The sequence below is a fragment of the Caulobacter sp. GW821-FHT11E10 genome (genome assembly GCF_058808375.1).
This window is the reverse complement of record NZ_JBXARP010000001.1, coordinates 1-55510: the sequence shown is the minus strand read 5'-3', so window position 1 is coordinate 55510 and position 55510 is coordinate 1. Positions and strand designations below refer to the sequence as shown.

The 55510-nt window shown below is 68.3% G+C and carries 55 protein-coding genes (1 of these 55 cut by a window edge); 32 read left to right on the top strand and 23 right to left on the bottom strand.

Translation table 11 applies throughout. The features are described 5' to 3' along the window. Positions 1 to 97: the 5' portion of a hypothetical protein gene (locus AC1RRV_RS00275; protein ID WP_492857567.1), read on the bottom strand. It extends 1553 nt beyond the left edge of the window; only the first 97 of its 1650 coding nucleotides appear in the window; it begins with the start codon at positions 95 to 97; its stop codon lies off the left edge, out of view. A 252-nt stretch (positions 98 to 349) separates the two neighbouring features. On the opposite strand from AC1RRV_RS00275, the gene AC1RRV_RS00270 reads away from it, so the two are divergent. The 4 genes from AC1RRV_RS00270 (at position 350) to AC1RRV_RS00255 (ending at position 5621) form a co-directional block, all read left to right on the top strand. After that, complete coding sequence (locus tag AC1RRV_RS00270; RefSeq protein WP_492857566.1) at positions 350 to 754, top strand: DUF2946 family protein; 405 nt, start codon at positions 350 to 352, stop codon at positions 752 to 754. A 65-nt stretch (positions 755 to 819) separates the two neighbouring features. After that, positions 820 to 2907, top strand: a complete 2088-nt coding sequence (locus AC1RRV_RS00265; protein WP_492857564.1) for a TonB-dependent receptor family protein — start codon at positions 820 to 822, stop codon at positions 2905 to 2907. 12 nt (positions 2908 to 2919) lie between these two features. Beyond that, positions 2920 to 3399, top strand: coding sequence for a copper chaperone PCu(A)C (locus AC1RRV_RS00260; RefSeq protein ID WP_492857562.1), 480 nt, complete (start codon positions 2920 to 2922; stop codon positions 3397 to 3399). Positions 3400 to 3503: 104 nt separating this feature from the next. Beyond that, a complete protein-coding gene (locus tag AC1RRV_RS00255; RefSeq protein WP_492857561.1) occupies positions 3504 to 5621 on the top strand; it encodes a M13 family metallopeptidase in 2118 nt (705 codons plus the stop codon). 81 nt (positions 5622 to 5702) lie between these two features. On the opposite strand, the gene AC1RRV_RS00250 is transcribed toward AC1RRV_RS00255, so the two are convergent. Next, positions 5703 to 7379, bottom strand: coding sequence for a hypothetical protein (locus tag AC1RRV_RS00250; RefSeq protein WP_492857560.1), 1677 nt, complete (start codon positions 7377 to 7379; stop codon positions 5703 to 5705). Between the two features lie 245 nt (positions 7380 to 7624). Here AC1RRV_RS00250 and AC1RRV_RS00245 point away from each other — a divergent pair, with 245 nt between their 5' ends. From AC1RRV_RS00245 to AC1RRV_RS00235, 3 genes are all read left to right on the top strand, one after another. Beyond that, entirely contained in the window at positions 7625 to 8728 is a 1104-nt protein-coding gene (locus tag AC1RRV_RS00245; RefSeq protein ID WP_492857559.1) for a sensor histidine kinase, read from the top strand. After that, the gene (locus tag AC1RRV_RS00240) at positions 8725 to 9456 is read left to right on the top strand and encodes a LytR/AlgR family response regulator transcription factor (protein WP_492857558.1); all 732 of its coding nucleotides are present in this window, start codon (positions 8725 to 8727) and stop codon (positions 9454 to 9456) included. The genes AC1RRV_RS00245 and AC1RRV_RS00240 overlap by 4 nt, the downstream gene beginning before the upstream one ends. 126 nt (positions 9457 to 9582) lie before the next feature. Then, positions 9583 to 10635 carry a winged helix-turn-helix domain-containing protein gene (locus tag AC1RRV_RS00235; RefSeq protein ID WP_492857557.1) on the top strand — a complete coding sequence of 351 codons (1053 nt, stop codon included), beginning with the start codon at positions 9583 to 9585 and terminating at the stop codon, positions 10633 to 10635. Positions 10636 to 10638: 3 nt separating this feature from the next. Here AC1RRV_RS00235 and AC1RRV_RS00230 read toward each other — a convergent pair whose 3' ends face one another. After that, the gene (locus AC1RRV_RS00230) at positions 10639 to 12516 is read right to left on the bottom strand and encodes a M61 family metallopeptidase (protein ID WP_492857556.1); all 1878 of its coding nucleotides are present in this window, start codon (positions 12514 to 12516) and stop codon (positions 10639 to 10641) included. A gap of 128 nt (positions 12517 to 12644) precedes the next feature. Beyond that, positions 12645 to 13127, bottom strand: a complete 483-nt coding sequence (locus AC1RRV_RS00225) for a GFA family protein (protein ID WP_492857555.1) — start codon at positions 13125 to 13127, stop codon at positions 12645 to 12647. 115 nt (positions 13128 to 13242) lie between these two features. On the opposite strand from AC1RRV_RS00225, the gene AC1RRV_RS00220 reads away from it, so the two are divergent. Beyond that, on the top strand, positions 13243 to 14307 hold the full coding sequence (locus AC1RRV_RS00220; RefSeq protein WP_492857554.1) for a hypothetical protein: 1065 nt from the start codon (positions 13243 to 13245) through the stop codon (positions 14305 to 14307). 2 nt (positions 14308 to 14309) lie between these two features. Here the strand turns inward: AC1RRV_RS00220 and AC1RRV_RS00215 are convergent, their stop codons facing one another. Further along, entirely contained in the window at positions 14310 to 15065 is a 756-nt protein-coding gene (locus AC1RRV_RS00215; RefSeq protein WP_492857552.1) for an NAD-dependent deacylase, read from the bottom strand. Positions 15066 to 15191: 126 nt separating this feature from the next. Here AC1RRV_RS00215 and AC1RRV_RS00210 point away from each other — a divergent pair, with 126 nt between their 5' ends. Both AC1RRV_RS00210 and AC1RRV_RS00205 read left to right on the top strand, forming a co-directional pair. After that, a complete protein-coding gene (locus tag AC1RRV_RS00210) occupies positions 15192 to 16319 on the top strand; it encodes a ferritin-like domain-containing protein (protein WP_492857551.1) in 1128 nt (375 codons plus the stop codon). A gap of 124 nt (positions 16320 to 16443) precedes the next feature. Next, entirely contained in the window at positions 16444 to 16998 is a 555-nt protein-coding gene (locus tag AC1RRV_RS00205) for a lipocalin family protein (protein WP_492857550.1), read from the top strand. A gap of 6 nt (positions 16999 to 17004) precedes the next feature. On the opposite strand, the gene AC1RRV_RS00200 is transcribed toward AC1RRV_RS00205, so the two are convergent. Then, positions 17005 to 17715 carry a LytTR family DNA-binding domain-containing protein gene (locus AC1RRV_RS00200; RefSeq protein WP_492857549.1) on the bottom strand — a complete coding sequence of 237 codons (711 nt, stop codon included), beginning with the start codon at positions 17713 to 17715 and terminating at the stop codon, positions 17005 to 17007. Between the two features lie 172 nt (positions 17716 to 17887). On the opposite strand from AC1RRV_RS00200, the gene AC1RRV_RS00195 reads away from it, so the two are divergent. Both AC1RRV_RS00195 and mmcB read left to right on the top strand, forming a co-directional pair. Beyond that, positions 17888 to 18532 carry a DUF2306 domain-containing protein gene (locus AC1RRV_RS00195; protein ID WP_492857548.1) on the top strand — a complete coding sequence of 215 codons (645 nt, stop codon included), beginning with the start codon at positions 17888 to 17890 and terminating at the stop codon, positions 18530 to 18532. Between the two features lie 31 nt (positions 18533 to 18563). After that, a complete protein-coding gene (gene mmcB / locus AC1RRV_RS00190) occupies positions 18564 to 19034 on the top strand; it encodes a DNA repair putative endonuclease MmcB (protein ID WP_492857547.1) in 471 nt (156 codons plus the stop codon). On the opposite strand, the gene AC1RRV_RS00185 is transcribed toward mmcB, so the two are convergent. Together AC1RRV_RS00185 and recQ are read right to left on the bottom strand one after the other, a co-directional pair. After that, complete coding sequence (locus AC1RRV_RS00185; protein ID WP_492857546.1) at positions 19035 to 19352, bottom strand: hypothetical protein; 318 nt, start codon at positions 19350 to 19352, stop codon at positions 19035 to 19037. A 45-nt stretch (positions 19353 to 19397) separates the two neighbouring features. Continuing rightward, positions 19398 to 21239: a DNA helicase RecQ gene (recQ, locus tag AC1RRV_RS00180; protein ID WP_492857545.1), complete on the bottom strand. Its 1842-nt coding sequence runs from the start codon at positions 21237 to 21239 to the stop codon at positions 19398 to 19400. A gap of 181 nt (positions 21240 to 21420) precedes the next feature. Between recQ and AC1RRV_RS00175 the strand changes: the two genes are divergently transcribed. Next, entirely contained in the window at positions 21421 to 23385 is a 1965-nt protein-coding gene (locus AC1RRV_RS00175) for a transglycosylase domain-containing protein (protein WP_492857544.1), read from the top strand. Between the two features lie 9 nt (positions 23386 to 23394). Here the strand turns inward: AC1RRV_RS00175 and AC1RRV_RS00170 are convergent, their stop codons facing one another. From AC1RRV_RS00170 to AC1RRV_RS00160, 3 genes are all read right to left on the bottom strand, one after another. Next, on the bottom strand, positions 23395 to 24129 hold the full coding sequence (locus AC1RRV_RS00170) for a YgjP family zinc-dependent metalloprotease (RefSeq protein ID WP_492857543.1): 735 nt from the start codon (positions 24127 to 24129) through the stop codon (positions 23395 to 23397). A gap of 95 nt (positions 24130 to 24224) precedes the next feature. Then, positions 24225 to 25490 (bottom strand): polyhydroxyalkanoate depolymerase, encoded by a 1266-nt coding sequence (locus tag AC1RRV_RS00165; protein WP_492857542.1) that lies wholly within the window; start codon positions 25488 to 25490, stop codon positions 24225 to 24227. 135 nt (positions 25491 to 25625) lie between these two features. Then, on the bottom strand, positions 25626 to 26216 hold the full coding sequence (locus AC1RRV_RS00160; protein WP_492857541.1) for an SCO family protein: 591 nt from the start codon (positions 26214 to 26216) through the stop codon (positions 25626 to 25628). Positions 26217 to 26272: 56 nt separating this feature from the next. Here AC1RRV_RS00160 and AC1RRV_RS00155 point away from each other — a divergent pair, with 56 nt between their 5' ends. Beyond that, positions 26273 to 27673: an ActS/PrrB/RegB family redox-sensitive histidine kinase gene (locus tag AC1RRV_RS00155; RefSeq protein WP_492857540.1), complete on the top strand. Its 1401-nt coding sequence runs from the start codon at positions 26273 to 26275 to the stop codon at positions 27671 to 27673. 77 nt (positions 27674 to 27750) lie between these two features. After that, on the top strand, positions 27751 to 28308 hold the full coding sequence (gene spdR / locus AC1RRV_RS00150) for a stationary phase response regulator transcription factor SpdR (RefSeq protein ID WP_492857539.1): 558 nt from the start codon (positions 27751 to 27753) through the stop codon (positions 28306 to 28308). Positions 28309 to 28428: 120 nt separating this feature from the next. Here spdR and AC1RRV_RS00145 read toward each other — a convergent pair whose 3' ends face one another. The 3 genes from AC1RRV_RS00145 to AC1RRV_RS00135 are packed head-to-tail and all read right to left on the bottom strand — an operon-like array spanning position 28429 to position 30211. Then, on the bottom strand, positions 28429 to 29214 hold the full coding sequence (locus AC1RRV_RS00145) for an SDR family oxidoreductase (RefSeq protein ID WP_492857538.1): 786 nt from the start codon (positions 29212 to 29214) through the stop codon (positions 28429 to 28431). A 44-nt stretch (positions 29215 to 29258) separates the two neighbouring features. Beyond that, positions 29259 to 29543 carry a 4a-hydroxytetrahydrobiopterin dehydratase gene (locus AC1RRV_RS00140; RefSeq protein ID WP_492857537.1) on the bottom strand — a complete coding sequence of 95 codons (285 nt, stop codon included), beginning with the start codon at positions 29541 to 29543 and terminating at the stop codon, positions 29259 to 29261. Positions 29544 to 29569: 26 nt separating this feature from the next. Further along, complete coding sequence (locus tag AC1RRV_RS00135; protein WP_492857536.1) at positions 29570 to 30211, bottom strand: HAD-IA family hydrolase; 642 nt, start codon at positions 30209 to 30211, stop codon at positions 29570 to 29572. Between the two features lie 153 nt (positions 30212 to 30364). Here AC1RRV_RS00135 and AC1RRV_RS00130 point away from each other — a divergent pair, with 153 nt between their 5' ends. From AC1RRV_RS00130 to AC1RRV_RS00110, 5 genes are all read left to right on the top strand, one after another. After that, positions 30365 to 31009, top strand: a complete 645-nt coding sequence (locus tag AC1RRV_RS00130; protein WP_492857534.1) for a hypothetical protein — start codon at positions 30365 to 30367, stop codon at positions 31007 to 31009. Between the two features lie 72 nt (positions 31010 to 31081). Further along, positions 31082 to 31186, top strand: coding sequence for a hypothetical protein (locus AC1RRV_RS00125; RefSeq protein ID WP_492857533.1), 105 nt, complete (start codon positions 31082 to 31084; stop codon positions 31184 to 31186). Positions 31187 to 31225: 39 nt separating this feature from the next. Beyond that, positions 31226 to 33340, top strand: a complete 2115-nt coding sequence (locus AC1RRV_RS00120) for an AsmA family protein (protein WP_492858085.1) — start codon at positions 31226 to 31228, stop codon at positions 33338 to 33340. 38 nt (positions 33341 to 33378) lie between these two features. Continuing rightward, positions 33379 to 34128: an exonuclease domain-containing protein gene (locus AC1RRV_RS00115; RefSeq protein WP_492857532.1), complete on the top strand. Its 750-nt coding sequence runs from the start codon at positions 33379 to 33381 to the stop codon at positions 34126 to 34128. A 199-nt stretch (positions 34129 to 34327) separates the two neighbouring features. Further along, positions 34328 to 34603 (top strand): YjhX family toxin, encoded by a 276-nt coding sequence (locus AC1RRV_RS00110; RefSeq protein ID WP_492857530.1) that lies wholly within the window; start codon positions 34328 to 34330, stop codon positions 34601 to 34603. A gap of 61 nt (positions 34604 to 34664) precedes the next feature. Here AC1RRV_RS00110 and rsmD read toward each other — a convergent pair whose 3' ends face one another. After that, positions 34665 to 35228 carry a 16S rRNA (guanine(966)-N(2))-methyltransferase RsmD gene (gene rsmD / locus AC1RRV_RS00105; RefSeq protein ID WP_492857529.1) on the bottom strand — a complete coding sequence of 188 codons (564 nt, stop codon included), beginning with the start codon at positions 35226 to 35228 and terminating at the stop codon, positions 34665 to 34667. 190 nt (positions 35229 to 35418) lie between these two features. Between rsmD and AC1RRV_RS00100 the strand changes: the two genes are divergently transcribed. After that, positions 35419 to 36390 carry a CPBP family intramembrane glutamic endopeptidase gene (locus AC1RRV_RS00100; RefSeq protein WP_492857528.1) on the top strand — a complete coding sequence of 324 codons (972 nt, stop codon included), beginning with the start codon at positions 35419 to 35421 and terminating at the stop codon, positions 36388 to 36390. 3 nt (positions 36391 to 36393) lie between these two features. On the opposite strand, the gene AC1RRV_RS00095 is transcribed toward AC1RRV_RS00100, so the two are convergent. Continuing rightward, positions 36394 to 37692 carry a pseudouridine synthase gene (locus tag AC1RRV_RS00095; protein WP_492857526.1) on the bottom strand — a complete coding sequence of 433 codons (1299 nt, stop codon included), beginning with the start codon at positions 37690 to 37692 and terminating at the stop codon, positions 36394 to 36396. A gap of 52 nt (positions 37693 to 37744) precedes the next feature. Between AC1RRV_RS00095 and tadA the strand changes: the two genes are divergently transcribed. Continuing rightward, positions 37745 to 38260 (top strand): tRNA adenosine(34) deaminase TadA, encoded by a 516-nt coding sequence (gene tadA, locus AC1RRV_RS00090; RefSeq protein ID WP_492857525.1) that lies wholly within the window; start codon positions 37745 to 37747, stop codon positions 38258 to 38260. Here the strand turns inward: tadA and AC1RRV_RS00085 are convergent. Beyond that, positions 38253 to 38657 carry a hypothetical protein gene (locus tag AC1RRV_RS00085; RefSeq protein ID WP_492857523.1) on the bottom strand — a complete coding sequence of 135 codons (405 nt, stop codon included), beginning with the start codon at positions 38655 to 38657 and terminating at the stop codon, positions 38253 to 38255. The two genes, tadA and AC1RRV_RS00085, sit on opposite strands and share 8 nt — an antisense overlap. Positions 38658 to 38776: 119 nt before the next feature. Between AC1RRV_RS00085 and pseB the strand changes: the two genes are divergently transcribed. Continuing rightward, positions 38777 to 39817 carry a UDP-N-acetylglucosamine 4,6-dehydratase (inverting) gene (gene pseB / locus AC1RRV_RS00080; RefSeq protein WP_492857522.1) on the top strand — a complete coding sequence of 347 codons (1041 nt, stop codon included), beginning with the start codon at positions 38777 to 38779 and terminating at the stop codon, positions 39815 to 39817. Further along, entirely contained in the window at positions 39814 to 40971 is a 1158-nt protein-coding gene (gene pseC / locus AC1RRV_RS00075; protein WP_492857521.1) for a UDP-4-amino-4,6-dideoxy-N-acetyl-beta-L-altrosamine transaminase, read from the top strand. Before pseB ends, pseC begins: the two co-directional genes overlap by 4 nt. A 6-nt stretch (positions 40972 to 40977) precedes the next feature. Here pseC and AC1RRV_RS00070 read toward each other — a convergent pair whose 3' ends face one another. Further along, entirely contained in the window at positions 40978 to 41289 is a 312-nt protein-coding gene (locus AC1RRV_RS00070; RefSeq protein WP_492857520.1) for an EthD family reductase, read from the bottom strand. A 133-nt stretch (positions 41290 to 41422) separates the two neighbouring features. Here AC1RRV_RS00070 and AC1RRV_RS00065 point away from each other — a divergent pair, with 133 nt between their 5' ends. After that, entirely contained in the window at positions 41423 to 42688 is a 1266-nt protein-coding gene (locus AC1RRV_RS00065; protein WP_492857519.1) for a family 8 glycosyl hydrolase, read from the top strand. Positions 42689 to 42701: 13 nt separating this feature from the next. Here the strand turns inward: AC1RRV_RS00065 and AC1RRV_RS00060 are convergent, their stop codons facing one another. Next, positions 42702 to 44399 carry a hypothetical protein gene (locus tag AC1RRV_RS00060; RefSeq protein ID WP_492857518.1) on the bottom strand — a complete coding sequence of 566 codons (1698 nt, stop codon included), beginning with the start codon at positions 44397 to 44399 and terminating at the stop codon, positions 42702 to 42704. A gap of 217 nt (positions 44400 to 44616) precedes the next feature. On the opposite strand from AC1RRV_RS00060, the gene chvI reads away from it, so the two are divergent. The 6 genes from chvI to AC1RRV_RS00030 all read left to right on the top strand — a co-directional run bounded on the left by chvI (position 44617) and on the right by AC1RRV_RS00030 (position 48476). Then, the gene (gene chvI / locus AC1RRV_RS00055) at positions 44617 to 45321 is read left to right on the top strand and encodes a two-component response regulator ChvI (protein ID WP_492857517.1); all 705 of its coding nucleotides are present in this window, start codon (positions 44617 to 44619) and stop codon (positions 45319 to 45321) included. Then, positions 45296 to 46897, top strand: a complete 1602-nt coding sequence (gene chvG / locus AC1RRV_RS00050) for a two-component sensor histidine kinase ChvG (RefSeq protein WP_492857516.1) — start codon at positions 45296 to 45298, stop codon at positions 46895 to 46897. Before chvI ends, chvG begins: the two co-directional genes overlap by 26 nt. Next, positions 46894 to 47343, top strand: coding sequence for an HPr kinase/phosphorylase (locus AC1RRV_RS00045; protein ID WP_492857515.1), 450 nt, complete (start codon positions 46894 to 46896; stop codon positions 47341 to 47343). Before chvG ends, AC1RRV_RS00045 begins: the two co-directional genes overlap by 4 nt. A 75-nt stretch (positions 47344 to 47418) precedes the next feature. Beyond that, on the top strand, positions 47419 to 47826 hold the full coding sequence (locus AC1RRV_RS00040; protein ID WP_492857514.1) for a PTS sugar transporter subunit IIA: 408 nt from the start codon (positions 47419 to 47421) through the stop codon (positions 47824 to 47826). Then, positions 47823 to 48101, top strand: a complete 279-nt coding sequence (locus AC1RRV_RS00035) for an HPr family phosphocarrier protein (protein WP_492857513.1) — start codon at positions 47823 to 47825, stop codon at positions 48099 to 48101. The genes AC1RRV_RS00040 and AC1RRV_RS00035 overlap by 4 nt, the downstream gene beginning before the upstream one ends. A 27-nt stretch (positions 48102 to 48128) precedes the next feature. Continuing rightward, positions 48129 to 48476, top strand: a complete 348-nt coding sequence (locus AC1RRV_RS00030; protein WP_492857512.1) for a RidA family protein — start codon at positions 48129 to 48131, stop codon at positions 48474 to 48476. A gap of 1 nt (position 48477) precedes the next feature. Here the strand turns inward: AC1RRV_RS00030 and AC1RRV_RS00025 are convergent, their stop codons facing one another. The 4 genes from AC1RRV_RS00025 to bioB form a co-directional block, all read right to left on the bottom strand. Continuing rightward, positions 48478 to 48696, bottom strand: coding sequence for a hypothetical protein (locus AC1RRV_RS00025; protein WP_492857511.1), 219 nt, complete (start codon positions 48694 to 48696; stop codon positions 48478 to 48480). Between the two features lie 123 nt (positions 48697 to 48819). Next, positions 48820 to 49713 carry a bifunctional helix-turn-helix transcriptional regulator/GNAT family N-acetyltransferase gene (locus tag AC1RRV_RS00020; protein WP_492857510.1) on the bottom strand — a complete coding sequence of 298 codons (894 nt, stop codon included), beginning with the start codon at positions 49711 to 49713 and terminating at the stop codon, positions 48820 to 48822. A gap of 124 nt (positions 49714 to 49837) precedes the next feature. After that, a complete protein-coding gene (locus AC1RRV_RS00015) occupies positions 49838 to 52624 on the bottom strand; it encodes a M16 family metallopeptidase (RefSeq protein WP_492857509.1) in 2787 nt (928 codons plus the stop codon). Positions 52625 to 52737: 113 nt separating this feature from the next. Continuing rightward, positions 52738 to 53748 carry a biotin synthase BioB gene (gene bioB / locus AC1RRV_RS00010; RefSeq protein ID WP_492857507.1) on the bottom strand — a complete coding sequence of 337 codons (1011 nt, stop codon included), beginning with the start codon at positions 53746 to 53748 and terminating at the stop codon, positions 52738 to 52740. A gap of 112 nt (positions 53749 to 53860) precedes the next feature. On the opposite strand from bioB, the gene AC1RRV_RS00005 reads away from it, so the two are divergent. Continuing rightward, positions 53861 to 55342 (top strand): CYTH and CHAD domain-containing protein, encoded by a 1482-nt coding sequence (locus AC1RRV_RS00005; RefSeq protein ID WP_492857506.1) that lies wholly within the window; start codon positions 53861 to 53863, stop codon positions 55340 to 55342. Positions 55343 to 55510: the final 168 nt, after the last annotated feature.

Sequence of the window (55510 nt, the reverse complement as noted above, 5' to 3'; positions counted from 1 at the left end):
TCGGGCCCGGCGCCGGAACCGACCACTGATAGACCGAAGCAGCCGCCGTCGACAGGAGCGTCAATGCGAACCCGAAGGCCGACGCGATGACGAGCACGGACAGGCCTCCTCTCGGCCTCAAGCCAATCATGCGCCAGTTCCTCGTCCGATTTGATCCCGCCAAACGCTCCCCTGCGCCAGGGCCGCTCCGATGGATTTCGCCCAGACTATTCCGTGAATATGGTATCGATATCAAGTTTCTACTGGTCACCCGGCGGCAAACGGCCCGCCCCTTAAGTACCCGCGCGCCGATCGGCCTCACCCCGCCCACATTGACCCCGCCGCCGCCACCGCCTACTCCCCTGGCCTTATGATCGCCCGCCTTGGACAGTTCCGAGCCCTGCTCGCCGCGCTCGCGGCGATGCTGGCCGTGTTTGTCCAGGCGCTGACCCCGGCGGCGGCGATGGCGCATGACCTGCGCGAAAGCGGGTCGGCCATCGTCATCTGCTCGGCCGATGGGGCCAAGGTCGTCATCCTCGCCGAGGACGGCTCGGTCCGCACCGCCCCGGCCAAGGGGTTCATGGGGCTGAAATGCTCCAACTGCGTCGGCCCGACCCTGGCCGCCACGGTGGACGCGCCGGTCCCCACCATCGCCCCCGTCCAGTATGCCGAGTTCGTCGAGACGCCCGTCCAGCGCGTCCTGGGCGTTCGCGGCCATGCCCGCGCCCCGCCGCGTCCGCCCAGCCAGGGCCCACCCGCCTTCCCGAACGCCTGACCTTTTCCGTCGCGCCGCGTTGATGACGCCGCGCGCCCAGTCACGTTCCGGGATCATCCGCTTCCATGTCGCCCAACCTTCGTCGCGCCCTGCTGGGCGCTCCCGCGCTGGCCTGCTTCGTGCTCGCTACCCCCGCCTTCGCCCTCCCCGATGCGGACAGCGAGCAGACCCGCGTCGACTCCGTCCTGGTCACCGCCCGGCCCGATCCCGAGGATCCGCCGGTCGTGGCCCGGGCCCGCACCCGCCTGTCGCGCACCCCCGGCGGCGTCGCCGTGGTCTCGGCCGAGGCCTATGCCAACCGCTACGCCCTGGGCCTGAACGACACCGTCCGCGACGTGCCCGGCGTCTACGCCCAGAAGAAGTTCGGCGAGGATACGCGGCTGTCGATCCGGGGCTCGGGCCTGGGCAATTCGAACCACAATCGCGGAACCCTGCTGGCCCAGGACGGCGTGCCGCTGAACGAGGCCGACGGCTTTGGCGACTACCAGCTGATCGACCCGCTGCTGGCCCGGTTCACCGAGGTCTACAAGGGCGGCAACGCCCTGCGCTTCGGCGGGGCGCTGCTGGGTGGGGCGATCAACTTCGTGACGCCGACGGGGCGCACGGCCGGGAGCGACACCCTGGTCCGGCTCGACGGCGGGTCGTTCGGCACGGTCCGGGCGCATGGCGAGTTGGCCCGCATCCTGGGCGACACCGACGCCTTCGTCGGCGCGACCGTGAGCAAGACCGACGGCTGGCGCCAGCAAAGCCGGGCCTCGTCAGCGCGGCTGTCGCTGAACGTCGGCCGCCAGTTCGGCCAGGACCGCGAGGTGCGGCTCTATCTGTCGGGGGCCGACATCCAGCAGGAGATCGCCGGCTCGATGACCCTCGACCAGGCGCTGCGCCACCCGAAGGCGGCCGGCGCGATCAACGCGTCGAACAAGTACGGCCGCAACATGCGCAACGCCCGCGCCAGCCTGCAGACCACCTGGCGCCTGTCGGAGAGCACGGTGCTGGAAGGCGGCGTCTACGGCGCCTGGCGCGACCTGGACCACCCGATCTTCCAGGTCGTCGACCAGGAAAGCCGCAACTTCGGGGCCTTCGGCCGGCTGGACTGGACGGGCGAAGTCGGCGGCCACGCGGCGGACCTGTTCGCCGGCTTCTCCTGGCGCGTCGGCGACATGGACGCCCGCCAGTGGCTGAACCAGAAGGCTTCGCGCGGCGCGCTGCAGGCGTTCTCGCGCCAGAACGCCCAAGCCCTGGACGTCTTCGCCGAGGGCCGGCTGTTCGTGACCCCGCGCCTGGCCCTGGTGGCCAGCGGGACCTGGGGGACGGCCGAGCGTGATTATCGCGCCCATAAGGTCCCCGGCGTCGCCACGAGCTTCGACCTGACCGCCCATCGCGACCACGACTGGTTCGCCCCGCGTATCGGCGCGCTCTGGCAGGTCGGCGAGGACGCCCAGCTGTTCGCCAACCTGACCAAATCGGTCGAGCCGCCGAACTTCAGCGCCTATTCCCCCAGCGCCGCGGCCGCCTTCCAGCCCGTGGTTCCGCAGACCGCCTGGACCGGCGAGATCGGGGCGCGCGGCCGCAAGGGCCCCCTGGCCTGGGACCTGGCGGTCTATCGCGCCGAGCTGAAGCACGAGCTGCTGACCTTCGTGGTCGACCCGGCCCACCCAGCGGCGACTTTTAACGCCGACGCTACGATCCACCAGGGCATCGAGGCCGGGCTCGACTGGCGGATCGCCCCGCGCCTCCGGCTGCGCCAGACCTGGGCGTGGTCGGACTTCCGCTTCGACGGCGACATCCAGTACGGCGACGCGACCCTGCCGGTCGTGCCGGAGCACCTCTATCGCGCCGAGCTGAAGTACGAGCACCCGGACGGCTGGTTTGTCGCCCCGAACCTGGAGTGGACGCCCAAGGGCCCCTATGTCGACTATCGGAACCGCGCCCGGGCCCCGGCCTATGCCGTGGCGGGCCTGGGGGCGGGCTGGACGCATCGGCGCGTGACCGTCTTCCTCGACGCGCGCAATCTGTTCGACAAGCGCTATGTGGCCACGGTCAATCCGCTGGCCCTCGCGGCCTCGGTGACCAAGACCACGATCGAAACCAACGCCGCGTACTGGCCGGGCGAAGGCCGGGCGGTCTTCGTCGGCGTCACCGGCAAGTTCTAGGAGAACTCCCTCATGAAGATCCGTCTCGCCGCCGCCATCCTGTTGGCGACCTTTGCTTCAGCGCCGCTCGCCCATGCGGCCGACGCCAAGCTGGGCGCCGTGACCGTTCGCCAGCCCTGGAGCCGTCCGGCCCAGGCGGGCATGAACGGCGTCGGCTTCATGACCATCGCCAACACCGGCAAGACGCCCGTGACCCTGAGGGGCGCCGAGAGCCCGGCGGCCGGCAAGGTCGAGATCCATCAGTCGGCCATGGCCGGCGGCGTGATGACCATGCGGCGCCAGGACGCCGGCGTCGTGATCCCGGCCGGGGGGCAGATCGCCTTCGCGCCCGGCGGCTACCACTTCATGCTGTTCGGCCTGAAGAAAGTTCAAGGGCCGGGGCAGAAAATTCCCATAACGCTGGTCTTCGATAAGGGCCGAAAGCTGACGGTCGACCTGGCCGTTCAGCTGAGCGCGCCCACTGGTCAGGCGGCGCCGGAACACATGCACTGAGGCCCGGTTCCAAAAAATGGGCGAACATGAACTTTATTTAAGGGAGTAAATATTCCGCGCCGTTGCAGATTGCCGGCCAGCTCACACCAACGGATGCGACTTCCATGAAACGAGTTTGGTTCGGCGCCGCGGCAGTTGCTGCGCTGTCACTATCGGCCTTCGGGGTTTCCGCCCACGAACAACACCCCTGCATCGACGACGCGTGCACGGTTCAATCGCTGATCCCCGCCCTGGCCGAAGGCGTCGCCGGCGACGTCACGTCGCTGGAGTCTCCCAAGTACGGGACCTGGGGCTTCGACCTCACGGGCATGGACACCTCGGTGAAGCCGGGCGACGACTTCTACAAGTTCGCCAACGGCGCCTGGGATGCGAAGACCCAGATCCCGTCGGACCGCGTCCGCTACGGTAACTTCGACAAGCTCGGCGAGCTCTCGGAAGCCCGCACCAAGGCGATCATCGAAGGGGCCGCCGCCGACAAGGCCGCGACCGGCGACAAGGCCAAGATCGGCGCCGCCTATCGTTCGTTCATGGACGAAGCCGCGATCGAGAAGCTGGACGCCGCCCCGATCCAGCCCTGGCTGGCCGGCGTCAAGAAGATCAAGACCAAGGACGAGTTCACCGCCCTGATGGGCAAGAGCTCGACCACGCCCTACACCGCCCTGATCGGCGTGGGCATCTCGACCGACGCCAAGAACCCGCAGGCCTACGCCGTCTACGCCTCGACAGGCGGCCTCAGCCTGCCCGACCGCGACTACTATCTGGACGCCAAGTTCGCCGACAAGAAGACGGCCTATCTGGCCTATGTCGAGAAGATGCTGACCCTGGGCGGCTGGGAAAACCCGGCCGAAAGCGCCAAGGCCGTCGTCGACTTCGAGACCAAGCTGGCCGAAGCCACCTGGACCCGCGTCGAGCGCCGCAACCGCGACAAGACCTACAACCCGGCCACCCTGGCCGAGCTGCAGGCCCTGACCCCGGGCTATGACTGGAACAAGTATCTGGTCAACACCGAGCTGCCGAAGGTCGACCGCTTCATCGTGACGACCAACACCTCGTTCCCGAAGTACGCCAAGATCTACGCCGACACCCCGATCGAGACCCTGAAGGCCTGGCAGGCGTTCAAGGTGATCGACGGCGCGGCCCCGATGCTGTCGAAGCGCTTCGTCGACGCCGGCTTCGAGTTCCGCAACAAGACCCTGTCGGGCCAGCCCGAACAGCGTCCGCGCTGGAAGCGTGGCGTCGGCGCCGTCAACGGCATGCTGGGCGAAGCGGTCGGCAAGGAATACGTCGCCGCCTACTTCCCGGCCGCCTCCAAGGCCAAGATGGTCGCCCTGGTCGGCGACATCCGCACCGTCCTGAAGAGCCGCATCGACGCGTCCGACTGGATGGGTCCGGAGACCAAGGCCAAGGCCCAGGACAAGCTGGCCAAGTTCACCGTCAAGATCGGCTATCCCGACAAGTGGCGTGACTACTCCAAGCTGGAGATCAAGGAAGGCGACGTCTACGGCAACGCCCAACGCGTCGGCGCCTGGAACTACCGTCGCGACGTCGCCCGCCTGAACGGTCCGGTCGACAAGTCCGAGTGGGGCATGAGCCCGCAGACGGTCAACGCCTACTACAACTCGGTCAACAACGAGATCGTGTTCCCGGCCGCCATCCTGCAGGCGCCGTTCTTCCATCCGGACGCGGACCCCGCCATCAACTACGGCGGCATCGGCGGCGTGATCGGTCACGAGATCGGCCACGGCTTCGACGACCAGGGCCGCAAGTCGGACGGCGACGGCGTGCTGCGCGACTGGTGGACGGCGGAAGACGCCGCCAAGTTCGAAGTGCAGAAGGCCAAGCTGGGCAAGCAGTACTCGGCGTTCGAGCCCTTCCCGGGCGTGCACGTCAACGGCGACCTGACCATGGGCGAGAACATCGGCGACATGGCCGGCCTGGGCTTCGGCCTCGACGCCTACCACGTCTCGCTGCAGGGCAAGCCCGCTCCGGTGCTGGACGGCTTCACCGGCGACCAGCGCGTCTATCTGGGCTGGGCCCAGGTGTGGCGGGCCAAGTCGCGCGACGACGCGCTGAAGCAGCAGATCGCCAGCGATCCGCACTCGCCGTCGTACTACCGCGTCAACGGCACCATCCGGAACCAACCGGGCTGGTACTCGGCCTTCGACGTCAAGGCCGGCGACAAGCTGTACATCGCGCCGGAAGAGCGCGTGAAGATCTGGTAGTTCGCGCTGCCGATCGATGAAAAGGCGAAGGGCCGGCGCATGCGCCGGCCCTTCTTCTTTGAGCGGAACGGGGGCATTCCGTCAGAGATTGTATTCGGGCTTGCTGTAGGCGGCGATCAGGTCGACGGCGAACGGACCGCCATCCGCCAGATCGGTGAAGTAGGCGTTGCTGGAGCCGGCATAGACACCGACGTCGGCCTTCATCGCCTCGGCCAGCAGCCAGCCGACCATGGCCGCCTTGGTGCCCATGTCGGTCTTGCCGTACGAAGCGAAGTAGTCGACCCGGGTGTCGAGCAGGGCATGAACCTTGGCGTCGTCCGGCGTGGAGCCGAAGATTTCGGCATAGGCCGACCGCGTGGCCTCGAACAGGGTCTTGGTCCCGTACTCGGCGGTGAAGGCCGCCTTGCCCTCGCCGTCGCGACCTAGGTTGACCGCGAAGTTGATGTAGCGGTTCTCGGCGTTGAAGGTCTGATAGTAGGCCGAATTCAGGTTGTTCGGGTTCGGCCCGATCGGCGACAGCAGATAGTCCATGCCGTTCTCGCCGGGCGTATGGCCGGTGAAGAAGGCGTAGGACGTGGTCGCCACCGCCGCCGTCGCGTCGGCCAGGTTGATGATCGTCTTCAACGCCGCCGCCTCGGTGATCTGACCCGAAACCACCTTGTCGGTCAGGCCCTGGACATAGGTGCGGTCGGTGTCGTTGGCCGGGCCGTAGCGCAGCAGGTTGTCGAAGGCGTTGGTCAGGCGGACCAGGGTGTTGGCCCCGCTATTCACCACCAGGCCGTTCCAGTAGGCCAGCGTGCCCTGGACCTTCTCGACCCGGATCGTACCGCCCTCCCAGGTCAGGTTCGAGCCGCCCGCCCCGTCGCTGGTCACGCCGGTGAACAGCTTGCCATCCAGGTCGAAGCGATCGCCCTCGGCCTCGGCGAAGTCGCGGATGCGGTCATTGCCCTGACCCTGGCCCGAGAAGGCGAAGCGATCCGCGCCGGTCCCGCCCCACAGCTCATCGTCGCCGGTCCCGCCGATCAGGATGTCCGCGGAGCCGCCGCCATACAGGAAGTCGGCGCCCGCGCCCCCGTCCAGCTGGTCCTGGCCGTCGGCGGCCAGCCCGCCCTCCTGGTCGCCGTACAGCGTGTCGCCGCCATCGCCGCCGATCAGGCGGTCATGGCCGGTGTCGCCGCGCAGGGTGTCGTTGCCCGCCTCGCCACGCAGCGTGTCGTTGTCGGCCATGCCGTAGATGAAGTCCTGGCCGTCGCCGCCGTACAGGGCGTCGTGCCCGCCGCCGCCGTTGATCTTGTCCGCCGCCGCGCCGCCCTTGACGCGATCCGAGGCCGAGCCGGTCCAGATCTCGATCTGCTCGACATCGACGATGCTGCCGCCGCCCGCGATCTGGCGCACGCCCGTCGCGCCCATGTCGAGGATCACCGACGACGTCACCGTCGTCAGGTTCACATAGGCGAAGTCGCCGACCGCCCCGTTGGCGCCGCCGTCGAAATGGTCGCCGACGCCGCCGTACAGGCGGTCGAAGCCGTTCCCGCCCTTCAGGATGTCGCCATAGGCGTCGGAGTCATTGTTGCCGCCGCCGTAGACATAGTCGTCACCGTCGCCGCCATCGAGAATGTCCGCGCCGTCGTCGCCATAGAGGGCGTCGCCACCGTCCAGACCGGTCAGGGTGTCGTTGCCCTTGTAACCGCTGATCGTGTCGCCGGCGGCCGTGCCGGTCAGAGTGTCGTTGCCGTCGGTGCCCAGAATGTTGGCCACGTTCGCCTCGCTGTCTTGGAATGAAGGGATGGCGGTGGGGGCCGCCTTTCCTCCGAAAGTCACGTGGACGACGACGAAGGAATCGCCCTGCGACGAGCGCGAGAACGATTTCGACCAGCGATCGCCCTGACACGACGAACCGTCGGAAGCGCGCGATCGCGGCCCCGGCGGGCCATCGACGAACCCTCGGTTTCAAACGACGGAGCCGATGGGCGGGCGCTGGAGCCTTTGCTAGGCTTGTCGCCATGAAACTTCCGTCCGATCCACGGTTCCGGGCCTGGGCGATCGCCGCCTTGCTCTGGATCGTGAACATTCCGATTCTGCTCGCGCCCGCCCTGGCGAGCGGCGCGGTCACGCCTGGCGCGCTGATCACCGTGGCGATCTTCGTGGTGGCGGGTTGGCTGATCTGCGCCGGCCTCTACGAATGGCTTCGGGGCCGGTCTCAAGGCGCGCCCGGCCGCTACATCGCGTCAGCCGTCGTCGGCGTGATCGTCGCCGCGCTCGCTCTGGGGCTCATCGACGGCCTTGGCGGCCTGATCCTCCAGAAGCTGGGCCTGACCCCTGCGCGGCCCATGAGCTACGTGCTCCTTCGGGCCACCACCAATACGATCTTCGTCGGCTGGATGTTCGCGATCTTCGCGGCGGCGACCATGCTGATCGAGTTCAGCGCCCGGCTACGCCAGCGGGAAGAACAACTCGTCCTCGCCGAAAGCCAGACCGCCCAGGCCCGGGCGACGGCGACGGCCGCGCGGCTGGCCGCCCTGCGCTATCAGCTGAACCCGCACTTCCTGTTCAACACGCTCAACGCGGTCAGTTCGGCCGTGGTCACCGAGCGCGTCGCCGACGCCGAAGCCATGCTGGCCCGCCTGGCGTCGTTCCTGCGCATGACCCTGTCGACGGACGCCAGCGCTTTCATCAGCCTCGAGGACGAGCTCGGAACCGTCGAGGCCTATCTGGAAATCGAGGCGGAGCGCTTCCGCGAGCGCCTGTCCGTGGAGATCCTCTGTCCGGAACGGCTACGGGACGCCCAGGTGCCCAGCTTCGTCCTCCAGCCCCTGGTCGAGAACGCCATCAAGCACGGCGTCTCGCGCAGCCGCAATCGCGTCCGCCTGGTCATCCAGATCGAGGCGCGCGACGGCGATCTGGTGATCACGGTCTCCGACGACGCGCGCCCGTTGAGCTCCAGCCTGCCGGCCCCCAGCAGCGGCATCGGCCTCGCCGCCATCCGAGAGCGCCTGGAGGTCCTCTATGGCCCGCGCGGCGTGCTGGTGGCCGAGCCGAAGGATCCCGGTTTCACCGTCGTGCTTCGCCTGCCGCTCAGCGGCGTAGCCCATCAGGAGGCGGCATGATGCGCGTACTGATCGTCGACGACGAACCGGCCGCGCTCGAGCGGCTGGAGGTTCTCATCCGCCAGATCCCGGGCGTCGAACTGGTGGGATCCGCCAGCGACGGCGAGAGCGCCCTGACGGCGATCTGCGACCTGCGGCCGGACCTGGTGCTTCTCGACATCCAGATGCCCGACCTCAACGGCCTGACCGTGGCCAGCATGCTGCCGCCCCAGCACCGCCCTGAGATCGTCTTCGTCACCGCGTTCGAGATCTTCGCCGCCGACGCCTTCGAGGTCGAGGCGCTGGACTATCTGCTCAAGCCGGTCCGCTTCGACAGGCTTCGCCAGGCGATGGAACGCGCGAAACGGCGCCGCGAGATCGGCGCCCGTCGCGAAGAGCCCGTCGTGGATAGCCGGGCGATCTGGGTGCAGACCCGAACGGGCTCGGTCCGCGTGTCGCTCTCCGAGATCGACTGGATCGAGGCCGCGAAAGACTACGTCCTGCTGCACACCTCGACACGCAGCTATCTGCATCGATCGACGATGTCGGCCCTCGAAAAGGAGTTGCGGGGGGCGGGCCTACTGCGGGTCCATCGATCCGCCTTCGTCCGGGCCAGCCGCGTTAGGGAGGTCAAGGGCCACGGCCGGGCGATCACCGCCGTGGTGCTTTCGGACGACATCAAGGTCCCCGTCGGCTCGACCTATGCCTTCCAGGTCGTCGAGACGCTGAGCCTGACCGCCCAGGACTAGTCGACCTGCCCGAACTGGCCCGGAGCGGTTCTCCGCCCCTCCGTCATTGCCTTTCCCGCGCCCATGAAAGAGTCTGCCATTTCGGCCTCCGCGATCGTTCGGCGGCCCTGGCGAGGTTTCTCTGACTTGGCTTCCGGCAGTTTCCGCTTCGATCGTTTCACGCTCGACCTGGACGACCGCCGCCTGTGCCGGGACGGCGCGTCGATCGCACTGAACGCCCGCTATCTGGACGCCCTGGCCCTGCTGGTGCGCGAGCACGGCAAGCTGGTCTCCAAGGACCGGTTCCTGGAGGAAGTCTGGCGCGGCGTTCCGGTGACGGACGAAGCCCTGACCCAGTGCGTCCGCACCTTGCGCAGGGCGCTCGACGACGACGCCGGCAGCCCGCGCTTCATCCAGACCGTGCCCAAGCACGGCTACCGCTTCATCGCCCCGGTCAGCCTCGACGCCGAAACGCCCGCATCGCCTTCTCCCGGAGCGCTCGCGCCGCCGCCGGCCTGGAGGGGCATCCTGGCGCGCGGCGCGGCCGGGACGCTCGGCGCGGTCGCGGCCGGGACCTTGGGCGGCCTCGCCTATGGCTTCATCGGCGCGTCCCAGCCGGGGGCCAGCGCGGTTTCGGCCCTGCTGGTCCTGCTGTGCCTGACGGTGATCATCGCTTTGCTGGGCGGGGCCGGCGTGGCCTTCGGGATCGCCGCGGCCGAGCTCGCTCCCGGCCGGCCGTGGTGGCGCGCGCCCTTCGGCGGGGCGGTCGGCGGACTGGTCGTCGGGGCGATGGTCAAGCTGGTCGGGCTGGACGCCTTTTCCCTGCTGTTCGGCCACGCCCCCGAGGGCATCACCGGCGGCGGCGAAGGCGTGCTGCTGGGCGGCGCGGTCGGTCTGGGCGCCTGGCTGGCCGATCGCGCCTCCGGCGGCCTGGCGCGGCGCATCGCCCTGGCGTGCCTGAGCGGCGGCCTGGCGGGCTTGGTCATCCCGCTGCTGGGCGGACGACTGATGGGCGGCAGCCTGGACCTCCTGGCCCGCAGCTTCCCGGAGTCGCGCCTGCGTCTGGGCCAGATTGGCGGGCTGTTCGGCGAGACGGGCTTTGGCCCGATCAGCCAGGCCCTGACCGGCGCGGCCGAGGGCGCGCTGTTCGCCGGTGGGCTGGTCGGCGCCATGCTGCTGATGGCGCGGCGCCGACCCTAAGCGCTACTTCGCTGGCGGAGTGGTGTCCGCGCCCAGCCAGCGCGTCCGGAAGGCCAGTTGCGCCTCGGTCGGCTTCAGGTCGGCTTTCTCGAAGCGGACGATCTCCAGCGTCGGATCCGCGGCGACCTTCAGCGGCGCCTCGCGGGTCTGGCCGCGCTGGACGAACTTCACGCTCGTTGCCTCGTCGGGCTTGAGGCGGCCCAGGGCATCGGTCCAGTCGGCCTCATTGGCGAACTCGAAGCGGCCGATCGAGACGATCCGGTCGCCGACCTCGACGCCGGCCGCGTAGAGCGGCGTGTTCGGCGCCGGCGGCTCGGCCAGGATCACCTCGGCGCCGTTCACCCGGACGCGCGCGGCGCCCAGATACGCCTTCTTGGCCGACGCCCGGCGCAGCTTCAGCCCGGCCTGCTCCAGCAGCGGCTCGAAGTCCGGGAGGGCCGAGCCCTCGATGCTGGCCTTGAAGAACCCCTCGGCATAGGCCGCGTCGCCGCTCGTCTCGGCCAGGGCCACGCGCAGGTCGGCCGGCTTGTAGGGCTTCTCCGGCGCGCCATGCTTCACCCAGAGGCGCCTCAGGTAGTCGTCCAGGCTCAGCGGCTTGCCTTCGACGGGCGTCCGACCGCGAAGCTGCAGGTCCAAGGCCAGGCCCACGACCGCGCCATAGGGGTAGTACGAGGTGAAGATGTTCGTATTGACCGGGTCGAGCGTGGCGGCGGCGTCGTTGAACGGCGCGCGCAGGCTCATCTCCTGCGGCGAGCCATAGGTCCGGCCGGGACCGTTGACCACGCCGTTCAAGGTGCGGCCCAGGCCGCCCAGGAACTCGTCGATGGTCGACTGTCCGGCGCGACGGATCAGCAGCGGGCCGTAGTACTGGGTGAAACCCTCGGCCAGCCACAGCGACGGAGTCGGATTGGCCTTGGTGAAGTCGAACGGCTCCAGCTCGGCCGGGCGGATCCGCTCGACGTTCCAGGCGTGGAACAGCTCGTGGCTGGCCGTGCCCAGCTGGCCGAAATTGCCCCGGAACAGCGACTGCGAGTTGCTGATGAAGGTCGAGTTGCGGTGCTCCATGCCGTCACCGGTGATCTGCGGCATGTAGTCGGCGATGAAGGTGTAGCTCCCGTGGTCGAACTTCGGCAGCGCGCCGAACACCTTGATGTGCTCAGGCACGATCGCCTTCAGTTTCTCGGTGAACTTGTCGGCGTCCTCTTCCGTGCCCGGATGATGCAGGGCCAAGCGGAAGGTGTAGGTCTTGCCCGCATCGGTCACCGGCCATTCGCGCAGGGTGAAGGCGCTGATCTCGGTCGGGCTGTCCATGAAGTACTGCAGGTTCGGCGCCCAATAGGCGTCGGCCTCGCCGGTGACGGCGGGCAGCTGGGTGGCGATCTTCCAGCTCGCGTCGGCGCGGTTGAACTTCACCCGGATCAGCTTGTCGTCATAGCCGGCGGCCCACAGGAAGGTGGCGGGCATGTTCAGGTGGGCGTGGGTGGCGTCGATCTGCGAATAGGTGCCGTCGCCCCGGTCGGCATAGAGTGTATAGGTCACCTTCACAGTGCCGTCGTGGCCGGCCACGGTCCAGCCATAGGGCTCGGTCCGCTCGACCTTCAACGGCTTGCCCGCCCCGTCGACGGCGCTGACCTGATAGACGTTCTTGGCGAACTCGTGGATCGCGTAACGGCCGGGCGAGGAACGCGACATCCGCAGGGCCAGAGGGCCCTTGGGCGCGTTGCGGAAGGTGACCGCGATCTTGGCTTCGTGGTGCTGGGCGTTATCGAACGAGACCTCGTACTGGACCGGCGCGTTCGCCCCCGGCTCGGGCGCGGCGGCCACGGCCGCGCCGGCGGCCAGCATGAGAAGGGCCGTCAGGCCGGCAACGGATTTACGCATGGATTCCCCCAGGGACGCGCCTCGACACGGGCGCGGCACCTTGTCGGACGCGGGCCACGGCGGCAAGTCGGGGCCCCTAGAGGACGCCGCCGCTGCCCCTCTCTCTTTGAGAGAACGGGCCAAAGACCTCATAGAAAGTCGTCGATCGCCTTGCGCTTGGCCTTCGGCTTCGGCCGCTCCCACATCACGCCGGGATAGCCCTTCAGCGGGACCAGCTTGCCGCCGCCATAAGCCCAGTCGGGCGCCTGATCGAACGAGGTATGGTAGCGCGGCTCGCGACCCGTCCTCGTATCAAACAGGGCGCGGGGCAGGTTGATCATGGTCGGGGCGCGCTTGCGCTCCATGAACAGCGGCGTCCCGCAGCGGCCGCAGAAGCCCCGCGTGGTCCCCTCGTGCTCGTATCGGCTGACGGCGTCCTCGCCCTCCACGAACCGGAACCGGCTGCGATAGCTGCCGACATAGGTGACATAGGCGCAGCCCTGGGCGCGGCGGCTGGCTTCGGAATGGTCGTGGAAGGCCCATCGCGCCGGTACGCCGATCGCGATCCGCACTGTTCCGCAGGCGCACTGGCCCTCGGCTTCCTCGGTGGGGGGCTTCAGGGTCTTGGCCATGTCCGAACTCTCACGCTGACGACACCCCCAGAACGGGGGGCGCCGCCCCTTGGTCGAACGTTGTTATAGGCGCGGCTTCCGTCGGCCAAGCCGCGCCGCGCCCCGAGGACCGCCGATGACCCCTGTTTCCCGCCGGCTGATCGTCGTCGGCGCCGCCGCCCTGCTGCTGACGCCCCAGGCCTCCCACGCTGGATCATCGCCCAAGGCGATCGACTTCACCCCCGGCGCGACAGCCGAGACCCTGAGCGCCTATACCAAGCTCCAGAACAAGGTCGCGCCGGACGCCACCGTCATCCACATCCCGACCTTCCGGGTCGAGGTGGTGCGCGAGATGACCCAGTCGTCCGAAGCGCGCGGCTCGGGCGGCATGGCGACCCAGACGTCCACCTATCGCCTGGACGGCCTGCACGAAGCAGCGGCCCAGGGCATGACTCAGCGGCTCTACGACCAACTGGTCGCCGACCTGACGGCGCGCGGCTACCGGGTCGCGACCCCGGCCGAGACGGCCGCGGATCCAGACATCTCGCCGCTGATGGGCAGCGCGCCCTCGGGTGTCGTGCAGCCCTCGGCCGACGGCCAGTCCAGCTTCTACGCGCCGGCCGGCCTGGCGGTCACCATGAGCCTGGTCGACGCGCGCGCCGGCAAGTCGAACGATCCCGCCGTCGCCATGGCCGCCTTCGGGGCCGTGGGCGCGCTGATGAAGCGCATCACCAACGCCGGCAAGGCCACCCAGCGCGGCGCGATGATCCTGGAGCCGAAGTACACGATCGGCTTCGGCTCGCTGACCAACGACAACAAAGGCTTCGGGGGCCGGTTCAGCGACACCGCCTCGGTCTCCGCCAGCCTTAACCTCCGGGTCGTCGAGGAAGGCACCCGCATCGACGTCATCCAGAAGAAGGGGGGCATGATGACCGGCAACGCCGCCTTCCTGACCAACCCGCTGAAGATTCAGGCCGCCGCCCTAAGCGCGCCCGTCGACGCCACCACCGGCGACCAGCGCGCCGGCATGGCCGCCGCCGCCGTGCTCAGCTTCGCGGCCCGGGGCGCGGGGCTCAGCGGCTCCTCGGTCCAGATGACCACCAAGTCGGTGCGCGCGACGCCAGCCTTCCTGCCGGCAAGCCGCGACACCCTCCAGGCGGTTCAGAGCGCCCTGCTCTCCCGCATCATGGCGGGCCAATAGGCTCAGCCGGCCAGCACCCGTTCCACCCAGGCCGGCACGGTCTGGCTGGCCGGGCCGTAGTGCTTCTCGTCGAACACATAGGCGTTGGCCGAGGGTTCGAGGTTGATCTCGCAGGTGGCGACGCCCATCGCCCGCGCCTCGGCCACGAAACCGGCGGCCGGATAGACCGAACCCGACGTGCCGATCGAGACGAAGAGATCGGCCTCGGAAAGCGCGTCCTCGATCACGTCCATGAACAGCGGCATTTCTCCGAACCAGACCACGTGGGGCCGCGCGCCGCCGTCGCGGCCGCAAGCCTCGCAGACGGCCTCGGCGGTCAGCGGCCCCATGTCTGGCCACGTGGCCTCGCAGTGATGGCAGCGGGTCACGGCCAGCTCGCCGTGCATGTGGATCACCCGCCGGGCGCCGGCCTTCTCGTGCAGGTCGTCGACGTTCTGGGTGCACAGCCAGAGCTCCCCGCCCCGCGCCGCGAGCTCGGCCTCCAGCCTGGCCAGGGCGAGGTGGGCGGCGTTGGGCGCGGCATCCGCCAGATTGGCGCGGCGGGCGTTGTAGAAGCCTCGCACCTTGGCCGGATCCTTGGCGAACCCCTGGGGCGTGGCGACCTCGTTCAGGTCGTACTTGGTCCACACCCCGTCCTTGTCGCGGAAGGTGCCCAGGCCGCTCTCGGCCGAAATCCCGGCCCCGGTCAGCACGAAGATCTTCATTCCGCCCCCTGACGAACCAGCCGCACCAAACTTGACGCTGCCGTCACTTTTCATTTGACCCGCCGCGCGAGTTGAGTTGACAGTGTTCAGATAGCCGGAGGTCCGCGCAAGACGGCCCCCGGCGACCTGATGATGCATGTCGCAAAGTGCATGTCGAAACGGCCGATTAGGGAGCGCCGCATGACGGACAAGAACATCACCAAGGACGCCATGTACGACGCGGTAGCGCCGGACGACTTCGAGTCGATGCTCGAGCTCGACCGCTACGGCAACCGCTCCAGCGCCTTCGACAAGATCATTTCCGCGACCCACGACCACTTCTGGGATCCGCTGGACAAGGCCTATATCGACTTCGACGAGCCGTTCGACATGGAGAACCAGGCCCTGGTTCCCGAGGACATGGTCATCGCCCTGTCGACCGACTACGTCTCCGACCACCTGTCCGACCCGAAGACGCGCATCCGCTTCATCAACCAGTCGGTGCTGCGCAGCTTCTCGTCGATCCTGCACGGCGAGCAGGGCGCGCTGAACCTGTCGGCCAGCTTGTGCCACGTGCTGAAGGACCAGGGCGCGCAGGAATACGCCGCCAACCAGACGCGCGAGGAAGCCCGCCACGTCACGGCCTTCGCCAAGTACATCAACACCCGCTGGGGTCGCCCGGTCGAGTGCGGCCCGGCCCTGAAGACCCTGCTGGTCGAAATCATCGGCGCGCCCGAGGTCTATAAGAAGATCATCGGCATGCAGATGCTGGTCGAAGGCCTGGCCATGGGCGCCTTCGCCACTTTCTACAACAATATCAACGACCCGGTCGGCAAGAAGCTGCTGCAGCTGGTGATGACCGACGAGGCTTTCCACCACAAGTTCGGGAAGATCTGGGCCGACCGTACGGTGCCCAAGCTGACCCCGGAAGAGCACGCCATCATCGAGGACTGGGCGGCGCACTGCTTCCAGACCCTGCTGTTCAACCTGGTCTCGCCGCACCAGCAGCTGGACCTCTACGCCGCGTTCGGCCTGGATCCCGACAAGGTGGTCGAGGAGTACGGGAAAATCATGACCGACGAGGTGCGTCGGGAGAACATGAAGGAGCAGACCAACATCTTCCGCGTGCTGGTGAAGACCCTGCTCAACGCTGGCATCATCACCGACCGCACCAAGGCGTTCTATGCCATGTATGTCGACATCAACGAGCTGAAGGGCGAGGGTGACCGCATGGTCGGCGACGACATCGCCGAGGAAGGCATCCGTTACCTGCAGGCCATCAACTTCAAGGATCGCCCTACGGCCGCGATCAATATCGCGGCCGAATAAAGGGAAGGGTCGGCGCCGTCAGCATCGCCGCCGACTAGGATCCGTCTACCCAAGCTATCCGCCGCCCCGCTGGAATACCGGCGGGGCGGTTCGTGTTTTGGGCCAACCTGTAGCAAGGTGGCTCATGCGCCCGATCAAGACCGTCACCCTCGCCCTGCTGGCCAGCGTTCTCGCTGGGGTTCTCGCCATCGGTACCGCCCAGGCGGGGGCCCCGCCGCCGGCCAAGGCCGTGTCGGCCGACTTCTACTCAGGCCGCTGGTACGAGATCGCCCGCACGCCCAATTTCGGCCAGCGCGACTGCGAGGCCCCGACCACCGAGTTCACCGCCCAGAACACCGGCATCAAACAGGGGGCCGACTTCATAGTCCGCCAGGTCTGTCATCGCGGCTCGCCGCGCGGCGCCGAGAAGGTGTTCTCGACCAGCGGCCGGATCGTCCCGGGCAGCCAGAACACCCGCTTCACGATGAGCTTCCTGGGCGGCCTCAAGAAGCAGGAATACTGGGTGCTGGACAGCGCCGCCGACCGCTCCTGGGCGATCATGGCCACGCCCGGCGGCAACTATGTCTGGCTGATCTCGCGCACCGCCGACATGCCCGCCGCCACCAAGGCCGTCGCGGTCGAGCGGGTGCGGGCCCTGGGCTACGAGAAGCTGGAATATCCGGAGCATCCGGCCGGCTGACGCCGCCTAGAACCAGCCGGCTTCCTTCAGCACGGGCGCATAGGTCCGGCTCACCGGCGCCATGAGCCCGCCGACGAGGCGGATCTCGCCCGCGCCGCGCCGCCAGCGCACATCCTCCACCGCATCGGCCGCCACCCACCATGAACGGTGGACACGCCAGCCATGGGCCCGCGCCAATTCATCCAGCGCGTCGGCGAAGCGAAGGGTGATCAGCTCCGCGCCGGCGTCGGTATGAACCTTCAGATAGTGATCGTGCGCCTCGATCGCGATCAGCCGCGCCGCGCGGCGTTTCGCCGAAAGCCGTCGCCGAAAGGCCGCCTCGGCCTCGGGCAGCGGCGGGGCGACGACGGTTCGAGTCTCGACCCGCGCGGGCGAGCGCCACCAGACCAGGGCCCGCACCACCATCACCGCCAGCGAGATGGGCCAGACCTGCCAGAACAGTCGTGGAAAGCTCGACCAGTCGAAGGGGCCGCCCATCATGAGGTGCTCGGTGGTCAGCACCAGCAGCGACACCGGCGGCGTCATCAGCACCGAGGCCACCGCCACCCGTCGCCAGGTCGTGGCCATGCGGCGGCTCAGCAACGCGTCCGCCGCGATCCCGATCAGCCCGCCGCCGACCATGCAGATCATCCAATAGACGTAGCGCGCCACGACGGGCACGCGCTCCGACGCGAACGGGCCCAGGAATCCCATCAGCAAGCCGATCGCGACCAGCATGGCCAGGTCGACCGCCCACCGCCGCGACGTCGCTGCTCCCCAAGGCTTCCTTGTCTCGCCGTCCATGCCGTCCCGTTCGCGCAACCCTGGCGCCGTTCGCGAAGCAAGGCCTAGCGAGCCGCCGCCCGGCCGGCAACGACGTTCGGCGAACTCGCCAACAAGGAATGCCCGCTTGACCACCGCCAACGCCGCCACGCTCGCGACCAGAACCCCGTCCTGGTCCACTCGAGTGACCTGGGTGATCCTGGCTATCCTCTGCGTGGGGATCGCCGCCTATTCGGCGCGCTACCTGCTGCATCCGCCACGGACGCCAGCCGAGGCGCTGCACAACCCGCTTGGGGTCCCGTGGCTGTTCATCCATGTCGGTGGGGCGGTCGTCGCGCTGGTGCTGGGCTCGCTGCAGTTCCTGCCCGCTCTGCGCCGAGGCTCGGGACCGCCGCATCGCTGGATCGGGCGAACCTATGTCCTGGGGTGCCTGGTCGGCGGCGTGGCGGGCCTGATCCTGGCGACGACCTCCTCCGCGGGACCCATCGCCTCGGCGGGGTTCGGCGGGCTCGCGGTCATCTGGATCGCCGTGAACCTGCTGGGCTGGCGCGCGGCCGTGCAAGGTCGCTTCGCCGCGCACCGCCGCTGGATGATCCGGTCCTGGGCGCTCACCCTGGCCGCCGTCACCTTGCGGCTCTACCTGCCGCTGGTCGGGGTCCTGGATCTGCCGTTCCTGCCCTGGTACCGCGCCATCTCGTTCCTGGCCTGGATCCCGAACCTGATCGTGGCGGAGCTCTGGCTGCGATGCACGGAGACGCGCCGCCCCGCTTGATCCGCGAACAAAGCTGGAACATGATCGCGCGGTGGACGTGATCATCGAATTTCAGAGCCGCCCCCAGACCACGCGTCCGGAGACCACCCTGGCCGTGACGCGGGGCGCCGCGCGGCTGCTCGTCGACCTGGGCTATGCGCCGCTGGCCGAGGTGACCCTGCCCAACGGTCGGCGGGCCGACCTCATGGCGCTCGGCCCTAAGGGCGATGTGCTGATCGTCGAGGTGAAGTCGAGCCTGGAAGACTTCCGGGTCGACCGGAAGTGGGGCGAGTACGCGCCCTATTGCGACGCCTTCTACTTCGCCGTCGCGCCGCATTTTCCCGACGGGATCCTGCCCGAGGAGCCCGGTCTGGTGGTCGCTGACGGCTTCGGCGGCGCGATCGTCCGCGAGGCGCCGCTCACGCCTTTGGCGCCGGCGCGTCGCAAAGCCTTGACCCTGGCGTTCGCACGCCTCGCCGCCTTGCGGGCGGCGGGGGTGCAGGCCGAGCGTCTTAGTCTCTAGCTAGTCGAGATTGCGGGCGATCAGGAAGCCGATGCCCAGGCCGATCGCGAAGGCCCCGAAGGCCACGCCGATCGGATGCTCCTCGGCGGCCTGATGGGCCACCTTGGCCTTCTCGCTGGTCCAGGCCGCGCCGACCTTGGCCTTTTCGGCCGCGAAGGTGCGGGTCTGTTGAGCCATTTCGGTAGCGGTCTCGCGGGCGGACTTCACCGCCTTGTCGACCGCCTCCCGGGCGCGCTTGGTCTTGTCGGCGGCAATCGCTTTGGCACCGTCGGCGGCGCTCTTCACGTCGGGTGGGGTGAAGCTGGTCACGTCGGTCATGGGGAGCTCCTCGGCTTGATCCGATCAAACGCCCGGGAACCCGCTTTAGTTCTCCCGCACCACTTTCAAAACCGCCTCGCCATAGCGATCCAGCTTGCCCTGGCCCACACCGCCGGCCTTGCCCAGCGCGGCCAGGCTTCCGGGCCGCGCCGCGGCGATCTCGGCCAGGGTCGCGTCGTGGAAGATGACATAGGGCGGCACATGCTGCAGCTGCGCCGCCTCCTTGCGCCAGGCGCGCAGGGCCTCGAACAGCACCTGGTTCTCGGCGGGGATGGTGAGGGCCCGGCCTTCGCGGCGCTTGCGGGCCCCGGTCGCCCGACCCGTCTCCGGCGCCTCGGCCATCTGGCGCAGGGCGACGCGGCGTTCGCTACGATAGACTTGGCGCACGCCCTCGACGTCGCCCAGGCCGATCAGCGGCCGCCCGTCGTTGGGATCCTCGCGCAGCAGGCCCTCGAAGATCAGGGTGTCGAACAGGTCGCGCCACACCGGCTGGCTGAACTCGCGGCCGATGCCGAAGGTCGGCAGCTGGGCTTCCTGCGGCGTGACGTCCTTGGTCTTGCCCAGGAGATGCTCGATCAACCTTCCCCGGCCGAAACGCCCGCCCATGCGATGGACGGCCGACAAGGCCTTCTGGGCGGCCTCGGTGGCGTCGATCCCGATCGGCGGCGCGACGCAGACGTCGCAGACCCCGCAGCGCGCCACGCCTTCCTCGCCGAAATAGCGGCGAACCGCGGCGGCGCGGCAGGTGACACCCTCCAGCATCGAGTAGAACTGGCGCAGCTTGCGCGACTGGGCCTGCTTGACCTCGTCGGGAGCCTCGCGGGTCTCGATCCGGCGACCGGCCCAGGCCATGTCAGCCGATCCGTAGAGGGTGATGCCCTCAGCCGGCTGACCGTCGCGCCCGGCGCGGCCGACCTCCTGCCAATAGGCCTCGATGGCGGCCGGCGGGTCGGCGTGGATCACGAAGCGGACGTCGGGCTTGTCTACGCCCATGCCGAACGCGATCGTCGCCACCATCACCGCGGCGTCGGCCTCCAGAAAGTCCTCCAGCCGACGGGCGCGGACGGCCTTGTCGAGGCCCGCGTGATAGGCCAGGGCCGGAATGCCTTCCGCAATCAACTTCTCGGCCAGCTTCTCGGTGGAGTCGCGGCTGCCGGCATAGACGACACCGGCCCGGCCAGGGCGCTCCAGAACCAGCTCGACCACCCGGTCGTGACCCTTGCCGCGCTTGCGCTCGGCGCTGAGCGCCAGCTCGGGCCGGGCGAAGCTGTCGACGAACTCGGCCGCGCCCTGCAGACGCAGCTCCGCGCGGATGTCGTCGCGGGTCCGGGCGTCGGCCGTGGCGGTGACCGCCAGGCGCGGCACGTCCGGGAACAGCTCGGCCAGCCGCCCCAGCATCCGGTATTCGGGGCGGAAGTCATGGCCCCACTGGCTGACGCAGTGGGCCTCGTCGACGGCGACCAGGGCCAGCGGCGTGCGCGACAGGCGATCCAGCATCCACGGCTGCATCAGGCCTTCGGGCGACAGATAGAGCATGTCCACTTCGCCGGCGTCGATGCGTCGCCAGATGTCCGCGCGCTCCTCCATCGAGACGTTGCTGTCCAGCCGCTCGGCCGCCACGCCGGCCTGGCGCAGGCCCAGGACCTGGTCGGCCATCAGGGCGATCAGCGGCGAGACCACCAGGCCGACGCCCGGCCGGATCAGCGACGGGATCTGGTAGCACAGGCTCTTGCCGCCGCCGGTCGGCAGCACGGCCATGGCGCTGCGCCCGTCCAGCAGCTCGTTGATCACCCCGGCCTGCAGCCCGCGGAAATCGGCGTGGCCGAACGTCCGGCGCAGCACGTCGCGCGCGTGGTTCAGGGCTGGGGATTCGGGAGGAACGTACACGGAGGCTGTTATGGCGACCCGCCGCCGCCCCGCCAAGGCGCGATCGAAGTCACGGTGGTTTCTGTACGCGCGGGCCTGAAAACGGCCCCGTTCATACCTCGTCAATCTTGTCGCGCGTTCTGTGGGCTTCGGCTAAACGGAACGCGCTTGAGATGACGGCGCGCGTAGGAACGATACGACCATGGCGAACGGACCCTTCGGCGGAAACAAGCCGGCGAAGCCGCAGCGCACCCCGCTCCAGGCCCTCGTCTATTGGGGGACCGTCGTCGGCGTCTGGGGCCTGATCTTCTGCGTCGCCTTCTTCGCGGTGTTCGCCAGCGATCTGCCCGACACGTCCAAACTCTACGACGTCAAGCGCCAGCCTTCGATCAACTATCTGGACCGTTCGGGCGCCCTCCTGGCGGTGCGTGGCAGCCAGTATGCACCGCCGGTCGATATCGACGCCTTGCCGAAATACGTGCCGGCCGCCTTCGTGGCGATCGAGGACCGCCAGTTCTACCATCACTTCGGGTTCAACCCCTGGGGCATCATCCGGTCGCTGGCGTGGAACGCCACCCATGACGGTCCCCAGCGCGGCGGCTCGACCATCACCCAGCAGCTGGCCCGCAACCTGTTCCTGAGCCCCGCCCAGAACTATCGCCGCAAGGCCCAGGAGCTGATCCTGGCCGTCTGGCTGGAGCTGAAGTTCAGCAAGAAGCAGATCCTGGCCCTCTATATGAACCGGGTCTATTTCGGCGCCGGCGCCTACGGCATCGAGGCCGCCTCGCAGCGCTATTTCAACAAGCCCGCCGACCAGCTGACCATCGGCGAGGCGGCCCTGCTGGCTGGCATGATGAAGGGCCCGGCCCGCTATTCGCCGGTCTCGGCCAAGGACCGCGCCGCCCGCCGCGCCACCATCGTCCTGGACGAGATGGTGCGCATCAAGGCCATCACCGCCGAGGAGCGCGACGAAGCCTTCCGCACGCCCGTCCAGGTGTCCGCCACCCTGGCCAACCAGCGCGCCCAGTACTTCACCGACTATATCGACGCCCAGGTCCGCTCGCTGGTCGGCGAACCGACCGAGGACCTCGTCGTCGAAACCACGCTGGACCTGCCGATCCAGGTCTCGGCCGAGCGCGCCGTGAAGCTGGGCGTCGAGGGCCACGGGGCCCAGGGCGTGCAACAGGCGGCCTTGGTCGCCATCGATGGCGAAGGCCGCATCCGCGCCTATGTCGGCGGCGCCGACTACGCCGAGACCCAGTTCGACCGCGCCACCACCGCGCGCCGCCAGGCCGGCTCGGCCTTCAAGCCGTTCGTCTACCTGACCGCCATGGAGCAGGGCCGCAACCCGTCGGTCATGGTCGTCGACGAGCCGGTCAAGATCGGCAATTGGGAGCCGAAGAACTACACCAACAAGTACCTGGGTCCGATGACCCTGCAGACGGCCCTGGCCCAATCGATCAATACGGTCGCCGCGCGCCTGGCCAACGAGGTCGGCACCAGCAACGTCGCCAACACCGCCCGCCGCCTGGGGATCACCAGCAAGATCCAGCTGGACCCGTCGATGGCCCTGGGCGCGGTCGAGGTCTCGCCGATGGAGATGGCCCAGGCCTACGCCCCATTCTCGAACGGCGGCTTCCTGGCCAAGGGCTATGGCATCGAGCGCATCCGCACCGCCAGCGGCAAGGTGCTGTACGACCACAGCGTCGAGAAACAGGCCCGCTCGGCGGTGATCGGCTCGCCGGCCCTGCAGTACATGAACCAGATGATGCGCGAGGTCGTGACCTCGGGCACCGGCACCCGCGCCCGGGTCAGCGGCTACGACATGGCCGGCAAGACCGGCACGACCAGTGACTACAAGGACGCCTGGTTCGTCGGCTACACCGGCGGCTTCGTCACAGCCGTCTGGACCGGCAAGGACGACAACACCCCGATGAAGCGGGTCACCGGCGGCGGCGCGCCGGCCGAGGTCTGGCGCACCTTCATGGCCGCCGCCCTGCCGCGTCTGAAGGCCACGCCGATCCCCGGCGGCACGGCTGAGCCGCCTCCGGTCGAGGGCCCCACGGATCCGATCGGCGACCTGATCGCCCCGACGCAGACGCCCGAAGGTCCCACGGCCGAGGTCCCGGCCGGCGCCCCGCCGCCGGCGGACCAGCTGCCTTACTGACGGTTTAGGCTAGGCCCCAATCGCGTGCAGCTCCGCCGCATGGGCTCGTAGCCACGCGCGGTGGGGCGCGGGATCACCCACAAGCTGCTCGCACAAGGCCCAGAACTTCGGGCCGTGATTGGCCTCGATCAGGTGGGCGCATTCGTGGGCGGCGACATAGTCGGCCACCGCCGCCGGGGCCAGGATCAGCCGCCAGCTATAGCGGATCGCCGCCGCGGCGCGTGGCGTCGCCGGACGGCACGAGCCCCAGCGCGCCTTCGGATCGGCGATCGCCACCGAGGGCATCGGCCGGTTCAGGGCGGCGGCGTGGTCGGCCGTGCGTTCGGTCAGGACGGTCAAGGCCTCGCGCTTGGCCAGGCGGATGACCTTCAGCCCCCAGTTGGCGTCGTCCGGCGCGACGATGCGAGGCCCATTGATATTGGCGCCGTCGATCCTGGCCCGGCCCGGCGCGGCCTCCAGTCGATAGGGCGTGTCGTTGAGGCGCAGGATCCCGCCCGGCGCCAAGCTCATCCGCTCGGGCAGGGCGGCCAGCTGCTTGGCGATCCAGCCGGACTTTTCCTGGGCGAAGGCCACGGCTTCGTTCAGGCGGCGGGGGCTGGGCGCCAGGGCGACGATTTCGGACTTGGCGCGATCGACGCGCAGCGAGACCCGCCGGGCCCGGCCGTCCACCCGCAGGCGAACCGGCCAACCACCGATCTCCAGTCGATCACCATCCACGAAGCGTTGGGCCGGGCGCGCGAACATCAGCTCTAAAATCGGGTGAGTTGGCCCGCCCCGCAAGGCGGACCTCGGGTCACCTCGCTCGTCCGGCCAAAGCGGGGATGAGCGGGGCGTAGGCCCTAGGCTTCCTCTTCGCCGAAGTTCGGGTCGCACTTGCGGATAAAGGCCCGCACGCGCGGATAGATCTCCTCGCGGAAGCGGCGGCCGTTGAACACGCCGTAGTGGCCGACGTCGGGCTGAACGTAGTCCAGCTTCAGGTCCTCGGGGATGTTCGAGCACAGGCCGTGGGCGGCCTGGGTCTGGCCGATGCCGGAGATGTCGTCGTTCTCGCCCTCGACCGTCATCAGGCCGATGTCGGTGATGGCCTCCGGCTTCACCCGCTCGCCGCGATGCATCAGCTCGCCCTTCGGCAGCAGGTACTGCTGGAAGACGATGTCGATGGTCTGGAGATAGAATTCCTCAGTCAGGTCCAGGACCGACAGGTACTCGTCGTAGAATTCCAGATGCTTGTCGGCGCTGTCGCCGTCGCCCTTCACCAGGTCGTTGAAGTAGCGACGGTGGGCCTCCTGGTGGCGCTCGGCGTTCATGCTCATGAAGCTGGCCAGCTGGACGAAGCCCGGATAGACGCGCCGGCCCGCGCCCGGATAGGGCGGCGGCACCGTGTAGATCATGTTCGACTGGAACCAGGTGAACGGCTTTTCCTCGGCCAGCTGGTTCGTGACCGTCGGCGACAGGCGCGCGTCGATCGGCGAGCCCATGAAGGTCATGCTGGCCGGACGCGAGGGATGGTTCTGTTCGGCCATCAGGGCCGCGGCGGCCAGCACCGGCGGACCGGGCTGGCAAACGGCCACCACGTTTGGACGCGGGCCCAGCAAGGCCAGCATCTCGACGATGTGGTCGATATAGTCGTGGAAGTCGAAGCGGCCTTCCATCACCGAGACGTCGCGAGCGTTGACCCAGTCGACGATGAACACGGCGTGATCGGGCAGGAACGCCTCGACAGTACCACGCAGCAAGGTCGCGTAGTGACCTGAAAGGGGCGCGACGATCAGCACGGCGGGATCCAGCGAGAACTTGCCGGCCCGGCGCATGTCGGCCATGTCGCGGTCGAACTGGATAAGGCGAGCCCAAGGGCTTTCCCAGACCACGGTCGGACGGACGCGGACGTCGGCCTGACCGACCTTGATCGTATCGATGTTCCACTTCGGCTTGCCGTAGCGGCGAGTGATGTTGGCGAACAGGTCCGCGCCGGCGCGCATCCGCCGGCCCACGGCCGTGTCCCCGGCCGGGTTCATCGGCGATCCCCAGAAGTCCCGGGCCACCCGCGCCGCGAGGCGCATCGGAGTCGAGGCGTAATAGGCCGCCTCATGAAGAGCGTAGAGCATGGCGCACCTGCGATGTTGCATCGCAACATAGCACGTCGAAGCCTAAGGAAGTCCACCCATTAACAATCTTCGCGCCGCGTCATGGCGTCGCTTTCCATCTCCTCGCGCCTAAGCGCGAGGGCGGATAGCGCGCGCCTATCCTTCGCGCATCGCGTCCTTGATCCGGCGAGCGATCTCGTCCGGCGGCAGGTTGTAGGGGATCACCGTCGTGAAGCGCCCCTTGGGGTCCATCAGATAGATCGCCGTCGAATGGTCCATGGTGTAGCCGGGCCCATCGCCGACCTTGGCGAAATAGACCTTGTAGGCCTTGGCCGCGGCCTGGACCTGCTCCTGCGTACCGGTCAGGCCCAGGGTCGATTTCGGAACATAGTCCGCCGACAGATAGGTCTTCATCTGCTGGGGCGTGTCCCGGGCCGGGTCGACCGAAATGAAGACGATCTGAGTGTCCTTGGCCTTGGGGCCCAACTGGTCGGTCGCCGCCGACAGGCCCTGCAGCGTGCCGGGGCAAACGTCGGGGCAATAGGTGAAGCCGAAGAACACCGCGCTCCATTTGCCCTTCAGCGCCCTTTCGGTGGTCGGGGCGCCGTTCTGGTCGACCAGCTGGAACGGTCCGCCGACGGCCACGGAGGTCTGGGATTTGAAGACTCCGGCGTTCCAGGCGAGGCCCGCCGTGACCGCGAGACCCAGCAAACAGGCCAAAATCAGGACGAGGCGGTGACGCGGCATGTGCATTTCATCCTTTTGCTCTCGCCACACGCGAGATTATGGACAATCTTGCGGTCATGGCTGACGTTTCGTTCGCGAGAGCGCCCGACGACCAACGTCATAAGGGGCTCGATAGGCCGGGCGACGAACCGGCGCAAGACGACGCCTGGTCGTGGACAGCGCCCGGGCTGCGTCGTGGACGCTTAAGGGTTCGCACCCTTCTGGCGCAAAGATGGCTGTCGGTGGTCGGCCAGACCGCCGTGCTGCTGATCGCCGGCCTCGCCTTGAAGCTCCAGGTGCCCTGGGCGCTGTGCTTCACCCTGATCGCGCTCTCGGCCTGGTTGAACGTCCTGCTGGGCCTGGCGTCCACCGGCCAGCGGCTGGCCCGCGACGTCGAGGCCACCGCCCAGATCGCCTTCGACATCCTGCAGTTGTCGGGCCTGCTGTACCTGACGGGCGGCGCGCTGAACCCGTTCTCCCTATTGCTGATCGCGCCCGTCACCCTGGCCGCCGCCACGCTTCCGGCGCGCTTCGCCCTGGCGCTGGGCATATTGGCCATCGTCTCGACCCTGTTGCTGGCGGTGTTCTCCTGGCCGCTGCCGACCATCGCCGGCGCGCCGCCGGCTCCGACACCCACCACCATGATGCTGTGGACCATCGTCGCGGCGCGGGTCTTCGGCATCGTCATCACCGCCGCCTACGCCTGGCAGGCCGCCAGCGAGTCCGCCCGGATGGAGCTGGCCCTCAACGTCACCGAAACCGTGCTGGCCCGCGAACAGCGCCTGTCGGCCCTGGGCGCATTGGCCGCCGCCGCCGCCCACGAGCTGGGCACGCCGCTGGCCACCATCTCCGTCGTCTCCCGCGAGATGGCCCGCAACGCCATCAGCGAGGAGGTCCGGGAGGACGCCGAACTGCTGATCGGCCAAGCCGCGCGCTGCCGCGAGATCCTGCAGCGCCTGACCGAGATGCCCGAGGCCCAGGACGCCGTGCACGAGCGCATGAGCCTGGTCCAACTGGTCCAGGACGTGATCGAGCCGCACATGGTGCACGGCATCCGCGTCGAGGCCGTGGTCAATGGTCCGTCCGGCGAGACCTCGCCCGATATCTGGCGCCGCCCCGAGATCATCCACGCCATGACCTCGATCGTGGAGAACGCCGTCGACTTCGCCCGCAGCGAGGTCATCGTCATCGCCCGCTTCGACGCGCGCTACGTGGTGATCGAGGCCCGGGACGACGGTCCCGGCTTCTCGCCCGAGGTGCTGGCCAAGCTGGGCGAACCCTATGTCACGACGCGCCCCGGGGCAGAAGGGTCGCGAACGGGGCATATCGGCATGGGTCTTGGCTTCTTTATCGCCAAAACCTTGCTGGAACGAACCGGCGCGACCGTGGATTTCCGTAATGGTCGCCGTGGCGGCGCCGTGGTCTCGGCCCGGTGGCCACGACCCGCGCTTGAAGCTCCCGGCTATACGGGGGCTTGAGTTATGTCGTGGAAGCGCGGAAGTATGGGTTGTTACTTGGCTTGCTGAGTATTGGGCGCGGGGAGGCGCTGACTTCTATGGCGGATATCGGAGAGCTGGTTGCGGCGCTGCCGGACAAGACCCTGCTGCTGTTGGACGATGACGGACCCCTGCGGACTCGCCTCGGTCGAGCCCTGGAGCAGCGCGGCTTCGAGGTCACCTTGGCCGCCTCCGTCGCCGAGGCCCTGACCATCCTGCGCGGCGCGGCTCCGGCCCACGCGGTGCTGGACATGCGGCTGGAGGATGGCTCGGGGCTGAAGGTGGTCGAGGCGGTGCGCGACGCCCGCGCCGACGCCAAGGTCATCATGCTGACGGGCTATGGCAACATCGCCACGGCCGTGGCGGCGGTGAAGGCGGGGGTGGTCGACTACCTCTCCAAGCCCGCCGACGCCGACGACGTGGCCCGCGCCCTGCTGGCCGCCAAGGACGCGGCCCCGACGCCGCCGGAAAACCCGATGAGCGCCGACCGCGTGCGGTGGGAGCACATCCAGCGCGTCTACGAGATGTGCGGCCACAACGTCTCGGAAACGGCGCGCCGACTGAACATGCACCGCCGGACCCTGCAGCGAATCCTGGCCAAGCGAGCGCCGCGTTAAAGTCCTCCCCCTAGCGGGGGAGGTGGTCGCGAAGCGACCGGAGGGGGAAGTTCGGCAGGCCTTGCCACTCCCCTCTCCGTCGACTTCGTCGACACCCCTCCCATGGGGAGAGGATTTTCCTCACATCGCCGAGATGCCGCCGTCGACCTTTATCTCGGCGCCGGTCATGAACCTGCTTTCATCGCTGGCCAGGTAGAGCACCGCATTGGCGATGTCGTTCGGCTCGCCGATGCGGCCCAACGGCACCTGCCGCGCCAGCTTGGCGAAGGCCTCCTCCTTGCCGAACCGCGCCGAGAAGCCGTCAAGGATCGGGGTGTCGATGAAGGTCGGGTGGATGGAGTTCGAGCGGATGTCGAGCTTCATCTTGGCGCAGTAGAGCGCGATGTTCTTGGACAGCAGCCAGACCGCCGCCTTGGAGGCGTTGTAGGCCGGCGAATTGCCGTTGGCGATCAAGCCGGCGATCGAGCTCAGATTGATGATCGAGCCCGGCTGGTGGGCCCGCATGTGTGTCAGGGCGTGCTTGGCGCCCAGGAACACCGAGTCGACATTGACCGACATCACCTTCTTCCAGAGGCCGAAATCCAGGCTTTCGATCGGGCCGTCGCCGCCGATGCCGGCATTGTTCACCAGCACCGACAGGCCGCCCATGGCCTCCGACGCCTTTTCCAGAACCTCGATCCACTGGTCTTCCTGGGTGACGTCCAGCTGGAAGGCGAAGGCCGCGCCCGCGCCGTGAGCGGCGTTGATCTCAGCCGCCACCGCTTCGGCGCCGGCCAGATTGATGTCGGCCAGGGCGACCGTGGCGCCCTCCTTGGCCAGCATCCGCCCCGCCGCCGCGCCCAGCCCCTGGGCGCCACCGGTGATGAAGGCCTTCTTGCCGGCGACCCGACCCGTGCTCTGCGCCATTTTCGGCTCCTCCCGATTATTATTCAAACGGGAGTTTGAATTTTTCAGGCGGCGCTGTCCATGAACTTCGCGAGCGTTACGTCCAGTTCGGTCACCCCGTCGGCGTCGTGGGTGGTCAGCAGCACCTCGACACGGTTGTAGACATTGAACCACTCGGGGTGATGGTCGAGCTTGTCGGCCATGATCGCCACGCGGGTCATGAAGCCGAAGGCCTCGTTGAAGTCGCCGAACCGATAGGTCTTGGCGATCGCGTCCTTGTGCTCCGGCGCGGCGCTCCAGCCTTCGAGCTGGGCGATCGCGGCGGCGGCGCCGATCCTGGGACGGGACATGAAATCCTCCGGAAGATGTTTCTCCCTCAGAACGCCAATCCGGTCGCTTCGGCAAGGTCGGCCAGCAATTGGGCTTCGGTCGAGACCTTGATGGCCTTCATGCCGAGGGCCGCCGCCGGCTTGCAGTTGATCCCCAGGTCGTCGAGGTAGACGCAGGCTTCAGGCGCGACGCCCAGCAGCTCGCACATCATCTGGTAGATGCGCGGGTCGGGCTTGCGCACCCCGGCCTTGGAGCTTTCGATCACCGCGTCGAACAGGCCCATGATCTCGCCGACGGCCAGGGCCTTCTCGGCGCTCTGCGCCATGCCCGGACCGTGGCCGGTGGGCACATTGTTGGTGATGCAGCCCACCTTGAACCGCGCCTTGCAGGTTTTCAGCGCGTCCAGGACCTTCGGCCGCAGGTCGCCGTAGAGCAGCGGCAGCACCTCGGCGCCGCGCACGGCGTGGCCCAGGCGCGTGGCCTCATCCAGGAACAGGGTGTCAAAGGCCTTCGCGTCGATCTCGGCCCGCTCGAACCTAGCCCAGGCGTTGACGTCTGGATCGGTGGCGTTGACCGTGCGGATGAAGTTTTCCGGCAGGCCGCGCTCGGTCTCATAGCGGCGGAAGGCCTCGAACGGCGAGGTCGTGAACACCCCGCCGAAATCCCAGATCACCGCCTCGATCGCCATGGCCGCCTCAAACAGATGTTTGAGGCCACGCTAGCCGTAGGGCGGCGCGAGGGAAAGAGCCCCTGGAAATCGTAAAGCCAAGCTCGCGTCGTGGGAGAAAGGGGGCTCGCGGTTCTCCCGGAAATGTTTTTGTTAACACTTCGGAGACGCCCCATGACCTTTGCCCGCCTGCTTCCCGTCCTGGCCCTCGCCGCCTTGAGCCTCGCCGCGCCGGCCGTCGCCGGTTCACATCGGGGCGGCCCCCCGGCCTCGCGTCCGGGCCTGCCGCTGGATCCGGAACGGCTGCCGCCCAATTCGGGACCTGGCGACTGCGTCGTCCGCCGCGTGACCGGCCCCGGCGGGGCCTATCGCTGGGAGCGGATCGAGTGCGAAAACGACCGAGGCTGGTCGAACCACGAGCAGTGGGGCTACGGCCGCAATCGGCTCGAGGTCGAGACTCGCGACGGTCGCCCGCCCCTGCTGGGCGGCTACGACGGCGATCGATACGGCCGCGGCGATCGCTACGCGGACCACCGCCGTGGCGAGGCCCTCTACGATCGCCGGGTCGACGCGTACGAGCATGAACGGTCCAGCGCCTACGACAGCGGCTATGTCGGCGGCGGGTACGCCCGGAACGGCTACATCCAAGGCGGCTACGCCCAGGATGGTTATGGCTACGCCTATGGCGACGGCTATGCCCAAGGCGGACGCCGCGAGGACCGCTACGGACCGTCACCCGCCCCTGTCGACTACGGCTATCCCGGGGCCGCCGGCCGCGACGAGGGCGGCTATCTGGTCTGGCCTGGCAAACTCCCCTGACCCAATACGGGTGGCGCCGCCCTTGCGCGTGAGGCGGCGATAAGCACCAAATTGGGACGGGGGAATACTAACATGCGCACACCGAGCAAGCCGCTCTTCAAGGCCTACGAACTCGTGGCCATAGCGATCTTCGTCGTGGCGGCCGCCGCCATCGGCCGGATGGGTCTCATCTACTGACGCGGCCGCTGGCGCGGCTCGAGCGACCATAGCCTTGCTATAAATTGGAACAGGATCGCCGGCCTCGCGCGTTACGAGGGATCAACCGGAGCCACGATCCTGTCGACCGCCGACGCCATCCTCGACCCAAAGCCGCCTCGGAACCCGTTCCGTGGGCTGTCGCGGCGCGCCCAGATCGGTATCGGCTCGGCCGTCGCCTTGACCCTGGCGATCATCGCCTTCCTGGTGATCTTCGACTGGAACTGGCTGCGCGGGCCGATCGGCCGCTACGCCTCGGCTCAGATGCAGCGCGAGGTGGCGATCACCGGCGACCTGCGGGTTCATCCCTGGTCGTTCTCGCCCAAGGCCGAGGCCTATGGCGTTCGGATCGGTCAGCCGGCTTGGGCCAAGTCGGTGGATCCCGCCGCCGGCCAGATGGTTCAGGTCCAGCGGATCGCCGTGCAGATCAAGGTCCTGCCGCTACTGCGCGGCCGGGTGGTTCTGCCGTTCCTGGCGATCGACAAACCCGATGTGCGCCTGCTGCGTGACAAGGACGGTAAGGCCAACTGGACCTTCGGGTCCAGGACCGACAAGCCGCTGAAGCTGCCAGCCATCCAGCGTTTCGTGATCAACGAAGGCGCGTTGCGCGTCGACGATCGCCAGCGCGGCGCTCTCTTCATCGGCACCGTCAACGCCCAGGAAAAGGCCGGCGAGGGCGGTGGCCGCTTCGTCCTGGAAGGCAAGGGCAGTCTGAACGAGGCCGCCTTCCTGGCCCAGGTCACCGGCGGCCCGCTGCTGAACATCTCGCCCGACCGCCCCTATCCGTTCGACGCCGAGGTGCGCGCCGGCGCGACCAGGATCCTGGCCAAGGGCCAGGTCAACAAGCCCTTCGACCTGGGGCGGTTCGAGACCCAGCTCAGCATCTCGGGCGCCGACCTGAACCGGCTGCACGACCTGACCGGCCTGACCCTGCCCAACACCCCGCCCTATCGCGTCTCGGGCCACCTGGTCCGCAAGGGCCTGCGCTACGATTTCGAGAAGCTGTCCGGCCGGGTCGGCGACAGCGACATCGCCGGCGACCTCTTCGTGCTGACCGGTCGCGAGCGGCCTTATCTGGAAGCCGATCTGCGCTCGCGGCGTCTCGACTTCGACGACCTGGGCAGCCTGTTCGGGGCCGCGCCGGCCACCGGTCGCGGCGAGACCGCCTCCGCTGGCCAGAAGGTCGAAGCCGCCCAGCGCGACGCGACCCAGCGCCTACTGCCGGACGCCACCTTGCAGGTCGAGCGCGTCCGCGCCATGGACGCCAAGGTCAGCTATCGGGCCGAGACGGTGAACGCGCCCAACCTGCCGCTGCGCAAGGTCAGCGCCGAGGTGATCCTGGACAAGGGCGTGCTGACCATCGATCCGATCGCCATGACCTTCTCGCGCGGCGACCTGCGCGGCAAGGTCCGGCTGGACGCCCGGCCGGCCACGCCCCGCACCGATATCGACCTGCGCCTGACCAATGCCCGCCTGGAGGACTTCATTCCGATCCAGAGCGCCGGCAAGCCGGCCATCCAGGGCGCGGTCATGGCGCGCGCCAAGCTGACCGGCGTCGGCAACAGCGTCCACCGCGCCGCCTCGACCGCCGACGGCTCGGTGACCTTCGTCGCCCCGCGCGGCGAGATCCGCCAGGCCTTCGCCGAACTGCTGGGCGTCAACGCCTCCAAGGGCCTGATCATGCTGCTGTCCAAGAGCAACAAGGAGACGCCGGTGCGGTGCGCCGTCGCCGACTTCAGCGTCAAGAACGGGGTGATGACCACCAATCATCTGGTGGCCGACACCGGCGTGGTGCTGGCCAAGGGCCGGGGCACGATCAATCTCGCGACCGAGCGGATGGACTTCCGTATCGAGGGCGACAGCAAGAAGCCACGCCTGGTGCGCCTGTTCATTCCGATCACCATCAAGGGCCCGTTCATGGCCCCCAAGGTCGGGCTGGACCCCAGCAAGGCGGTCGGCCAGGGCGGTATCGCCGCGGCCCTGGGCTCGATCATCAACCCGCTCGCGGCGCTCCTGCCGTTCGTCACCGCCGGCGAAGCCAAGGACGCCGACTGCGCAAGCCTGGTCAGCGAGGCTCGACAGCAGGGCGCGCCAGTGAAGGTCTCTCAAACCACCGCGCCCAAGGCGAAAAAGTAGGGTTCGCAACGAAGCCGTCGCCCACCAATATCTCGTCCATGCTTCCGCCCCGCGTCCGCGTGATCGATCTGGAGACCGCCGGTTCGGGTCCGAACGACGTCTGCGAGATCGGCTGGCAGGATGTCGTGCTCGGTCCCGACGGTCGATGGCGCGTCGCGGACGAGCGAGGTTCGGCGCTGGTCAATCCCGGCCGGCCGATCACGCCCGAGACCATGGCGGTCCACCACATCATCGATGCCGACGTCGCCGGCGCGCCGTTCTGGAAGGACATCGCGTCGGAGGTCCTGCGACCCGACGGCGGCGTGCAGGCGCTGGCCGCCCATCGCGCGGCCTTCGAGCAGCGCTATTGCACGCACAGGTTCACGGGCGGGGCGGCCTGGATCTGCACCTGGAAGTGCGCCTTGCGGCTCTGGCCGCATCTCTCGGGGTTCTCCAACCAGATGCTGCGCTACCAGCGCATGCCCGAAGGCCTGTCGCGCGAGCTCGGCTTGCCGGCTCACCGCGCCCTGCCCGACGCCTATGTCACCGCGCATCACCTGCGCGACATGCTGAACGAGGCTTCGCTGGAGCAACTGCTGACCTGGAGCCGCGAGCCGGGCCTCCTGCCGCGCGTGCCTGCCGGCCCCGACCGCGGCAAGACCTGGGACCGCCTTGGCGCGGAAACGCTGCGAGCGCTCGCCCAGGATCGCGACGTGAACATCCGCTTCAGCGCCGAGACCGAACTGCGCCGCCGAGGAGAGCGCGGCCCGTCCGCCGTGGCCGAACCGACGCAGCGCACCTTGATCTAGCGTCGGGCGCTTGAGCTTGCCGCCCTCTTCCCCCATCTTCCCGTCACCAACCCAACTCGTGTGGTTCATGTCCGAGATTGTGCGCGAGGTCCGGGCCTAACAGGCTCCGAACCTCGGTTCGAAAGTCGATAGGCCCGCTTCGCCCGCGCGTTCGCCCGGCGAACGCGTGATTACGCGCCTCGATCTCCCGGACAATCCCTTGAACATTCCCAAACCGCAGCAAAGGACGCTGCACGCGCTGGCCCAAGGCGGCCGTATCGAACTCGAACGCGACGAAAAGGGTCAGATTAGATCGGCCGACTGCATCACCCGCGACGGCTGGGCGCTGACCGACTGCACGGTCGGCGTCTTCCAGTCGCTGAAGCGCAAGCGGCTGATCGCCAGCCAGGACGGCGGCCCCTACCGGATCACCCGGTTGGGCCTCTCCAACCTTCGCGCCCAGCTCGACAACCGGGTGGGGGCGAAGGCGTGGTGATGACCTAGAGCGTGGCGGCCGAAGGTGGATGCCGGTTTCGGCGCCCGCCACGCTCCAAGGATCAGACCCGTTTGAAGAACAGGACGCGCGCGGCGCCATAGTCGCGCGCGTCGATCTGCTCGAAGCCTTCCAACGCCGGATCGACTTCGCCCCGGCCGCGCTCGAACATCAGGATCGCGCCTGAAGCCAGCCAGCCGCCGGCGACCAGCTCGGCCACCGCCTTCTCGCCCAGGCCCTTGGCGTAGGGCGGATCGAGAAAGACGATATCGAACGGCTCGCCGGCGCTGGCTGGACGCAGACCCAGGTCGGTCGCATCGCGGCGGTGCACGCGGGTGACGCCGAACAGGTGCATGGCGTCGATGTTTTCGCGGATCGCCCCGCGCGCGGCGTCGTCGGTCTCGACGAACAGGCAAAAGCCAGCTCCCCGTGACAAGGCCTCAAGCCCCAGGGCGCCCGATCCGGCGAAGACATCGATGACCCGCGCGCCGTGCAGCTCCGGCGCCCATGACGCGTGCTCCAGGATGTTGAACACCGCCTGGCGGGCGCGGTCAGAGGTGGGGCGCGTGGCGTCACCCGGCGGGGCCACGATGGTCTTGCCGCGATATTGGCCCGAGACGATGCGCATCAGGCGGCCGTCCCGGCGGGCAAGCGCCCCGCGCCCGATTGCTTGTCGCTCATGCCCATTCCCCCGTGATCTGGCCCTTACAACCCGTAACCGGATGTGTGCCGCCGTCCGCGCCTCGCGGCAAGCGCGCGCTTTACAAGACCGCGACCGCCCGCTCTTAGTCGCCCCGAAGGGAAGGGGCGATCGAACGATGCGTATGGGCGAGATCCTGGAGGCGGCGAAGCGCTCGCGCTTTCTGGCCGACCTGTCGCCCTACGATCGCGACCCGTGGCGGTCCGCCTTCGCCGTGCCGGTCGGCGTGCTGGCCGGCGCCGTGGCCGCCCTGCTGGGCGGGGCCTCGGCGATCCTGATCTCCATGCTGATCGTGAGCGGGCTGGACGGCGCGCCGGCCGCCGCCGACCTGGTCAGCGTGTTCTCCGATCCGAACCTGACCGAGCCCACGGGCCGGCAGTCGCTGTTCATCCTGGCGGTGCTGGCCGGCGTGAACCTGGGTGCGGCGGTCGGCTTCGTCTTCGCCGCCGGCGCGATCCACCACCGCCGCATCACCGACTACGTCAATCGCGGCGAACCGGTCCGGCTGCGCCTGCTGTTGGGCGGACTGATCCTGGTCGGCGTGGTGATGGTCGCGATCATCGCCGTCGCCGCCCTGGCTGGCGAGCGGATCCACCCTCCGCTCTGGAAAGTGTCGCCCAATCTCGTGGGTCGCACGCTCTACGCTCTCCTGGCCGCCGGTCTTCTGGTCCTCGCTTCGGCCGCCGAGGAGCTGGTGTTCCGCGGTTGGCTGCTGAAGCAGAGCGCGGCCTATATCCGCAATCCGGTCATCCTGATGGCCCTGAACGGTCTGCTGTTCGCCGCCATCCACCTGGATCCGAACCTCGACGCCTTCCTGGTGCGCGTGGCCATGGGCGCGGGCTTGACCTGGATGGCGCTGCGGCTGGGCGGCATCGAGCTGGGCATCGGCGCCCACGCGGCCAACAACGCCGTGATCCTGCTGCTGTTGCGGCCGATGACCACCCGCCCCGACTCGCCGCACGAGTTCAAGGCCGGCCTGATCGCCAGCGCCCTCGTCGTCCTGGCCGGTTTCATCGGCGTGGCCGAGCTGTCGTTGCGCTGGCCGGCCCTGCGCCGCTGGACCGGAGCCTCGGCTCCGGCCGCCGCCTAAACCTTAGCGCTTGGGACCACCGCGCGGGCCATTGCCTCGCGGGGCAGGTCCACGCGACGTCGGGCCGCCCGTCGGGCGAGGCCCGGGACGCGCCGCCGGCTTGAACGGCTTTTCAGAGACCCGCCGCGCCGCGCCTTCGGCGGGCCGGGACTTCGCACCCGCCGCCGGGCGGGCCGCCGCCGGCTTGCCACGCAGGGCGGGCTTGCCGATGTCGATGAACTTGGTCTCGATCGATTTGGGCGCGCGCTTGGCCTTGGGCTGCGCGATGCCCTTGCTGGCGCCCTTGGCCGGAGCGTGCGGCGAGATCTTCTTCTTCGGCTTGGCCCAGCCGGCCTTGTAGACCGGCTTCTCGGACTTCTCCGGCGCATCGATCACGACCGCGCGGTCGGCGCGCGGCGCGCCCCGGCGCTGCAGGTCGCCGCCGCCGGGGGTGCCGGGCGCCTTCACGGCCGCGGCGATGCCGCCGAACTTCGGACGGTCGCCGGTCGGCATGTTCTCGGGCGAGACGATGCCTTCCATCAGCTCACGGATCACCCGGGGTCCGACCTCCTCGATCTGGCCGGCTTCCAGCGGACCCAGAGCGAACGGACCATAGGACATGCGGATCAGGCGATTGACCTTCAGGCCCAGCGCTTCCAGCACCTTGCGGACTTCGCGGTTCTTGCCTTCCGAGAGCGAGACCGTGATCCAGATGTTCTTGCCGCCGCCGGCCTTCTCATGGGCCTTGTCCAGCTTGGCCTCGATGGCGCCGTACTTGACGCCCTCGATGGTGATGCCGTCCTTCAGGGTGTCGAGCTTGGCTTGGGTCGTGTCGCCGAAAGCGCGGGCGCGATAGCGGCGGACCCAGGCGTTGCTGGGCGTCTCCAGGGCGCGCGACAGCTCGCCGTCATTGGTCAGCAGCAGCAGGCCTTCGGAGTTCAGATCGAGGCGCCCGACCGAGATCAGGCGCGGCAAGTCCTTGGGCAGCGACTGGAACACCGTCGGCCGGCCCTTGGGGTCGTTGTGCGTGGTCATCAGCCCAGTGGGCTTGTGGTAGCGGAAGATCCGCGTCGGCTCGCGCTCGGCCACGAGCTGGCCGTCGACGGTGAGGAAATCGCCAGCCTGAACCTTGATCGCCGGGGTGGTCAGCACCTTGCCGTTGATCGCCACGCGACCGGCCTCGATCAGCCGCTCGACCTCGCGCCGCGAGGCCACGCCAGCCCGCGCCAGGGCCTTGGCGACACGTTCGCCGGGCCCGCCATCGAGATCGCCGTCTTGACCGTCGAGTTCAGGCTCGTACAGGGGATCGTGGGGTTTGGTCATTTGGCGTCCTTCTTGGGCTGGGCGCATCTCACGATGGGCGTTCAAAAACCTAATGCGCACCGATCAGGACGACGATCAAGAGACGGGCCCAGGTCAGGCTCAGGACCAGCGCATGATGCGCCTCGCCCTGGACGCCGCCCGCGCGGCCGCCGAGGCCGGTGAGACGCCCGTCGGCGCGGTGATCCTGGATCCGAAGACCGGCGAGGTCCTCGCCGTGGCCGGCAACGGCCCGATCGCGGCCCACGACCCCACGGCCCATGCCGAGATCGCGGCGATGCGCGCGGCGGCGGCGAAGCTGGAGAACTATCGGCTGACCGACCTGACCCTGGTCGTGACCCTGGAGCCCTGCGCCATGTGCGCCGGCGCGATCAGCCATGCGCGGATCGGTCGGGTGGTGTTCGGGGCCGAGGATCCCAAGGGCGGCGCCGTGGTGCATGGGCCAAGATTCTTCGCCCAGCCCACCTGCCACTGGCGGCCGGAGGTGATCGGCGGTGTGCTGGCCGAGGAAAGCGCTGAGTTGTTGCGCGGCTTCTTCCGGGCGCGTCGAAAGACCAAGACCCCTAGCTGATCAGGGCCGAGCCCAGCATGACCTTGGAGCCGGACTTGCCCAGCACCTGGTCGGCCGCCTTCTGCAGTTCGCGGCCGACATGGTCGATGTCCGGCGCCGCTCCGCCGCGCAGGCCCGCGGCATAGATCATCAGCACCTGGGCGAAGGCCGCCCGCAGGCGCGGGGTCGAGGCCTGAGCCTTTTTCATCAGCACCGGATCCTTGACCTCGATGCCCGTCTCGACGGTCATCACGCCGCGCCGCCCGTCGCGACGCAGGACGATCGCGTTGATCGGATCGAGCGCGAAATAGGTAACGGGCTTTTCTTCCTTCTTGCCCTCGTTGGCCGAGACGACGCCAGGCGTCGCGCCCAGGACGGCGGCGAAAAGGAGCGGAACGAGGATCTGGCGACGGCGCATGACGCCTTGCTACCTCAACGTGGTTGACGTCCTCTTTACGTCTGAGAAGGCAGTAAAGGTCGTTAACTAAGATTCGTCGCCGCGCCCTTCGGCCGGTGAGCGTCGCAGGAGGCTGATACTTGGGCCGTTTTTCTCCCAAATCCCTCGACTTGGACGGCAAGGTGATCCTGATCACCGGCGGCACAGGGTCGTTCGGTCGACGGTTCATCGAGACCGTTCTGCGCCGCTATGACCCGCGGAAGGTCATCATCTACTCCCGCGACGAATTGAAGCAGAGCGACATGCAGCTCGAGCTGCGCGAGCAGTTCGACGAGAAGACCTACGCCAAGCTTCGTTTCTTCCTGGGCGATGTCCGCGATCGCGAGCGCCTGACCCTGGCCCTGCGCGGCGTCGACATCGTCATCCACGCCGCCGCCCTGAAGCAGGTGCCGGCCGCCGAATACAATCCCTCGGAGTGCATCCACACCAACGTGCTGGGCGCCGAGAACGTGGTCTGGGCCAGCCTGACCAACCACGTGAAGCAGGTGGTGGCCCTGTCGACCGACAAGGCCTGCAATCCGACCAACCTCTATGGCGCGACCAAGCTGGCCTCGGACAAGACCTTCGTGGCCGCCAACAACCTGTCCGGCGACATCGGCACGCGGTTCTGCGTCGTGCGCTACGGCAACGTGGTCGGCTCACGCGGTAGCGTCGTGCCGCTGTATCGCCGCCTGCTCACCCAGGGCGCGACCGAGCTGCCGGTCACCGACCCGCGCATGACCCGTTTCTGGATCACGCTGAACGAGGGTGTCGACTTCGTGCTCTCGTCCCTGACCATGATGCGCGGCGGCGAGATCTTCGTGCCCAAGATCCCCTCGATGGCCATGCCGGACCTGGTCAAGGCCATGTCGCCGGACGCGGGCATGAAGGTCGTCGGCATCCGTCCCGGCGAGAAGCTGCACGAGATCATGATCAGCGCGGATGACGCCCGCTCGACCGTCGAGTTCGACGACCGCTACGCTATCGAGCCCAACTTCGCCGAATTCGGCCGCGAGCCCTATTCGGCGGCGGACGGCGCGGCCCGCGTCGCCGAGGACTTCTCGTACAGCAGCGACAACAACCACGACTGGCTCAGCCCTGAAGGCTTGCTGGCCATGCTGGAGGAGAAGGCCGCGCGATGAGCGGCTTCCTTCCCTACGGTCGCCAGACGATCGAAGACGATGACGTCGCCGCCGTGGCCGAAGCCCTGCGCGGCGACTTCCTGACCACCGGTCCGACCGTCGAGGCCTTCGAAACCGCCTTCGCCGAGAAGGTGGGCGCCCAGCACGCCATCGCCGTCTCAAACGGCACCGCCACCCTGCACCTGGCGATGCTGGCCCTGGGCATCGGCGAGGGTGATGTCTGCGTCGCGCCGTCGATCACCTTCCTGGCCACCGCCAACTGCGCCCGCTACGTCGGCGCCGAGGTGGTATTCGCCGACGTCGATCCCGACAGCGGCCTGATGACTCCCGACACCCTGGCCCGCGCCCTGAACGGCGCGCCTGGCAAGCGGGTGAAGGCCGTGCTGCCGGTGCATCTGCGCGGTGACGTCTGCGACCTGCCGGCGATGAAGGCCATGGCCAGCGCTTCGGGCGCGGTGCTGGTCGAGGACGCGCCGCACGCCCTGGGCTCGATCGGGACGTTCGGCGGCGTCGAACATCCGGTCGGCGACGGGACCTATTCCAGCTTCGCCAGCTTCTCGTTCCACCCGGTCAAGACCCTGGCCACCGGCGAGGGCGGCATGCTGACCACCAACGACGCGGAGCTGGCGGCCAAGGCCCGACTGCTCCGCTCGCACGGCATGGTGCGGACGGCCGGCGGCGATCCCTGGTGGTACGAGATGCCGGAGCTCGGCTTCAACTACCGCATTCCCGACGTGCTCTGCGCCCTAGGCCTGTCGCAGCTGAAGAAGTTGGACCGCTTCGTGGCCCGACGTCGCGAGCTGACGGCCCTCTACGCCAAGCTGCTGGCCGAGCGCACGCCCCGCGTGCGGCTGGCGGCCAGCCCCGCGCACTCGAACCCGGCCCTGCACCTGCTAACCGTGTTGATCGATTTCGAAGCCGAAGGCCTGTCGCGCCGCACGGTCGTCGACAGCCTCAAGGCGCAAGGCGTCGGGACGCAGGTCCACTACATCCCGGTCCACCGGCAGCCCTACTATGTGAAGCGGCAGGGCCTGGCCAAGCTGCCCGGCGCCGACGCCTGGTATGCCCGCTGCCTGACCCTGCCGCTCTACCCGACCATGACCGACGGCGACGTCGAGCGGGTCGTGGACGCCTTGGCGATGATCCTGGGCTGAGGCGGTCTAGCCTTCCGCGCTGATCTGCACGACCGGCTGGATGTCGGTGAAGCGCGCCACATCCGCCAGCACCTCCGGCGCGCGCGGCCCGCCCAGCGAGGCCTGCAGCGCTTCGGCGTCGCGGAAGGTCAGGTTGACGATCACCACATACGGAGCCGGCCCTCCGTCGCCCGCGGCCAGCCCCTTTAGCACCCGCACATCCGTCAGACCGGTCGACGCGAACGCCTCCTTCACCAGCGGAATGTGAGTGGCATCGTAATAGGCGTGGTCGAACTTCGCGCCGTCGCGGGCGGGATAGAGGACGGTGAACACAGCCATGGTGGGCTCCCAGGCGGCCCAGGCGACCGCGCGGACGGAAGCCTACGCGGCGCCGTCGGGGAAGAGTCAAAGGGATAGCGCTTGCCCGGCCCCGCTCGCTCTATGATGATACCGCTAACATCGCGAGACCGACATGACTTGGACATCCTCCCCGGCGCGGGTCGCGCCCATCGTCCTGATCGCGGCCTTGCTCGCGGGGACGCCAGGCGGCGTCGCGCAAGCCGAAGGCGCCGTCGCGACGGGGCGGTATCGCAACCTCTTTCAAGAGTGGCGACCCGACCTCGATCCGGCCGCCGTCGATCGCAAGCTGGACGTCTATTGGCGCTCGCTGTTCGAAGGCGACGCCGAGCACCGCGTCTACTACCCGGGCGCGTCCAACGCCGACGGACCCACCGCCTACATGCTCGACGTCGGCAACGGCGACGTGCGGAGCGAGGGCATGTCGTACGGCATGATGATCGCCGTGCAGATGAACCGGAAGGCCGAGTTCGACGCCCTGTGGAACTGGGCCGCCAGTCACATGCGCTACGCTTCGGGGCCGCGAAAGGGCTATTTCCGCTGGACCTGTCGGACCGACGGCTGCCCCGCCGATAAGGTCCCGGCCTCGGATGGAGAAGAGTATTTCGCCACCGCCCTGTTCTTCGCCGCCGGACGGTGGGGCAACGGCGAGGGTCTCTATGACTACGAGACCCAGGCCAACGCCATCCTCGACGCCATGCTGCACAAGGAAGACATGAACGGCGGCGTCGTGGACGGCGTCACCAACATGTTCGACCGCGCCGAGCGGCAGGTCGTGTTTGTCCCCAACGGCTCCAGCGCTCGCTTCAGCGACCCGTCCTATCACCTGCCGGCGTTCTACGAGATTTGGGGTCGCCGCGCACGCGGCTGGAACGGTCGCCCGGACGCGGACCGCGCCTTCTGGCTGGAGGCGGCCAAGGTCAGCCGGCGCTACTTCGCCCTGTCCAGCCATCCGGTCACGGGGTTGACCCCGGACTACGCCAGCTTCGACGGAACGCCCAAGGCGATCGGCGGCCATGGCGATTTCCGCTTCGACGCGCACAGGAGCGCCGTCAACTGGGCGGTCGACCAGGCCTGGTGGGGCGCGGATCCCGAGGCGACAGGCCGGACCGATCGACTACAGGCCTTCTTCGAGCGCGAGGGCCTGGATCGCTACGCCAATCAATACCAGCTGGACGGTCGCCCTCTGTCGAACGATCGGTCCGTGGGCCTGATCGCCTCGAACGGCGCGGCGTCGCTGGCCTCGTCCCATCCGCGCGGCGGGAAGTTCGTCGCGGCCCTGTGGACCCTGGAGCCGCCTTCGGGCCAATGGCGCTATTACAACGGCCTGCTGCAGTTCATGGCCACCCTGCATGCGAGCGGCCGCTTCAGGGCGTACTAGCCGCCGCCACGGCCTACGCGGCTTGGCCGACCAGCGTCTTGATCAGGTCCATGGTCTGCGGCGATCCGGCCAGTTGCTCGCGCGAGGACGGATCACGGGCCAGCTTCAACGCCTCGACGCGGGCCTTTTCGGCGACCGGACCGGTCGGACCGGCTTCGCCCATGGCCAGTTTGGCCAGCAGGCTCAGCCGATGCGGCAGTGGCGCGGGCGCGCGGACCAGCATGGCCAGCAGGCGCGAGTCGGCTTCGATCAGGGCGCCGATCTCGCCGAGCTTGACGCACAGCGGCTCGTAGTCCTCGCGGACCAGGCCCGAACGCGTCAGCGAGCGTTGCAGACCAGCCAGTTGGCTGAGCTTGGCCACCGGCGAGTCCGGACCCTGGCGCAGTTCCTTCTCGAAACGCATGGCGCTGATATTGGCGTTCAGCCAGCGAGAGGCGTTGCGCTTGTTGACCGCGCCCATGACGTTCTCGGCCAGGCGGATCAGCATCTTGATCTCTTCGTGGGCCGAGCGGTCGCGGCCGAGAAGGGCGTCGATGAAGTCGCCGTTCAGCAGGGTCTTGGAACGGGTCGTGAAGGCGACCTGGATGTCTTCGGCCTGCAGAATGCGGCCGGCGGCGGCCGTCAGGCCCATGGCCAGGGCGCGCAGGAACTCGATCTCGGCCTCGGCGTCGTTCGGCTTGAGGCGACGCACGCCGTTGAGCTCGGTCAGCACGCGCTCGGCGATGGCCTTGCGGACGGACGGGAAGTCCTCCCCGGTCAACCAGGCGCTGAGACGGCGGGCCGTGCCCGACAGTTCCGGCATGCAGGTGCGGACGCTGGCTTCGATCTTGATCAAGGCCTCGACGGCCGCGCCGCCGGTCATGCGGGTCATGGCCGCCAGGGTCGAGCCCAGGTCATCCTTGGTGTCCAACAGGTCGGCCATGCCGGCCCGCGAGCCGATGATCTCGGCCAGGGGCTGTTCGATGGCGGCCAAGGCGGCGGCGCGAGCGCGTGGCTCTTCAGGCGCGGCGTCGGCCAGGTCCAGCAGGCGGGCGATCTTGTCCGACCAGCTGGTGGCCGGGGCGATCGAGGCGGCGACGCCGGCGCCCAGCAGGAAGGCGCGATCCGGATCGGCGACCAGGCGCTCGGCGGCCTTGGCGAAGCCTTCCTTGTCGAGGTCCGGCAGAGCCCCCTTCTTGAAGGCCTTCATCAGGTTGGCGACGGTGCGCTCGACCAGGCCTTGGAAGTGGCGGATGACCTCGTGCACGGTCTGGCCGCGCGCCTCGGCTTCGGGAATGGCGATCTTTTGCAGCGCGTGCTGCAGGTCGGTGCCGGACGCCTCGAGCTGTTCGACCAGGTCGGGGCGGTGCAGCAGTTCGAACGGGGTCGCCTTGTGGCGAGCCAGCCAGCCTTCCAGCAGGCGGCCGATGCGGTCACGGGCGTGGACGGTGTAGAGATCGGCCGGCTGGACGCAGAGCGGATCCCGCTCCTCGAGTTCCTTCTTCGGCTTGCCGCCGTCGACCATGCCCTTGGTGAAGATGGCGATCGACTTGTACTCGCCGGTTTCCTGGTCGAGCGTTTCCTTGCTGACGCGCACGGCGACGGCGCGGCCCTGGGTCAGAACGTCTTCGGCCACCTGCAGCGCATGGGCGCGGTTTTCCGAGGCGATCTCGAGCGTCCATTGCGCGCCGGCTTTCCGCCGGACAAACAGCTCGTAATGGACTTGGCTCATTCGCACGTGCTCCAGAAGCCTCCACTATGGGATACGAGACCTTAAGGTGAGGTTGAAGGCGTCGGGTTGACGACCTCCGCGCCCCAATGGCGCCTTTCTGGGGCCGCAAAGCCCGGGGAGAACCAGGGAAAGCTTTACCGCGCCGCGCGTTGAAGCCAGGAGCCTCGACCGATAGGATCGGCCGACGCACGAAAAGGCGAAGGACAAGAACGACCAGATGGCCGCCATCACGCTCATTGACGACGACGAGAACATCGTCGCCTCGGTCTCGCTGGCGCTGGAAAGCCATGGCCATGCGGTGAAAGCCTATTACGACGGCGCCTCCGGCCTGGAGGCCGTCGAGGCCACGCCGCCGGATCTCGTCATCCTCGACGTGAAGATGCCCCGCATGGACGGCATGGAAGTCCTGCGCCGCCTGCGCCAGACCTCCGAGATCCCAGTGATCATGTTGACGTCCAAGGATGACGAGATCGACGAGATTCTCGGCTTCAACCTCGGCGCCGACGACTACATGCACAAGCCGTTCAGCCAGCGCCTGCTGCTGGAGCGGGTGAAGGCCGTGCTGCGCCGAGCCCGTCCCGAAGACGAGGACCCCGTCGCCGCGGCCGCGGCCAGCTCCAAGGTCATGAAGCGCGGCAAGCTCACCCTCGACCCCGCGCGCCACGACAGCCTGTGGGACGGACGACCGGTGCGTCTGACCGTCACCGAATTCCTGCTTCTCCAGGCCCTGGCCCAGCGCCCTGGCTTCGTGAAGAGCCGCGACAACCTGATGGACGCCGCCTACGACGATCAGGTCTATGTCGACGACCGCACGATCGACAGCCACATCAAGCGCATGCGCAAGAAGTTCCGTCAGGTCGACCCGGAATTCGACTCCATCGAGACCCTGTACGGCGTTGGCTACCGTTATCGCGAAGCCTGAGCCCGAAACCGAACCCCGGCGGCGGTTCGCCTGGCCGCGCGGGTCTCGGCTTGGCCGGCTGATCATCACCCTGAACGTCCTGGCCCTGGCGATCGTGATCGTCGGGGCCTTGGTTCTGAATGAACTGCGCAGCGGCCTGGTCAATGCGCGGATCGACAGCCTGACCACCCAGGGCGAGCTGATCGCCAAGGTCGTGGACCAGCTGGCGACCGTCGGCGATCCCGAGCCGGCGCTGGACCCCTATGTGGCCAGCCAACTGCTGCAGGTGCTGTTCATTCCCCGCAATCAGCGGGCCCGGCTGTTTGACGCCCAGGGCAAGGCGCTGGCCGACTCGTTCGTGGTCGCCGACCGGGTGGACTGGAAAGTGCTGCCGCCGGCGCGAAAACCCGGCGAGAAGGCCGACGCGCCGCACCTGAGCCCCGCCGCCCGGGCCCGCGCGGAACGCGCGCACCAGGATCTCAACAACGAGATCGCCCAGGCCATGAAGGGCCGTCCCGTGGCCGGCACACGCATCTCCGAGGATGGCGAGCGGGTGGTGTCGGTGTCGATCCCGATCCAACACGTCCGCGCCGTCCTGGGCGTCCTGACCCTGGAAGCCGGAGACATCGACGAAATCATCTCGGCCGAGCGCAAGGCCCTGCTGCCGTTCATCGTCGTGGCCATGACCGCGATCGTCCTGTCCAGCGTGCTGCTGCACCGGCTGATCGCCGTGCCGGTCCTGCGCCTCGCGCGCGCCGCCGATCATGTCCGCCTGCAGGGCGCGCGCGCCATCTCGCTGCCTGACCTTTCCGAGCGCCGTGATGAACTCGGCGACCTGTCACGCTCGCTGGAGGACATGACCCATTCGTTGTCCGAGCGCATGGACGCCATCGAACGCTTCGCCGCCGACGTGGCCCACGAGATCAAGAACCCGCTGACCTCGATCCGCTCGGCCATCGAAACCCTGGACTTGGTCAGCGACCCCGCCGCTCGGGCCCGGCTGCTGGCCATTCTGCAGAACGACGTCAACCGCCTGGACCGCCTGGTCACGGACATCTCCAACGCCTCGCGCCTGGACGCCGAGCTGTCGCGCGAGCACCCCAAGCTTCTGGACCTGGGACGCCTTCTCACCGAGGTCGTGTCGCTCTACGAGGCGCAGCTGCGCCCTGGTGACGCCCCGGGCAGCGTGCGGGTCAGCCTGCAAATCGCCGACCCCTCGTCGCCGAACACCATCCTGGGGCGCGAGACCCCGATCGGCCAGGTGTTCCGCAACCTGATCGACAACGCCCGCTCGTTCAGCCCTCCCGGAGGCGAGGTGCGGCTCAAGCTGGCGCGCACGCGTGGCCACCTGTTCGTGATGATCGAGGACAACGGCCCCGGCATCCCGCCTGACAATCTCGAGACCATCTTCGAACGCTTCTATACTTCGCGCCCCAAGGGCCGAGCATTCGGCGGCAATTCGGGCCTGGGCCTCTCCATCGCCCGCCAGATCGTCGAGGCCCATGGCGGGACGATTCGCGCCGAGAATCGCATCGACATTGCGGGTGCGGTCGCCGGCGCCCTCTTCATCGTCGAGCTGCCGGACGGGCGCGAATGACACCCCCCTCGGAGATCCGTCACGGCGGCCTGATCGCCCTGCGCCAGGACGGCTTCTGGCGGGGGGCCCTGATCGAGGGGCCGTCGGGAATCGGCAAGAGCGACCTGGCCTTGCGCGCCCTTGACGCGGGCTTCCGGCTGGTGGCCGACGACCGGACCGTGGTGTTCGCGTCCGGCGGTCGCCTGTGGGGCAAGCCGCCCGAAACCTTGGCCGGCCTGATAGAGGTCCGGGGCCTGGGGGTGGTGGGCGCCGCCACCGCGCCCTACAGCGCCATCGCCCTAGTCATCCGGTGCGTCGCCGCGCCCGAGGCCGTCGAACGGCTGCCCGACCCGCGTTCGGAGGCGATCCTGGGCATTCCCGTTCCTGTCTTCGACCTGTGGCCGCGAGAACCCGCCGCGCCCGCGAAAATCCGACGCATGATGCAGTCTCTTGGAGTCGGTTCCTAACGGGCGTATCAAGGCCGCCCGCGCGACGCTCTCCCTGTCGCGGCGGGTATGGGGATCCCGTTTGAGACAACAGGCATGATCGGGCTCGTGATCGTGACGCACGGGCGTCTGGCGGAAGAATTCGTCTCCGCCATGGAGCATGTCGTGGGCCCGCAGGCCGCCGTGAAGGCGATCTGCATCGGCCCGGAAGACGACATGGAACGTCGCCGTTCGGACATTCTAAAGGCCTGCGCCGCCGTCGATGTCGACGGTCAGGGCGTGATCCTGCTGACCGACATGTTCGGCGGCACCCCCAGCAACCTGGCCATCTCCGTGATGGAGCAGACCAAGGCCGAGGTCATCGCCGGCCTCAACCTGCCGATGCTGATCAAGCTGGCCAGCGTGCGCCAGCGCGAGACCTTGCAGGCCTGCGTCGCCCACGCTCAGGAGGCTGGACGCAAGTACATCTCCGTGGCCTCCTACGTGCTCGCCGGAGAAAAGTGACACGCATGGCTTCAAGGACGGTCGAGATTATCAACGAGCGGGGATTGCACGCCCGAGCCTCGGCCAAGTTCGTGAAGATGGCGTCCGGTTTCGACGCCGAGGTTACCGTCAGCCGTGACGGCTCGTCCGTGGACGCCCGATCGATCATGGGCCTGATGATGCTGGCCGCCGGCATTGGCTCGACCATCGACATCACCGCCGAAGGGCCCGAGGCGCACTCGGCGGTCGCGGCGCTATGCGAGCTGGTGGAAAATCGGTTCGACGAGGAGCGCTAGCTCCGAGCCTCTCAAGAGGAGTTTCCCATGATCGAACGCATCGGCAAGGCCGCGCGGTGGAGCGACGCCGTGGCCGTCAACGGCCTGGTCTTCCTGGCGGGACATGTCGCCGACGCCGCGACCGGCCAATCCGTCTTCGAACAGACCCTGGACGTCCTGGCTCAGCTGGATGAAACCCTGGCCGCGGCGGGCTCCAACAAGGCCAGGTTGGTCAGCGTCACCATCTACCTCGCCGACATCGCCGGCTTCGACGAGATGAACCGGGCGTGGGACCAGTGGATGGATCCGGAGAACCCGCCAGCCCGGGCGACGGTCGAGGCCCGCCTGGCGCATCCGGATTATGCGGTCGAGATCACCGCGATCGCCGCGCGCTAGTCTAGCGTTCCCGCCAGGGCTTCAGCGCGGGGACCAGGGCGGCGAAAACCGCCGCGTAGAGGCCAAGGCCGACCGCCGCCGAAACCGGTGTGATAAGCCAGTTCACCAGCCAGATCAGCACCATGGCGAGCGGAACGGCGTTGGCGAGACAGGCCAGCCACGCGATCGGCGCGCGTGTCCCGTCCACATCGTCCAGCCTTGATCGCCGTTGGTCGTCCATCGACTTCGTCCGAATGGAACGCCTCCGCCTCTTGGCGGATCGCGTGTTGCCACTCTGCTTAAGACCGATCGAACGGGTCGGGTATCGTTGTCTTCTCGGGCCCCTCTGAGAAAAACTGGAGAGCTAGGTCTCCCCGCCCAATGGCTTGGCGAACCACATCTGCGCGTACGGATCGTCATTGAACCGCTCGACCGCCACGTAGCCAGACTTGGCATAAAGGCCGATCGCCTCGGTCAGGGCGGCGTTGCTGTCAAGGCGGACGCGCGCGAAGCCCGCCTCCCGCGCCAAGCCCTCCAAGGTCGCCAGCACCTTGCGGCCCAGGCCGAGCCCCCGCGAACTCGGGTCGGTCCACAGGCGCTTGATTTCACCCGTGTCAGCGTCGACGCGCTTGAGAGCCCCGCAGGCGACCGGGCGCCCCTCCAGGCGGGCGACCACGAAGTAGCCGGCGGGCGGGGTGAATTGGGCCTCGGTGGCGGGCGCGGCCTGGGTCGGATCGTAGCCCGTGTCGAAGCGCTCACCCAGTTCGGCGAAGTAGCGCTCCAGGCACCAGCGGGCGTCGGGCGAGTCCGGCGGGGTCACGGCGACCACGACGGCCGAAGCGCGCAGCAGGCGTTCGACCTCGGTCATGGCCTGAACCAATCGTCGGCGTTGGCCGTCGTCCAGCGGCTCGATCAGCGACCGGGCGAGTTCGTCCGACAAGGCGTCATAGGCGTCGACCTCGGCCCGCCCCGCCTCGGTCAGCCGCGCCAGGCGCGCGCGGCCGTCGGCGGCGGACTTTTCGACGACCAGCAGACCTTGCGCCTCCAGGGCGCGCAGCAGCCGGCTGAGATAGCCGGAGTCCAGCTCCAGCCGCTGGCGCAGGTCGCGGACGTCCGCGCCGGCATGGCCAATCTCGAACAGCAGCCGCGCTTCGCCAAACGGGCGATCCCGGCCGAGATAGCTGGCCCGCAGCACCCCGATCCGCTGGGTGACCAGGCGGTTGAAGCTCCGGATCTGCTGAAGGTCAGCTTGAGACATTATCTGACTTTAGTCAGATATCGGCAGACGACAAGACGAAACGAGCCCCGCCTCCTGAAGGAGACGGGGCTCGCGATGAAGCGGCGGAGAGCCGGGAACTCTCCGCGGGGAGGAAGGGCGTCCGCTACTGAACCGGCTTGCCGTCGGCGTCGATGACCTTCGGATCCAGACCCAGCCCCTTGAGCTTGGGCTCGATCACGGCGCGGTCGCCGACGATCACCCAGACCAGCTCGTCCGGCTTGATCGCCTTCTTGGCGGCCGCCGTGGCGCTGTCGATGCTCACCGACCGAACCTCGCCCGGATAGGCGTCGAAATAGCCGTCGGGCAGCTTGAAGTTCACCAGCTCCGAAATCGACCCGGCCACGCCCGCCCCCGTCTCCCAGTACCCGGGCATCGACAGGGTGAGGCTGTTCTGGGCCTTGGCGAGTTCGGCGGCGGTGACCGGCTTGTCGCCGATGATGCCCGTCAGTTCCTTGCGCGCTTCGGAGAAGGATTCGGCGGTCTTGTCGGTCTGCACCGGGGCGTAGGCGACGAACATTCGCGTGCCGCGCGCGGCCCGGACATAGCTGCCCGCGCCATAGGACCAGTGCTTGTCCTCGCGCAGGTTCATGTTCAGGCGCGAGACGAAATCGCCGCCGAACAGGCTGTTCATCACGTCGACCGCGGCCTCGTCGCTCGGATCGCGCGGCGGCAGCAGGTTGCCGGCCATGATCATCGACTGCTGCGCACCGGGCTTGTCGATCAGATAGACCGAGCCCTTGCGCGACGCCGTGATCAGCGGCGCCTTGGTCTTGGCCGGAGCGCCCCTCCAGGCGCCCAGCTGGGCTTCCAGCTTGGGCAGGATCTGGGCCAGGGTGGTGTCGCCGACCACGACCAGGGTCGCGTCCTTGGGCTGCAGCCAGGCCTTCTGGTAGCGCACCAGATCGTCGCGCGTGATCGAACCGACGCTCGCCTCGGTCGACAGCAGGCCGTAGGGGCTGCCCTCGCCATAGGTCAGGACCGGCAGGATCCGCGAGGCCATGGCGTTCGGGTTCTGCTTGGCCTGCTGGATGCCCGCGATCGCCAGGCGCTTGCGACGGTCCAAGTCTTCCGGCGTGTAGGCCGGGTTGCGCAGGATGTCGGCATAGATGGCCAGAGCCGGGTCCAGCGTCGTGGTCAGGGTGTTCAGCGACAGGGTCGAGGTGTCCAGGCCGTTGCCGGCCCCGACCGTGGCGCCCAGCTGGGCCAGTTCGCGGCTGATCGTCAGGTTGTCGCGGTTGGTGGTGCCCTCGGTCATCATGCCGACCGCGAGGCCGGAGACCCCGACCTTGTCGCCCGCCTCGGACGCCACGCCGGCGTCGAACAGCAGGTTGAATTGCACCTGCGGCGTCTCGTGGCGCTCGGCGACGATGACCTTGATGCCGTTGGACAGGGTCCCGCGTTGCAGCTTCACGAACGCCGGCGCCTTGATCGCTCCGACCTCCGGCATCTGCTTGCGGTCGGCGCCGGTCGCGGCGGGCTTGTAGTTGGGGAACGGCGTGACGGTCAGCGTCAGGTCGCCGTCGGTCAGCCACTTGCGGCCGGCGGCCACCAGGTCGGCGGCCTTGGCGTTGCGCACGCGCTCCAGGCTTTCCTTGTAGGCCCCGGAGTCGCCCAGGAAGACCTGGTGCTGGGCCAGGATATCCGACTTGCCGCCGAAGCCGCCGATCCGCTCGGCGCCCCGCACGAAGCCGGCGAGATTGTTGGTGCGGACCTTGGCCACTTCCTCCGGCGTCGGACCGTCGCGCAGCAGGCGCTGGAACTCCTCGTCGAAGGCCTTCTCGACCGCCGCCGGATCGCCGCCCGGCTTGACGGTGATGGTGACGATGAACTGGCCGCCGATTTCGCCGGCGCGGATGCTGGCGCCGACCTGGGTCGCGGTCTGGTCGGTGAACACCAGGCGCTTGTAGAAGCGCGAGGTCTTGTCCGAGACCATCACGTCGCTGAGCAGGTCCAGATAGTCGGTGTCGGCAGCGCCGAAGCCCGGCACGTTCCAGACCTTGTAGATCCGGGCCTGCGGCACGCGGTCCTGCATCGTGGCCCGCTGCGAGCCCGTGCGCTTGGCGACCCATTCCTTCTGGCGCGCCACCGGCGGACCGGACGGGATGTCGCCGAAGTACTTCTCCATCTTGGCCTTGGCCTCGGCGACGGTGATGTCGCCGGCCAGCACGATCGTGGCGTTGGCCGGGCCGTAGTAGCTCTTGAACCAGGTCTTCACGTCGTCCAGCGACGCGGCGTCCAGGTCGGCCATCGAGCCGATCACCGTGTGACCATACGGATGGTCGCGGTGATAGGTGCTCTCGGTGATCAGGTTGAAGACCTGGCCATAGGGCTGGTTCTCGCCCTGCCGCTTCTCGTTCTGGACGACGCCGCGCTGCTCATCGAGCTTGGCCTTGTCGATGGCGTTGACCAGCCAGCCCATGCGGTCGCTCTCGAGCCACAGCACCTGGTCCAGGGCGGCGGTCGGCACGTTCTCGAAATAGTTGGTGCGGTCGAGGTTCGTGGTGCCGTTCATGTCGGTGGCGCCCAGCTTCTCCAGCGCCTTGAACCAGTCGTCGTTGAAGTGCTCCGAGCCGTTGAACATCAGGTGTTCGAACAGGTGGGCGAAACCGGTCTTGCCCGTCGGCTCGTTCTTGGAGCCGACGTGGTACCAGATGTTCACCGCCACGATCGGGGCCTTGTGATCCTCGTGCACGATCACCGTCAGGCCGTTCGACAGCTTGAAGGTGGTGTGGGCGATGTCGACGGTCGGCAGGGCCGCGGCCATGGCGCCAGTCACTTTGGCGGCCGGCTTGGAAGCGGATTGGGGCGCGGGCTTGGCCTGAGCGGCGGCCAGGGTCGGCGACGCCGCCAGGAGAACCGCGACGGCGGCGGACGCGAACAACTTCTTCATGACGATCCCAGGCTATGGACGCTCCCCGACGAGCGCGCCCACACCGTAGGTTGCGGCGAGCAGGGACGACAAGTCCTCCGCACGGCGCTGGATCGTTTTTCCGGAAAGGAGGCCTATTCGGCGGCCACGGCCTCGGCGCGGACGGCCCCGCCCATCGGCCTCAGGTCCAGGTCCTGGAACAGCTTGGAGTCCTCGTCCATGCCCGGCAGCGGCGTGGTCAGCAGCTTCCCGCCGACGAAGATGGAGTTGGCGCCGGCCATGAAGCACAGGGCCTGTAGCTCGCGGCTCATGCCCTCGCGGCCGGCCGACAGGCGGACCATGGACTTCGGGCAGACGATGCGGGCGACGGCGATGGTGCGGATGAACTCGATGGAGTCGATCGCCTTGCCTTCCGCCAGCACCTTGTCGCCCAGCGGCGTGCCGCTGACCGGCACCAGGCCGTTGATCGGCAGGCTGTCGGGATGGGCCGGCAGGGTCGCCAGCTGATGCAGCAGGCCGGCGCGGTCGCGGCGCTGTTCACCCATGCCGACGATACCGCCGCAGCAGGTGCTCATGCCCGCGTCGCGGACGTGGGCCAGGGTGTCGAGGCGCTCCTGATAGGTGCGCGTGGTCACCACGTCCTTGTAATATTCAGGACCAGTGTCGAGGTTGTGATTGTAGTAGTCGAGACCGGCCTCCTTGAGGGCCGCGGCCTGGTCGGCGGTCAGCATGCCGAGCGTGGCGCAGGTCTCCATGCCCATCGCCTTCACCTCGCCGATCATCGAGGCCAGCTTGGGCAGGTCGCGGTCCTTCAGCTCGCGCCAGGCCGCGCCCATGCAGAAGCGTTGGGCGCCGCCGTCGCGGGCGGCGCGGGCCTTGGCGACCACGTCCTCGGTCGCCATCAGCTTCTCGGCCTTGAGACCGGTCTTGAAGTGGGCGGACTGGCTGCAATAGCCGCAGTTCTCCGCGCAGCCGCCGGTCTTGACCGATAAGAGCTGCGACAACTGCACTTCCGAGGGATCGAACCAGGCGCGATGAACGTTCGCCGCGTGGAAAACCAGCTCCATGAAGGGAAGGTCGAACAGGGCCTCTACCTGCGCGAGAGTCCAGTCGTGGCGGGGCTGCGAAGCGTTGATCGTGCTCATGGCGCGCACGTTTGGACCCGTGCATGACGCTTGGCAAGATGCCAGGTAGACGGCATAGGGCTAGCCGTCCCTTCGGCGGAGCCGAAGAGCCGCGCGGGAGTTTCGTCAGGTCATGGACCGCGAGATCGAGCTGAAGTTCCTGATCCCGCCCGAGGCGGCGACGTTGGTCCTGGCCCATTTGAAGGGCGAGGGCGCGATCCGCCAACTCGACGCCACCTATTTCGACACCTCCGACCACGCCCTGCGCAAGGCCGGCTTTGGCCTGCGCGTCCGCGACGGCGAAGGCGGCCGAAAACAGACCCTGAAGTCGGCGTCGGCCGGCGGTGTCTTTTCACGCGGGGAGTGGGAAGAAGCGATCGTCGGGCCCGGCCCGGATCGTGACGCCCTGGCGCGCACGCCGGCGGCGGCGGTGCTCGAGGGCGAGCCGCTCGCGCCGGTCTTCACCACGCGGGTCGAGCGCACCGTGCGCATCGTCCATATCGGCGATGCGGTGATCGAGGCCGCCCTGGATCGCGGTGAGCTCAGCGCCGCCGGCCGACGCGCGGCCGTCTGCGAGCTCGAGCTGGAACTGAAGTCCGGCCGGCCGGCGGCGCTCTTCGACCTGGCTCGCCAGCTCGCCAAGCGCGTTCCGCTGCGCCTTTCGCTGATCAGCAAGGCCGAGCGGGGCTATGGCCTCGCGACCGGAACCGAAGGCGCCGCGCCGCGCCGGCCTGCGGCGATGTTCGAGCGAGACGCCACCGTGGGCGAAACGCTGCAGGCGTTGGGCCAAGCCAGTCTCGGCCATCTCTGCGCGGCGCTGGACGCCCTGCGCGAACGCCCGGAACCCGACAGCGTTCACCAGGCGCGCGTCGCCGCTCGACGGCTGCGGGCCCTGCTGAAGATTTTCAAGCCGCTGGCCCAGGATGAGGCCGCGCTGAGGCTCGACGCGGAACTCGATTGGCTGGCCGGCGAGTTGGACGCCGCCCGCGATCTCGACGTCTTCATTGGCGAGGCCTGGGAAAAGGCCGTTGCGGGCGTGGCCTTCGCCGGCCGTGTGGATTTCGAGCGTGGATTGAAGGCCGCGCGCGCCAACGCCTATCTGCGGATGGAGGCGGCCCTGGAAAGCCCTCGCGCCCGCGATGTTCTGCTGGAGGCCGCGGCGTGGCTTGAGGCGGGCGCCTGGTCGACCGATCCGGCGCTAGCGGGGCTGCGCGATGGGCGCGCCGACGCCTTCGCCGGCGAGGTCCTTCGGCATCGCCGCAAACAGGTGAAGAAACGCGCCAGGCAGTTCGACAACCTCGACACCCATGGCCGCCATCGCTTGCGCCTCAAGGGTAAGATCCTGCGCTACGCCGCCGAAGATCTCGCGCCGCTGTTTCCCGAGCATCCCGAGCGCGCCGGCCGCTTCGGCGAAGCGACAAAGGCCGTGCAGGACGCCCTCGGCGCCTTGAACGATCGCAGTGTGCGCGGGGCGCTCATCGAGACCGTGGCGCACGGCGACGAGACCCTCGCCCGCGACGTCGCTCGCGTCGCGTTGGCGGATGACGAGGCCGAACTGCTGGATCGGGCCCGGCGGGCGCTCGACGACCTGCTCGACGCCAAGACCTTCTGGTGAGGCGGCTTCGGCTGATGGGGCGTTCCGGCGAAGAGCCTGAAGCCCAGAAAACGCAAAAAGCCGCCCGGAGGCGGCTTATGTGCGTAGATAACCTTGGGTGCGGGGACAGGATTTGAACCTGTGACCTTCAGGTTATGAGCCTGACGAGCTACCGGGCTGCTCCACCCC

Coding starts and splice junctions, on each gene's coding strand:
- AC1RRV_RS00270 (WP_492857566.1), top strand. CDS start 350: ATGATCGCCCGCCTTGGACAGTTCCGAGCCCTGCTCGCCGCGCTCGCG.
- AC1RRV_RS00265 (WP_492857564.1), top strand. CDS start 820: ATGTCGCCCAACCTTCGTCGCGCCCTGCTGGGCGCTCCCGCGCTGGCC.
- AC1RRV_RS00260 (WP_492857562.1), top strand. CDS start 2,920: ATGAAGATCCGTCTCGCCGCCGCCATCCTGTTGGCGACCTTTGCTTCA.
- AC1RRV_RS00255 (WP_492857561.1), top strand. CDS start 3,504: ATGAAACGAGTTTGGTTCGGCGCCGCGGCAGTTGCTGCGCTGTCACTA.
- AC1RRV_RS00245 (WP_492857559.1), top strand. CDS start 7,625: ATGAAACTTCCGTCCGATCCACGGTTCCGGGCCTGGGCGATCGCCGCC.
- AC1RRV_RS00240 (WP_492857558.1), top strand. CDS start 8,725: ATGATGCGCGTACTGATCGTCGACGACGAACCGGCCGCGCTCGAGCGG.
- AC1RRV_RS00230 (WP_492857556.1), bottom strand. CDS start 12,516: ATGCGTAAATCCGTTGCCGGCCTGACGGCCCTTCTCATGCTGGCCGCC.
- AC1RRV_RS00225 (WP_492857555.1), bottom strand. CDS start 13,127: ATGGCCAAGACCCTGAAGCCCCCCACCGAGGAAGCCGAGGGCCAGTGC.
- AC1RRV_RS00220 (WP_492857554.1), top strand. CDS start 13,243: ATGACCCCTGTTTCCCGCCGGCTGATCGTCGTCGGCGCCGCCGCCCTG.
- AC1RRV_RS00215 (WP_492857552.1), bottom strand. CDS start 15,065: ATGAAAAGTGACGGCAGCGTCAAGTTTGGTGCGGCTGGTTCGTCAGGG.
- AC1RRV_RS00210 (WP_492857551.1), top strand. CDS start 15,192: ATGACGGACAAGAACATCACCAAGGACGCCATGTACGACGCGGTAGCG.
- AC1RRV_RS00205 (WP_492857550.1), top strand. CDS start 16,444: ATGCGCCCGATCAAGACCGTCACCCTCGCCCTGCTGGCCAGCGTTCTC.
- AC1RRV_RS00200 (WP_492857549.1), bottom strand. CDS start 17,715: ATGCTGGTCGCGATCGGCTTGCTGATGGGATTCCTGGGCCCGTTCGCG.
- AC1RRV_RS00185 (WP_492857546.1), bottom strand. CDS start 19,352: ATGACCGACGTGACCAGCTTCACCCCACCCGACGTGAAGAGCGCCGCC.
- AC1RRV_RS00175 (WP_492857544.1), top strand. CDS start 21,421: ATGGCGAACGGACCCTTCGGCGGAAACAAGCCGGCGAAGCCGCAGCGC.
- AC1RRV_RS00170 (WP_492857543.1), bottom strand. CDS start 24,129: ATGTTCGCGCGCCCGGCCCAACGCTTCGTGGATGGTGATCGACTGGAG.
- AC1RRV_RS00165 (WP_492857542.1), bottom strand. CDS start 25,490: ATGCTCTACGCTCTTCATGAGGCGGCCTATTACGCCTCGACTCCGATG.
- AC1RRV_RS00160 (WP_492857541.1), bottom strand. CDS start 26,216: ATGCCGCGTCACCGCCTCGTCCTGATTTTGGCCTGTTTGCTGGGTCTC.
- AC1RRV_RS00155 (WP_492857540.1), top strand. CDS start 26,273: ATGGCTGACGTTTCGTTCGCGAGAGCGCCCGACGACCAACGTCATAAG.
- spdR (WP_492857539.1), top strand. CDS start 27,751: ATGGCGGATATCGGAGAGCTGGTTGCGGCGCTGCCGGACAAGACCCTG.
- AC1RRV_RS00145 (WP_492857538.1), bottom strand. CDS start 29,214: ATGGCGCAGAGCACGGGTCGGGTCGCCGGCAAGAAGGCCTTCATCACC.
- AC1RRV_RS00140 (WP_492857537.1), bottom strand. CDS start 29,543: ATGTCCCGTCCCAGGATCGGCGCCGCCGCCGCGATCGCCCAGCTCGAA.
- AC1RRV_RS00135 (WP_492857536.1), bottom strand. CDS start 30,211: ATGGCGATCGAGGCGGTGATCTGGGATTTCGGCGGGGTGTTCACGACC.
- AC1RRV_RS00130 (WP_492857534.1), top strand. CDS start 30,365: ATGACCTTTGCCCGCCTGCTTCCCGTCCTGGCCCTCGCCGCCTTGAGC.
- AC1RRV_RS00125 (WP_492857533.1), top strand. CDS start 31,082: ATGCGCACACCGAGCAAGCCGCTCTTCAAGGCCTACGAACTCGTGGCC.
- AC1RRV_RS00115 (WP_492857532.1), top strand. CDS start 33,379: ATGCTTCCGCCCCGCGTCCGCGTGATCGATCTGGAGACCGCCGGTTCG.
- rsmD (WP_492857529.1), bottom strand. CDS start 35,228: ATGCGCATCGTCTCGGGCCAATATCGCGGCAAGACCATCGTGGCCCCG.
- AC1RRV_RS00100 (WP_492857528.1), top strand. CDS start 35,419: ATGCGTATGGGCGAGATCCTGGAGGCGGCGAAGCGCTCGCGCTTTCTG.
- AC1RRV_RS00095 (WP_492857526.1), bottom strand. CDS start 37,692: ATGACCAAACCCCACGATCCCCTGTACGAGCCTGAACTCGACGGTCAA.
- tadA (WP_492857525.1), top strand. CDS start 37,745: ATGCGCACCGATCAGGACGACGATCAAGAGACGGGCCCAGGTCAGGCT.
- AC1RRV_RS00085 (WP_492857523.1), bottom strand. CDS start 38,657: ATGCGCCGTCGCCAGATCCTCGTTCCGCTCCTTTTCGCCGCCGTCCTG.
- pseC (WP_492857521.1), top strand. CDS start 39,814: ATGAGCGGCTTCCTTCCCTACGGTCGCCAGACGATCGAAGACGATGAC.
- AC1RRV_RS00070 (WP_492857520.1), bottom strand. CDS start 41,289: ATGGCTGTGTTCACCGTCCTCTATCCCGCCCGCGACGGCGCGAAGTTC.
- AC1RRV_RS00065 (WP_492857519.1), top strand. CDS start 41,423: ATGACTTGGACATCCTCCCCGGCGCGGGTCGCGCCCATCGTCCTGATC.
- AC1RRV_RS00060 (WP_492857518.1), bottom strand. CDS start 44,399: ATGAGCCAAGTCCATTACGAGCTGTTTGTCCGGCGGAAAGCCGGCGCG.
- chvI (WP_492857517.1), top strand. CDS start 44,617: ATGGCCGCCATCACGCTCATTGACGACGACGAGAACATCGTCGCCTCG.
- AC1RRV_RS00045 (WP_492857515.1), top strand. CDS start 46,894: ATGACACCCCCCTCGGAGATCCGTCACGGCGGCCTGATCGCCCTGCGC.
- AC1RRV_RS00040 (WP_492857514.1), top strand. CDS start 47,419: ATGATCGGGCTCGTGATCGTGACGCACGGGCGTCTGGCGGAAGAATTC.
- AC1RRV_RS00030 (WP_492857512.1), top strand. CDS start 48,129: ATGATCGAACGCATCGGCAAGGCCGCGCGGTGGAGCGACGCCGTGGCC.
- AC1RRV_RS00025 (WP_492857511.1), bottom strand. CDS start 48,696: ATGGACGACCAACGGCGATCAAGGCTGGACGATGTGGACGGGACACGC.
- AC1RRV_RS00020 (WP_492857510.1), bottom strand. CDS start 49,713: ATGTCTCAAGCTGACCTTCAGCAGATCCGGAGCTTCAACCGCCTGGTC.
- AC1RRV_RS00015 (WP_492857509.1), bottom strand. CDS start 52,624: ATGAAGAAGTTGTTCGCGTCCGCCGCCGTCGCGGTTCTCCTGGCGGCG.
- bioB (WP_492857507.1), bottom strand. CDS start 53,748: ATGAGCACGATCAACGCTTCGCAGCCCCGCCACGACTGGACTCTCGCG.
- AC1RRV_RS00005 (WP_492857506.1), top strand. CDS start 53,861: ATGGACCGCGAGATCGAGCTGAAGTTCCTGATCCCGCCCGAGGCGGCG.